The organism is Embleya scabrispora, from assembly GCF_002024165.1.
Lineage (GTDB): Bacteria > Actinomycetota > Actinomycetes > Streptomycetales > Streptomycetaceae > Embleya > Embleya scabrispora_A.
The window spans coordinates 5,116,292-5,173,962 of sequence record NZ_MWQN01000001.1; the positions used below are offsets into that span (position 1 = coordinate 5,116,292).

At 70.9% G+C, this 57,671-nt stretch carries 50 protein-coding genes and 1 pseudogene (1 of these 51 cut by a window edge); 42 read left to right on the forward strand and 9 right to left on the reverse strand.

Going from position 1 to position 57,671, the window contains the following annotated elements:
- Positions 1-1,611: 1,611 nt before the first annotated feature.
- From B4N89_RS22685 to B4N89_RS22695, 3 genes are all read left to right on the forward strand, one after another.
- On the forward strand, positions 1,612-2,268 hold the full coding sequence (locus B4N89_RS22685) for a 3'-5' exonuclease (protein WP_078977662.1): 657 nt from the start codon (positions 1,612-1,614) through the stop codon (positions 2,266-2,268).
- Between the two features lie 166 nt (positions 2,269-2,434).
- A complete protein-coding gene (locus B4N89_RS22690; RefSeq protein ID WP_201260884.1) occupies positions 2,435-3,424 on the forward strand; it encodes a TerC/Alx family metal homeostasis membrane protein in 990 nt (329 codons plus the stop codon).
- 286 nt (positions 3,425-3,710) lie between these two features.
- Entirely contained in the window at positions 3,711-4,265 is a 555-nt protein-coding gene (locus B4N89_RS22695) for a CGNR zinc finger domain-containing protein (protein WP_078977664.1), read from the forward strand.
- Positions 4,266-4,290: 25 nt separating this feature from the next.
- Here the strand turns inward: B4N89_RS22695 and B4N89_RS22700 are convergent, their stop codons facing one another.
- Entirely contained in the window at positions 4,291-4,947 is a 657-nt protein-coding gene (locus B4N89_RS22700) for an MBL fold metallo-hydrolase (protein ID WP_078979548.1), read from the reverse strand.
- 44 nt (positions 4,948-4,991) lie between these two features.
- Positions 4,992-5,726 (reverse strand): maleylpyruvate isomerase family mycothiol-dependent enzyme, encoded by a 735-nt coding sequence (locus B4N89_RS22705; RefSeq protein WP_078977665.1) that lies wholly within the window; start codon positions 5,724-5,726, stop codon positions 4,992-4,994.
- Positions 5,727-6,141: 415 nt separating this feature from the next.
- Between B4N89_RS22705 and uvrA the strand changes: the two genes are divergently transcribed.
- The 16 genes from uvrA to B4N89_RS22785 all read left to right on the forward strand — a co-directional run bounded on the left by uvrA (position 6,142) and on the right by B4N89_RS22785 (position 26,559).
- Positions 6,142-8,988 (forward strand): excinuclease ABC subunit UvrA, encoded by a 2,847-nt coding sequence (uvrA, locus tag B4N89_RS22710; RefSeq protein ID WP_078977666.1) that lies wholly within the window; start codon positions 6,142-6,144, stop codon positions 8,986-8,988.
- 104 nt (positions 8,989-9,092) lie between these two features.
- A complete protein-coding gene (locus B4N89_RS22715) occupies positions 9,093-9,569 on the forward strand; it encodes a Rieske (2Fe-2S) protein (RefSeq protein WP_078977667.1) in 477 nt (158 codons plus the stop codon).
- A gap of 39 nt (positions 9,570-9,608) precedes the next feature.
- Complete coding sequence (gene uvrC, locus B4N89_RS22720) at positions 9,609-11,705, forward strand: excinuclease ABC subunit UvrC (RefSeq protein ID WP_078977668.1); 2,097 nt, start codon at positions 9,609-9,611, stop codon at positions 11,703-11,705.
- 24 nt (positions 11,706-11,729) lie between these two features.
- Positions 11,730-12,623 (forward strand): RNase adapter RapZ, encoded by an 894-nt coding sequence (gene rapZ, locus B4N89_RS22725; protein WP_078977669.1) that lies wholly within the window; start codon positions 11,730-11,732, stop codon positions 12,621-12,623.
- Complete coding sequence (locus B4N89_RS22730; protein WP_101897146.1) at positions 12,620-13,585, forward strand: gluconeogenesis factor YvcK family protein; 966 nt, start codon at positions 12,620-12,622, stop codon at positions 13,583-13,585. Before rapZ ends, B4N89_RS22730 begins: the two co-directional genes overlap by 4 nt.
- Positions 13,576-14,556 (forward strand): DNA-binding protein WhiA, encoded by a 981-nt coding sequence (gene whiA, locus B4N89_RS22735; RefSeq protein WP_020553580.1) that lies wholly within the window; start codon positions 13,576-13,578, stop codon positions 14,554-14,556. The genes B4N89_RS22730 and whiA overlap by 10 nt, the downstream gene beginning before the upstream one ends.
- 185 nt (positions 14,557-14,741) lie before the next feature.
- Positions 14,742-15,986, forward strand: coding sequence for a GNAT family N-acetyltransferase (locus tag B4N89_RS22740; RefSeq protein WP_078977671.1), 1,245 nt, complete (start codon positions 14,742-14,744; stop codon positions 15,984-15,986).
- Positions 15,987-16,165: 179 nt separating this feature from the next.
- On the forward strand, positions 16,166-19,390 hold the full coding sequence (locus tag B4N89_RS22745; protein WP_078977672.1) for a M14 family metallopeptidase: 3,225 nt from the start codon (positions 16,166-16,168) through the stop codon (positions 19,388-19,390).
- 143 nt (positions 19,391-19,533) lie between these two features.
- Positions 19,534-20,070 (forward strand): hypothetical protein, encoded by a 537-nt coding sequence (locus B4N89_RS22750; protein WP_078977673.1) that lies wholly within the window; start codon positions 19,534-19,536, stop codon positions 20,068-20,070.
- 197 nt (positions 20,071-20,267) lie between these two features.
- Positions 20,268-21,272, forward strand: a complete 1,005-nt coding sequence (gap, locus tag B4N89_RS22755) for a type I glyceraldehyde-3-phosphate dehydrogenase (RefSeq protein WP_078977674.1) — start codon at positions 20,268-20,270, stop codon at positions 21,270-21,272.
- A 138-nt stretch (positions 21,273-21,410) separates the two neighbouring features.
- Positions 21,411-22,598 carry a phosphoglycerate kinase gene (locus B4N89_RS22760; RefSeq protein ID WP_078977675.1) on the forward strand — a complete coding sequence of 396 codons (1,188 nt, stop codon included), beginning with the start codon at positions 21,411-21,413 and terminating at the stop codon, positions 22,596-22,598.
- Positions 22,599-22,603: 5 nt separating this feature from the next.
- Positions 22,604-23,398 carry a triose-phosphate isomerase gene (gene tpiA, locus B4N89_RS22765; RefSeq protein WP_078977676.1) on the forward strand — a complete coding sequence of 265 codons (795 nt, stop codon included), beginning with the start codon at positions 22,604-22,606 and terminating at the stop codon, positions 23,396-23,398.
- 250 nt (positions 23,399-23,648) lie between these two features.
- On the forward strand, positions 23,649-25,319 hold the full coding sequence (locus B4N89_RS22770) for a hypothetical protein (protein WP_078977677.1): 1,671 nt from the start codon (positions 23,649-23,651) through the stop codon (positions 25,317-25,319).
- A complete protein-coding gene (locus B4N89_RS22775; RefSeq protein ID WP_078977678.1) occupies positions 25,316-25,663 on the forward strand; it encodes a hypothetical protein in 348 nt (115 codons plus the stop codon). Before B4N89_RS22770 ends, B4N89_RS22775 begins: the two co-directional genes overlap by 4 nt.
- Before the next feature lie 126 nt (positions 25,664-25,789).
- On the forward strand, positions 25,790-26,026 hold the full coding sequence (gene secG, locus B4N89_RS22780; protein WP_078979549.1) for a preprotein translocase subunit SecG: 237 nt from the start codon (positions 25,790-25,792) through the stop codon (positions 26,024-26,026).
- Between the two features lie 197 nt (positions 26,027-26,223).
- Complete coding sequence (locus B4N89_RS22785) at positions 26,224-26,559, forward strand: RNA polymerase-binding protein RbpA (protein WP_040877318.1); 336 nt, start codon at positions 26,224-26,226, stop codon at positions 26,557-26,559.
- Between the two features lie 156 nt (positions 26,560-26,715).
- Here B4N89_RS22785 and B4N89_RS22790 read toward each other — a convergent pair whose 3' ends face one another.
- On the reverse strand, positions 26,716-28,077 hold the full coding sequence (locus tag B4N89_RS22790; RefSeq protein WP_078977679.1) for a tetratricopeptide repeat protein: 1,362 nt from the start codon (positions 28,075-28,077) through the stop codon (positions 26,716-26,718).
- Between the two features lie 276 nt (positions 28,078-28,353).
- Between B4N89_RS22790 and B4N89_RS22795 the strand changes: the two genes are divergently transcribed.
- Entirely contained in the window at positions 28,354-28,962 is a 609-nt protein-coding gene (locus B4N89_RS22795; protein WP_078977680.1) for a hypothetical protein, read from the forward strand.
- Between the two features lie 54 nt (positions 28,963-29,016).
- Here the strand turns inward: B4N89_RS22795 and B4N89_RS22800 are convergent, their stop codons facing one another.
- Both B4N89_RS22800 and B4N89_RS22805 read right to left on the reverse strand, forming a co-directional pair.
- Positions 29,017-29,376, reverse strand: coding sequence for a hypothetical protein (locus tag B4N89_RS22800; protein ID WP_078977681.1), 360 nt, complete (start codon positions 29,374-29,376; stop codon positions 29,017-29,019).
- A gap of 111 nt (positions 29,377-29,487) precedes the next feature.
- On the reverse strand, positions 29,488-30,438 hold the full coding sequence (locus B4N89_RS22805; RefSeq protein ID WP_078977682.1) for a heme o synthase: 951 nt from the start codon (positions 30,436-30,438) through the stop codon (positions 29,488-29,490).
- 443 nt (positions 30,439-30,881) lie between these two features.
- On the opposite strand from B4N89_RS22805, the gene tkt reads away from it, so the two are divergent.
- The 14 genes and pseudogenes from tkt (at position 30,882) to B4N89_RS22875 (ending at position 46,216) form a co-directional block, all read left to right on the forward strand.
- Complete coding sequence (tkt, locus tag B4N89_RS22810; protein ID WP_078977683.1) at positions 30,882-32,972, forward strand: transketolase; 2,091 nt, start codon at positions 30,882-30,884, stop codon at positions 32,970-32,972.
- 126 nt (positions 32,973-33,098) lie between these two features.
- Positions 33,099-34,211: a transaldolase gene (gene tal / locus B4N89_RS22815; protein WP_078977684.1), complete on the forward strand. Its 1,113-nt coding sequence runs from the start codon at positions 33,099-33,101 to the stop codon at positions 34,209-34,211.
- Between the two features lie 178 nt (positions 34,212-34,389).
- Entirely contained in the window at positions 34,390-36,072 is a 1,683-nt protein-coding gene (locus tag B4N89_RS22820) for a glucose-6-phosphate isomerase (protein ID WP_235618733.1), read from the forward strand.
- Positions 36,069-37,625, forward strand: coding sequence for a glucose-6-phosphate dehydrogenase (zwf, locus tag B4N89_RS22825; protein ID WP_078977686.1), 1,557 nt, complete (start codon positions 36,069-36,071; stop codon positions 37,623-37,625). The genes B4N89_RS22820 and zwf overlap by 4 nt, the downstream gene beginning before the upstream one ends.
- A complete protein-coding gene (gene opcA, locus B4N89_RS22830) occupies positions 37,622-38,791 on the forward strand; it encodes a glucose-6-phosphate dehydrogenase assembly protein OpcA (protein ID WP_078977687.1) in 1,170 nt (389 codons plus the stop codon). The genes zwf and opcA overlap by 4 nt, the downstream gene beginning before the upstream one ends.
- On the forward strand, positions 38,788-39,546 hold the full coding sequence (gene pgl, locus B4N89_RS22835; RefSeq protein ID WP_078977688.1) for a 6-phosphogluconolactonase: 759 nt from the start codon (positions 38,788-38,790) through the stop codon (positions 39,544-39,546). Before opcA ends, pgl begins: the two co-directional genes overlap by 4 nt.
- 99 nt (positions 39,547-39,645) lie before the next feature.
- Complete coding sequence (locus tag B4N89_RS22840; protein WP_078977689.1) at positions 39,646-39,858, forward strand: type II toxin-antitoxin system CcdA family antitoxin; 213 nt, start codon at positions 39,646-39,648, stop codon at positions 39,856-39,858.
- Positions 39,855-40,175, forward strand: a complete 321-nt coding sequence (locus tag B4N89_RS48715) for a type II toxin-antitoxin system PemK/MazF family toxin (protein ID WP_107504173.1) — start codon at positions 39,855-39,857, stop codon at positions 40,173-40,175. The genes B4N89_RS22840 and B4N89_RS48715 overlap by 4 nt, the downstream gene beginning before the upstream one ends.
- Positions 40,176-40,565: 390 nt before the next feature.
- Complete coding sequence (egtA, locus tag B4N89_RS22850) at positions 40,566-41,816, forward strand: ergothioneine biosynthesis glutamate--cysteine ligase EgtA (protein ID WP_078977690.1); 1,251 nt, start codon at positions 40,566-40,568, stop codon at positions 41,814-41,816.
- On the forward strand, positions 41,813-43,159 hold the full coding sequence (gene egtB / locus B4N89_RS22855; RefSeq protein WP_078977691.1) for an ergothioneine biosynthesis protein EgtB: 1,347 nt from the start codon (positions 41,813-41,815) through the stop codon (positions 43,157-43,159). Before egtA ends, egtB begins: the two co-directional genes overlap by 4 nt.
- Positions 43,159-43,848: pseudogene (gene egtC, locus B4N89_RS51570) on the forward strand (ergothioneine biosynthesis protein EgtC); the annotation flags it as partial. The gene egtB and the pseudogene egtC, both read left to right, overlap by 1 nt.
- 117 nt (positions 43,849-43,965) lie before the next feature.
- Positions 43,966-44,943 carry an L-histidine N(alpha)-methyltransferase gene (gene egtD / locus B4N89_RS51575; RefSeq protein ID WP_235618969.1) on the forward strand — a complete coding sequence of 326 codons (978 nt, stop codon included), beginning with the start codon at positions 43,966-43,968 and terminating at the stop codon, positions 44,941-44,943.
- Positions 44,944-45,437: 494 nt separating this feature from the next.
- On the forward strand, positions 45,438-45,830 hold the full coding sequence (locus B4N89_RS22870) for a hypothetical protein (protein ID WP_078977694.1): 393 nt from the start codon (positions 45,438-45,440) through the stop codon (positions 45,828-45,830).
- The gene (locus B4N89_RS22875) at positions 45,827-46,216 is read left to right on the forward strand and encodes a hypothetical protein (protein ID WP_143658052.1); all 390 of its coding nucleotides are present in this window, start codon (positions 45,827-45,829) and stop codon (positions 46,214-46,216) included. Before B4N89_RS22870 ends, B4N89_RS22875 begins: the two co-directional genes overlap by 4 nt.
- Here the strand turns inward: B4N89_RS22875 and B4N89_RS22880 are convergent.
- From B4N89_RS22880 to B4N89_RS22890, 3 genes are all read right to left on the reverse strand, one after another.
- On the reverse strand, positions 46,210-47,163 hold the full coding sequence (locus B4N89_RS22880; protein WP_078979551.1) for a COX15/CtaA family protein: 954 nt from the start codon (positions 47,161-47,163) through the stop codon (positions 46,210-46,212). The two genes, B4N89_RS22875 and B4N89_RS22880, sit on opposite strands and share 7 nt — an antisense overlap.
- An 80-nt stretch (positions 47,164-47,243) precedes the next feature.
- Entirely contained in the window at positions 47,244-47,960 is a 717-nt protein-coding gene (locus B4N89_RS22885) for an ABC transporter permease (RefSeq protein WP_078979552.1), read from the reverse strand.
- 83 nt (positions 47,961-48,043) lie between these two features.
- A complete protein-coding gene (locus tag B4N89_RS22890; protein ID WP_078977696.1) occupies positions 48,044-48,973 on the reverse strand; it encodes an ABC transporter ATP-binding protein in 930 nt (309 codons plus the stop codon).
- A 214-nt stretch (positions 48,974-49,187) separates the two neighbouring features.
- On the opposite strand from B4N89_RS22890, the gene B4N89_RS22895 reads away from it, so the two are divergent.
- The 8 genes from B4N89_RS22895 to B4N89_RS22930 are packed head-to-tail and all read left to right on the forward strand — an operon-like array spanning position 49,188 to position 55,877.
- Entirely contained in the window at positions 49,188-50,054 is an 867-nt protein-coding gene (locus B4N89_RS22895; RefSeq protein ID WP_078977697.1) for a helix-turn-helix transcriptional regulator, read from the forward strand.
- Positions 50,051-51,463, forward strand: a complete 1,413-nt coding sequence (gene sufB, locus B4N89_RS22900) for a Fe-S cluster assembly protein SufB (RefSeq protein ID WP_078977698.1) — start codon at positions 50,051-50,053, stop codon at positions 51,461-51,463. The genes B4N89_RS22895 and sufB overlap by 4 nt, the downstream gene beginning before the upstream one ends.
- Positions 51,464-51,466: 3 nt before the next feature.
- Entirely contained in the window at positions 51,467-52,699 is a 1,233-nt protein-coding gene (gene sufD / locus B4N89_RS22905; protein ID WP_201260885.1) for a Fe-S cluster assembly protein SufD, read from the forward strand.
- On the forward strand, positions 52,696-53,013 hold the full coding sequence (locus B4N89_RS22910) for a non-heme iron oxygenase ferredoxin subunit (RefSeq protein WP_078977699.1): 318 nt from the start codon (positions 52,696-52,698) through the stop codon (positions 53,011-53,013). The genes sufD and B4N89_RS22910 overlap by 4 nt, the downstream gene beginning before the upstream one ends.
- Before the next feature lie 7 nt (positions 53,014-53,020).
- Positions 53,021-53,785, forward strand: coding sequence for a Fe-S cluster assembly ATPase SufC (gene sufC, locus B4N89_RS22915; RefSeq protein ID WP_078977700.1), 765 nt, complete (start codon positions 53,021-53,023; stop codon positions 53,783-53,785).
- Positions 53,782-55,041 (forward strand): cysteine desulfurase, encoded by a 1,260-nt coding sequence (locus B4N89_RS22920; RefSeq protein WP_078977701.1) that lies wholly within the window; start codon positions 53,782-53,784, stop codon positions 55,039-55,041. Before sufC ends, B4N89_RS22920 begins: the two co-directional genes overlap by 4 nt.
- Positions 55,042-55,077: 36 nt before the next feature.
- A complete protein-coding gene (gene sufU / locus B4N89_RS22925) occupies positions 55,078-55,548 on the forward strand; it encodes a Fe-S cluster assembly sulfur transfer protein SufU (protein WP_078977702.1) in 471 nt (156 codons plus the stop codon).
- On the forward strand, positions 55,545-55,877 hold the full coding sequence (locus B4N89_RS22930; RefSeq protein ID WP_078977703.1) for a metal-sulfur cluster assembly factor: 333 nt from the start codon (positions 55,545-55,547) through the stop codon (positions 55,875-55,877). The genes sufU and B4N89_RS22930 overlap by 4 nt, the downstream gene beginning before the upstream one ends.
- 919 nt (positions 55,878-56,796) lie before the next feature.
- On the opposite strand, the gene B4N89_RS22935 is transcribed toward B4N89_RS22930, so the two are convergent.
- Positions 56,797-57,671 carry the 3' end of a hypothetical protein gene (locus B4N89_RS22935; RefSeq protein ID WP_078977704.1) on the reverse strand. It continues 1,999 nt past the right edge of the window, so only the last 875 of its 2,874 coding nucleotides appear in the window; its start codon lies off the right edge, out of view — the gene reads right to left on this strand; its stop codon occupies positions 56,797-56,799.

The following is a 57,671-nucleotide window of genomic DNA, read 5'->3' on the forward strand; positions in this document are numbered from 1 at the left end:
TCCGGCCGGGTGTCCTCAAGCGCCGGACGGGCTGATTGTTGAGTGCCCCGAGTGCTGTGGCTGCGGTTTTGGTGGTGGCGTTCGCTCGGGTTGTCTTCCGGTGCCGGATGGGCTGGGTGGTGCGTGCGCCCCGAGCGCCGCAACCTGGGGTAGGCCGTTCGGCCTCCGGCCCGGGCGTCCTCAAGCGCCGGACCGGCTGGGTGGTTTCGGTGCCGCGAGTGCCGGGGGCTGCGGTTTGCCGGTGGCCACCGGCCGGGTGTCCTCAAGCGCCGGACGGGCTGATTGTTGAGTGCCCCGAGTGCTGTGGCTGCGGTTTTGGTGGTGGCGTTCGCTCGGGTTGTCTTCCGGCGCCGGATGGGCTGGGTGGTGCGCGCGCCCCGAGCGCCGGGGGCTGTGGTTGGTGGTGGTCTCCGGCCGGGTGTCGTCAAGCGCCGGATGGGCTGGGTGGTTTTGGTGCCGCGAGTGCTGGCGGCTGCGGCTTGATCGTGGCCTCGGCCGGGTGTTCTCAAGCGCTGGACGGGGTGGGCGATTTGGGTTTGACGCGAGTGCCGGGGCTGTGGCTTGGCGGTGGCCTTCGGGCGGGTGTTCTCAAGCGCCGGATCGGCTGGTGGTTCGGGTGTGGGACCGGATCCTGGCAGGTGGCCGGCGGGCTTGAGGCTCGGTGAGCTGCGGTTTCGTGGGGTCGGGGTGGAAAGTCGCGCGTCGGGTGCCGGTTTGTGTTTTCCGGCCTCGTGAAGGCCGGTTGGGAGATGGGCACCGCCCGATCAGAGCCGGCTTCGGGCGCTGCGACCGCACAGACGCCGGTTGAGAGGGCCGAAGGTGCCGGCAGGAGCCGAAACCGGATGCCGAGGCGACCCGAAACCGCCTCCGTGCGCCCGACCTGTGGTTTTGTCTTTAGGCCGAGGTGACAGCACCCCGCGCGGTCCGGGTTGGTGAACCTTCGTCACCCACACAGCCCATCGCACCGCTGCCGGCCGGACTTCGCCGTCGCGGCGCCCCGAACGTCGGCAGCGGTCTGCCAACGACTCGGACCGGCCTCGGCATCAGTCATCCGCAACCAGAAGAGCAACGCACGCCGAAGCTACGCGGCTCAACGGGGAATTCCCCGGCGGACCCGACCCAACCGACTCTCTTCCCGCCGCTGCCGGCCGGTTTTCGCTGACCAACACACCCGTCGCGGCGGGAGCTTCGAGTCGCGGAGTTCCGGACGTCGGCAGTGGTCCACCACCGACTCCGACAAGCCCCGCATCGGCGACCCCCCCGCAACCAAGCGCGGGCTTCGGTGGGCCGGCGGCTGGGTGGTGCCTGGATTGCCCGGCCTGGTCACGGGGTTGGGGGCGGCCCCGGGTGGGTTGGCCGGCTGTGGCTTTCGGTGGTCGAAGGATCTGCGTTGTCCTGGTCATTTGGTGCGTGGGGTGTTCGGTTGGAGGTTGTTGCTCCGGGGCGGGCGGCGGGGGTTCTGGGGTTTTTGGCCTCTGTTCGATTCGTCTGGGGTGGATCGGTCGTCGGTTTGGGGAGTTGGGGGGAAAGGGGCGGGGAAGGGGGTTCCGGGGTCGTAGACTCTCGGGCCGTCGGTCGTGATCGAGGCGGCCTGGGGGAAGGGACGACGCCTTGTTCGCCTACGCCGATCCGGTGCGGATGCTCGGGGTGGCCGCCGAGGTCGCGCGGACCGAGTTCGCGGTTGTCGATCTGGAGACGACGGGCTTCTCGCCCGCGCGCGGGGACCGGATCGTGGAGATCGGCGTGGTGCGGATGCGCGGCACCGGCGAGGTGTTGCGGGAGTGGACCACGCTGCTCGATCCGGGGCGGTCGGTGGGCGCGAGCCACGTGCACCGGATCACCGCCGCCGACGTCGTGGGCGCGCCCCGTTTCGGGCAGATCGCCGGCGAGTTGGCCGGCCTGCTCGCGGGCGCGGTCGTCGTCGCCCACAACGCCTCCTTCGAGCAGCGGTTCCTGGAGGCCGAGTTCGTCGCCGCCGGCCTGGCTCCACCCACGCTGCCCGCGCTGTGCACGATGCGGCTGGCCAAGGCGTCCGGCCTGCCGCTGGCCGACCACAAGCTCGGCACCTGCTGCGCCCACTTCGGGCTGACCTTCCCCGACGCGCACGCGGCCCTGGCCGACGCCCGCGTCACCGCCCGTCTGCTGCCGCTGCTCCTCGCCGGCCTCGGCACCCGCAGCCTGGGCCTGCCGGTGCCGCCGGCCCGTGCCCCCGAGAGCCTGTCCGCGCCCGTGCTCAAGCCGCGCCGGGGGTTCGCGCCCGCCCGGTGACGGGTATCCGGGCAGCCCGACACAAGGGTCGCCAGGCACCTTGTCACCAGGGTTTGGCAAAGGATCGCTTGGTGTTTCCTTTACCTTCTGGCATCCTGGAGGCAATCGGAGGGGTACAGACCCCCCTCCGGCGATGACGCGACCCCCCACGTCTGCCGGAGGCGCAGTGGACGTTTCACCCGTTGCCTGGATCCTGACCATCGTCGTGCTGCTGGCCCTGGTGGCCGTCGATCTGTTCATCAACCGCAAACCCCACGAGGTGACCCTCAAGGAGGCGTCCCTGTGGGGCATCTTCTGGGTCGGCCTCGCCGTCCTGTTCGGCATCGGCCTGACGGTCTTCGCCGGCGCCGAGCCCGGTGGCGAGTTCTTCGCGGGCTTCATCACCGAGAAGTCGCTGAGCGTCGACAACCTGTTCGTGTTCGTGCTGATCATGGGCAAGTTCGCGGTGCCGCCGCAGTACCAGCAGCGGGTGCTGCTCGTGGGTGTGCTGCTCGCGCTCGTGTTGCGCGGCGCCTTCATCGCCGCCGGCGCCGCCGTGGTCGCCGCGTTCTCGTGGGTCTTCTTCATCTTCGGCGCGTTCCTGATCTGGACCGCGTGGAAGCTGATCAAGGAGGCGCAGTCGGACGAGGAGGAGGAGTTCGAGGAGAACGCCCTCCTGCGCAAGGTCGAGAAGGTACTGCCGACCACCGACGGCTACCGCGACATGAAGTTGGTGGTCCGCGAGAACGGCAAGCGGCTGGTCACGCCGATGCTGATCGTGATGATCGCCGTCGGCACCACCGACGTGCTGTTCGCGCTCGACTCGATCCCGGCGATCTTCGGCCTCACCAAGGAGCCGTACATCGTCTTCACGGCGAACGCGTTCGCCCTGATGGGGCTGCGCCAGCTCTACTTCCTGATCGGCGGACTGCTGAAGAAGCTGGTCTACCTGTCGTACGGCCTGTCGGTGATCCTGGGCTTCATCGGGGTCAAGCTGATCTTCGAGGCGCTGCACGGCGAGGGTGTGCACGTGCCGGAGATCGGCATCCCGCTCTCGCTCGGCGTGATCGTGGTGACCCTGGCGGTGACCACGGTGCTGAGCCTGCGCAAGACGAAGAAGGACGAGCGGGCGGCGGCCGAGGCGGGCGCGCGGGCGGACCGGGACGCGAGCGTCTGACCCGGAAGCGGTACGGCCGGCGGCCCCTGCGCGAGGAGGATCTCGTGCGGGGGCCGCCGTGTGTCCGGGTCCGGCCGCAGTCGTACGCCGACGCTGCCGCACAGGCAGCGGGTGTAGACGACTTCGCCCTGGGATGTGGGGTGCCGGGACAGTACGGTCATACGCGGATCCTCGATCCGCCCACAGGCGTCACACCGGGAAGACATCGGGTTGCCCCCATGTTGGCTAGGGTAATGGGTGTACTGGTGTAGCTCCTTACATAGTTCGCAGCCTAGGTAAGGGTTCAATGGAAGTCAACGGTTACCGCAGTGACGGGGTCGGCGCTGCCGTCGCGATGGTCAACGCGTGGACCGGCGAGGAGGGCGCGGCGCCGGGCGTGGAGTCCGCGCGCGATGTGCTGAGGCCGTTCTCGTACCTGGTCGCCGACCTGGACGAGAGCGCGCTCGAACCGTTGCTCGCCTGGGCGGAGGAGCTGCGCGCGTTCTTCGTGACCACCGATCTGGAGGCCGCCGTGGCGCACGTGAACGGCCTGCTGGAGCGGATCGAGTCGCGCCCCCGGCTGGTGGATCACGGGTATGGGCTGCACCTGCACCACGCGCCCTCGGGGGTGCCGTTCGTCCAGCGCATCCGGGTCGGCACCGCACTGGGGCTGGCCAACCTGGTGGCCGACTACGGACTGGGCCGCTCCGGAGTGTGCGCGGCGGCGGCCTGCGACCACGTGTTCGCGGACACCTCGCGCAACGGCCGCAAGCGCTACTGCTCGGACACCTGCGCAAATCGGGCGAACGTGGCGGCGCACCGGGCCAGGCGCCGGGCCGCCGAGGGCGCCGGACGGACCTGAACCGGCCCGGCGCCCCGCGGACGCGCTACCAGCGGCGGGCGCGCCATTCGGCGAGGTTGGGGCGCTCCGCGCCCAGCGTGGTGTCGTTGCCGTGGCCCGGGTAGACCCAGGTCTCGTCGGGGAGCACGTCGAACAACTTGTGCTCGACGTCGTCGATCAGGTGGTCGAAGGCGGCGGGATCGCCGAAGGTGTTGCCCACCCCGCCCGGGAACAGGCAGTCGCCGGTGAACAGGTGCGGGTGCCCCTTGGGGTCGTCGTACAGCAGGGCCACGCTGCCCTCGGTGTGCCCCACCAGGTGGATGGCCCGCAGCTCGATCGCCCCGAACGCGACCGTGTCGCCGTCGTCCAGGAGCACGTCGCTGGGCACCGGGATGGCCTCGGCGTCGGCGCGCCCCGCGAGGGTGGTGGCCCCGGTGTGCGCGGCCACCTCGGCCAGCGCCTGCCAGTGGTCCTGGTGCCGATGGGTGGTGACCACCTTGGCCAGGCCGCCGTCGCCCACGAGGGTGATCAGCGTACTCGCGTCGTTGGCCGCGTCGATCAGCAACTGCTCATCGGTGGCGCGACAGCGCAGCAGGTAGGCGTCGTTGTCGTAGGGCCCGACGGCCACCTTGGTGATCATCAGCTCGGCCAGCTCGCGCACGGCCGGGGCGCCGCCGACCTTCACGGATCCGTGATACGTCATGCGGGCCATCCTCTCCGGCCGCGCGCCCTCTCGGCTACCGGCGACTACATCCAGGCGGGCGGTGTCGGCAGGGGGCCGGCCGGCTCGACGCTCAACCCGTCGCCGTTGGCGCGGCCGATCAGCCAGGCGAGCAGCGACTGGCGGCGGCCCGAGACGACCGCGGCGGGGGCCACGCCCTCCGGACCGATCAGCAGCTCGCGGTGGGTGATGTCGTCGCGCAGCAGCAGCGGCGGGCAGTCCGGCCGGCCGCGGAAGGACGCCGCCACCTCGTTCAGCTCGCGGTCGGCGTACTCGGTCGGCCAGTGCGCCGGCGTCCAGCCCGCGTCCAGGTCGACGTGGTGGATGTACAGCTCGCGCAGCCGCTTGCCGGGCAGCGTCGTCGCGGCGATCTCGCCGGCGTTGCGCGCGGTCACCTTGGCGCCCCACGCGGTCGGCGTCATCGCCGTGAACGCCCGGTCGAACCGGCCCGCGGCGTCGTACAGGTCGGTGAGCTGCTCCTGCGGCGGCCGGCCGGCGCCCTCCTCGATGGCCCGGTCGCGGGCGTCGCCCGGCGGGTACATCGGCGTGGGTATCCCGGTGCGCGCCCAGTTCAGCAGGTTGGTCAGGGCGTCCGCGTTGCGGGCCAGATGGGTCAGCACATGGCCTCGGCTCCACCCGGGCAGCAGCGACGGGCCGGCCAGGTGCTCGGCCGACAGTCGTTCCGCGCTCGCCAGGACCTGAGCGGTCGCCTCGTTGATCTCCGCGAGCAGTGCGGCCGGCTCGAACCCGTCCGTGGTCACGTTTACCTCCCCCGGATCGCCCTCCGCCGCGCGTTCGCGGAACGAGACGGGTCCCGATGCGACGGAGGTCTGTGGTGTTGCAGCTTAGTGCGGCGCACAGGCCCGGGCGCCCGGGCGGGGGCTTCACACGATCGGGTGAAGAACGACCCGAAGAAGTTTTGTTCGAATGAATGTGCGATAGCCTGGCGTCTCAAAGGGGAACAAACACCTGCCCGCGGCTGCTTACGATGGCGCGAGGACGTAACGATCCGGGGCCGCAGAACGTCACCACCGGCGTGACCTCGACTGCGGCCGCCCCGGGTCCGCATCCTCGATCCGCACTGTCGACGCGTACTGATCAGCCTCTGATCAGCTTCCGATCAGCTCGACACCATTCAGCCGCAGCGGCATGTCGTCGAAGGGTTTCGATTCTCAAGTGGCCGACCGTCTCATCGTCCGTGGCGCGCGCGAGCACAACCTCAAGGACGTCTCCCTCGACCTTCCGCGCGACTCACTCATCGTCTTCACCGGCCTGTCCGGGTCCGGCAAGTCCTCCCTCGCGTTCGACACGATCTTCGCGGAGGGACAGCGCCGCTACGTCGAGTCGCTGTCGTCCTACGCGCGCCAGTTCCTCGGGCAGATGGACAAGCCCGACGTCGACTTCATCGAGGGCCTGTCGCCCGCGGTCTCGATCGACCAGAAGTCGACGAACCGCAACCCCCGCTCCACGGTCGGCACCATCACCGAGGTCTACGACTACCTGCGCCTGCTCTACGCCCGGATCGGCCACCCGCACTGTCCCGAGTGCTCCCGGCCGATCGCCCGGCAGAGCCCGCAGCAGGTGGTGGACCGGGTCCTGGAGCTGGAGGAGGGCACCCGCTTCCAGGTGCTCTCGCCGATCGTGCGCGAGCGCAAGGGCGAGTTCGTCGACCTGTTCGCCGAGCTCCAGTCCAAGGGGTACAGCCGGGCCCGGGTGGACGGCACCGTGATCCAGCTCACCGACCCGCCGAAGCTGAAGAAGCAGGAGAAGCACACGATCGAGGTGGTCATCGACCGCCTCACCGTGAAGTCCTCCGCCAAGCGCCGGTTGACCGACTCGGTGGAGACCGCGCTCGGGCTCGGCTCCGGCATGGTCATCCTGGACTTCGTCGACCTGCCCGAGGACGACGCGCACCGCGAGCGCATGTTCTCCGAGCACCTCTATTGCCCCTACGACGACCTGTCGTTCGAGGAGCTGGAACCGCGCTCGTTCTCGTTCAACTCGCCGTTCGGCGCCTGCCCCGACTGCACCGGCATCGGCACCCGCATGGAGGTCGACCCCGAGCTGGTGGTGCCCGACGGGCAGAAGTCGCTCGACGAGGGCGCGCTCGCGCCGTGGAACGTCGGACACGCGTCGGAATACTTCGGCCGGCTGGTCTCCTCGCTCGCCGAGGAGATGGGCTTCCGGACCGACATCCCCTGGGACGGGCTGCCGCAGCGGGCCAAGAAGGCGCTGCTCAACGGCCACAAGACGCAGATCCACGTCAAGTACCGCAACCGCTACGGGCGCGAGCGCTCCTACTACACCTCGTTCGAGGGCGCGCTGCCCTACATCGTGCGCCGGCACTCCGAGGCGGAGACCGACGTCAGTCGCGAGCGCTTCGAGGGCTTCATGCGCGAGGTGCCGTGTGCCACCTGCCACGGGGCCCGGCTCAAGCCGATCGTGCTCGCGGTGACCATCGCCGACAAGTCCATCGCCGACGTGGCGGGCATGTCGATCAGCGACTGCGCCGAGTTCCTGGGCCGGATCAAGCTCGTGGCGCGGGAGAAGAAGATCGCCGAGCGGGTGCTCAAGGAGGTCAACGAGCGGCTGCGCTTCCTGATCGACGTCGGCCTGGAATACCTCTCGCTGAGCCGCCCCGCGGCCACCCTGTCCGGCGGCGAGGCGCAGCGCATCCGGCTCGCCACCCAGATCGGCTCCGGTCTGGTCGGCGTGCTCTACGTGCTCGACGAGCCCTCCATCGGCTTGCACCAGCGCGACAACCACCGGCTGATCGAGACCCTGGTCCGGCTGCGCGACATGGGCAACACGCTGATCGTGGTCGAGCACGACGAGGACACCATCCGGGTCGCCGACTGGGTCGTCGACATCGGCCCCGGCGCCGGCGAGCACGGCGGCGAGGTGGTGCACTCGGGCACCTACAAGGACCTGCTCAAGAACAAGCGTTCGGCCACCGGCGACTACCTCTCCGGCCGCAGGTCGATCCCCACCCCGACCGAGCGCCGGGTGCCGGACAAGAAGCGCCGACTGGTGGTGCACGGCGCCCGGGAGAACAACCTGCGCGACGTCGCCGTGGGCTTCCCCCTCGGCGTGCTCACCGCGGTCACCGGCGTCTCCGGCTCGGGCAAGTCGACCCTGGTCAACGACATCCTGTACACGCACCTGGCGCGCGAGCTCAACGGCGCGCGCAGCGTGCCGGGCCGGCACACCCGGATCACCGGGACCGACCTGGTGGACAAGGTCGTGCACGTCGACCAGGGGCCGATCGGGCGCACCCCGCGCTCCAACCCGGCCACCTACACCGGCGTGTTCGACCACATGCGCAAGCTGTTCGCGGAGACCACCGAGGCCAAGGTGCGCGGCTACCTCCCGGGCCGGTTCTCGTTCAACGTCAAGGGTGGTCGCTGCGAGAACTGCGCGGGCGACGGCACGATCAAGATCGAGATGAACTTCCTCCCCGACGTATACGTGCCGTGCGAGGTCTGCCACGGCGCGCGCTACAACCGGGAGACCCTGGAGGTGCACTTCAAGGGCAAGAACATCTCCGAGGTGCTGGACATGCCGATCGAGGAGGCACTGGCCTTCTTCGAGGCGGTCCCCGCGATCGCCCGGCACCTGCGCACGCTCAACGACGTCGGCCTCGGCTACGTGCGCCTGGGCCAGCCCGCCACCACGCTCTCCGGCGGCGAGGCACAGCGGGTCAAGCTGGCCTCCGAACTGCAGCGCCGCTCCAGCGGCAAGACGGTCTACGTCCTCGACGAGCCGACCACCGGTCTGCACTTCGAGGACATCAGCCGGCTGCTCGGCGTGCTGACCAGCCTGGTCGACAAGGGCAACACGGTGATCGTGATCGAGCACAACCTCGACGTGATCAAGACCGCCGACTGGGTCGTCGACCTCGGCCCCGAGGGCGGCAGCGGCGGCGGGCTGGTCATCGCCGAGGGCACCCCCGAGGAGGTCGCCGAGGTGGCGGGCAGCCACACCGGCAAGTTCCTCCAGGACGTGCTGCACGACCGACGCTGACGCGAGTGCCGCAGCGGCCGGGTGCGAGGATTGACCGGCCTCACGGTGGCGCGGCCCGGGTCGGGCCGCGCCACCGGCGTCACCCGTTCACAAGGAGATCCCGCATGACCGCGCAGCACCAAGCCCGGCCCGAGCACCCGTCCGACACCGCGGGCGAGGCCGGACCGGATCGGCGCACGCTGCTGCGCGGCGCCGCGGTGGTGGGCGCTGTCGGCGTCGCCGGGGTGGCCGTGACCGCCTGCACGACGGAGAACCAGCCCGCGACGCCGCACGAGAAGAAACTGCTCGACGGGCCGGTCACGGTGGGCCGGTCCGACGACGTGGCGGTCGGCAAGGGCAAGGTCTACACCGACACCTCGATCGTGGTGACCCAGCCGGCCAAGGACGATTACAAGGCGTTCGACGCCCGTTGTCCGCACCAGGGGTGTCTGGTCACCAAGGTCGACCAGGGTGTCATCCAGTGCCAGTGCCACGGCAGCCAGTTCTCGATGAACGACGGTTCGGTCGTGCGCCGACCCGCCAAACGCGGTCTCACACCGCTGCCGGTCACCGTCGCGAACGGCGAGATCGTGGTGGGTTGACCGCGAAAATCTGTTGGAGCCAGCACATAGGGTGGAGAAATGGACCCGTCGTCGTACCGGCCCGCGCCCGGCCAGATCCCGACGTCGCCCGGTGTGTACCGGTTCAGCGACGAGCACGGGCGCGTGGTCTACGTCGGCAAGGCGAAGAACCTGCGCGCCCGGCTCTCGTCCTACTTCCAGGACCTGGCCAACCTGCACCCGCGCACCCAGACCATGGTCACCACCGCCGCCTCGGTGGACTGGACCGTGGTCGGCACCGAGGTCGAGGCACTCCAGCTCGAATACTCCTGGATCAAGGAGTTCGACCCCCGCTTCAACGTCAAGTACCGCGACGACAAGAGCTATCCCTCGCTCGCGGTGACGTTGAACGAGGAGTTCCCGCGCGCCCAAGTGATGCGCGGTCCGCACCGCAAGGGGGTGCGCTACTTCGGGCCGTACGGGCACGCGTGGGCCATCCGCGAGACGCTCGACCTGCTGCTTCGGGTCTTCCCGGTACGCACCTGCTCGGCCGGGGTGTTCAAGAACGCCCGCCAGGTGGGCCGGCCGTGCCTGCTCGGCTACATCGGCAAGTGCGCGGCGCCGTGCACCGGCAAGATCTCCGCCGAGGACCACCGCGCGCTGGCCGAGGACTTCTGCGAGTTCATGGCCGGCCGCACCGGGCCCTACGTCAAGCGCGTCGAGCGCGAGATGAAGCAGGCCGCGCAGGCGATGGAATACGAGAAGGCGGCCCGGCTGCGCGACGACCTGGCCGCGCTCACCCGCGCCCTGGAGAAGAACGCGATCGTCTTCGGCGACGGCACCGACGCCGACGTGATCGCCCTCGCCGAGGACGAACTCGAGGTCGCCGTCCAGATCTTCCACGTGCGCGGCGGTCGGGTGCGCGGCCAGCGCGGCTGGGTCACCGAGCGGGTCGAGGACGTGGACACCGCCGACCTGGTCGAGCACTTCCTCCAGCAGCTCTACGGCGAACAGCGCGGCGAGGCGGTGCCGCGCGAGGTGTTGGTGCCCGCGCTGCCCGCCGACACCGCCGCGCTGAGCGAGTGGCTGTGCGAACTGCGCGGCGCCAAGGTCGAGGTGCGGGTGCCGCAGCGCGGCGACAAGAAGTCGCTCCAGGAGACCGTGCGGCGCAACGCCGCCCAGGCGCTGAACCTGCACAAGCTGCGCCGCGCGGGCGATCTGACCGCCCGCTCGCTGGCGCTGCAACAACTCGCCGAGGCGCTGGACATGGACACCGCGCCGCTGCGCATCGAGTGCTACGACATCTCGCACCTGCAGGGCACCGAGGTGGTCGCCTCGATGGTGGTCTTCGAGGACGGCCTGCCGCGCAAGAGCGAATACCGGCGCTTCGCGATCAAGACCTTCGAGGGCCAGGACGACCCGCGCGCGATGCACGAGGTGCTGACCCGGCGTTTTCGGCGGTACAAGTCCGACCTCGCGCGTGACGCGGCCGGCGATGCCGCGGCGGACGCGGAGGGCGCCGACGGCGCGGAGCACACCGGGCCGATCGACCCCGAGACCGGCAAGCCGAAGCGGTTCGCGTATCCGCCCCAGCTGGTCGTGGTCGACGGCGGGCAGCCCCAGGTCGCCGCCGCGATGCGGGCCTTGGAGGAGGCCGGCGTGGTGGACGTCACCGTGTGCGGCCTGGCCAAGCGGCTCGAAGAGGTCTGGGTTCCGGGGGAGGACGACCCGATCGTGCTCCCGCGCAGCAGCGGCGAGGCGCTGCTGATGCTCCAGCGCATCCGCGACGAGGCGCACCGCTTCGCGATCACCTACCACCGCGCCAAACGCTCCAAGGCGATGACGGCGAGCGCGCTGGACGACATCCCCGGCCTGGGCGAGACCCGGCGCAAGGCGGTGCTGGCGCACTTCGGCTCGCTCAAGCGCCTGCGCGCGGCCCGGATCGAACAGATCACCGAGGTGCCCGGCATCGGTCGGGCCACCGCGGCGGCGATCGTGGCGGCGCTCGCCACGCGGGCGCCCGCGGCTCCCGCCGTGAACACCGCCACGGGCGAGATCATGGAGGACGACGACGTCGCCGGCGCCGACGACGGTGTCGGCGCGGCGGACGAGGCGGTCCCGGTTGTCCCCCCGAGGCAGGAACCAGCAGGAGGAAGCGTTGAACTCGCCCAGCCGTAGGTGCGGCACGCACCGGGGGGACGCATGAGTACCGAGAACACGAACGACGAGGTCGAGGGCACCCCGGAGCTGGTGATCATCTCCGGCATGTCCGGCGCCGGTCGCAGCACCGCCGCCAAGGGCATGGAGGACCTCGGCTGGTTCGTGGTGGACAACCTGCCGCCGTCGCTGATCCCCGCCATGGTCGACCTCGGGGCCCGCACGCAAGGGGCGGTCGCGCGGATAGCGGTCGTCGTCGACGTGCGCGGACGCACCTTCTTCGACGACCTGCGCTCCGCGCTCGGCGAGCTGGACGCGTCCGGCGTGCTGCGTCGGATCGTCTTCCTGGAGGCCTCCGACGACGTACTGGTGCGCCGCTTCGAGGGGGTCCGCCGGCCGCACCCGCTCCAGGACGACGGCCGCATCCCCGACGGCATCGCCCGCGAGCGCGAACTACTGCGCGAGCTGCGCGGCGAGGCCGACCTGGTGATCGACACCTCCGACCTGAACGTGCACCAGCTGCGGGCCCGGATGGACGACCGGTTCGCCGGCTCCGGCGAGCCGCAGTTGCGCGCCACGGTGATGTCCTTCGGCTTCAAGTACGGCCTGCCCGTGGACGCCGACCTGGTGGTCGACTGCCGCTTCCTGCCCAACCCGCACTGGATCCCGGAACTGCGCCCGCACACCGGCATGGACGAGGCGGTCAGCCGGTACGTGTTCGACCAGCCCGGCGCGAAGGAGTTCCTGGACCGCTACGCCGAACTGCTGCACATCGTCACCGAGGGCTACCGGCGCGAGGGCAAGCGCTACGTCACGCTCGCGGTGGGGTGCACCGGCGGCAAGCACCGCAGCGTCGCGATGGCCGAGCGCCTCGCCCGCCGGCTCACCGAGGACGGCCTGGACACCGTGCTCGTACACCGCGACATGGGCAGGGAATGAGCGGCCCCAAGGTGGTCGCCCTGGGCGGCGGACACGGCCTCTCCGCCTCGCTGGCGGCGCTGCGCCGGCTCACCGACGACCTGACGGCGATCGTCACGGTCGCCGACGACGGCGGCTCCAGCGGGCGGCTGCGCAAGGACCTGGGCGTATTGCCGCCGGGCGATCTGCGGATGGCGCTGGCCGCGCTGTGCGGCGACGACGAGTGGGGGGTGACCTGGAGCCGGGTCATCCAGCACCGGTTCCGCCGCGAGGGCGAGCTGAACGGGCACGCGGTCGGCAACCTGCTCCTGGTCGGCCTGTGGGAACTGATGGACGACCCGATCGCGGCGCTGGACTGGATGGGCCGCCTCCTCGGCGCGCACGGGCGGGTGTTGCCGATGTCGGCGGTCCCGCTCGACATCGAGGCGGACGTCGCCGGGCACGACCCGGCCCACCCGGAGCGGGTGTCCACGGTGCGCGGGCAGGCCCAGGTCGCGGTCACCCCGGGCGACGTGCGCGGGATCCGACTGCTCCCGGCCGATCCGCCGGCCGTACCCGAGGCGGTCGCGGCGGTGCGTGACGCCGATTGGGTGGTTGTCGGGCCCGGTTCGTGGTTCACCTCGGTACTGCCCCACCTGCTCGTTCCCGAGTTGGCGGCGGCGCTGGTGGAGACCAAGGCCAGGCGGCTGTTGGCGCTGAATCTGGCCCCGCAACCGGGCGAGACGGCGGGTTTCTCGCCGCAGCAGCACCTGGAGGTGCTGGCCGCGCACGCCCCGGCGCTGACCTTTGACATCGTCCTCGGCGACCGCGACCGTGTGGAGGACGTACCGGGCCTGGAACGGGCCACGGCGGCGCTCGGTGGACACGTCCATCTGGCCCCCGTTTCGGCGGTCGACGGCTCGCCGCGACACGACCCCGAACGGTTGGCCTCGGCCTACGGCCGGATCTTCGTCGATCGTGAAAGGATCGCTTCATGGCGATGACGGCAGCAGTGAAGGACGAGCTCAGCCGCCTCCCGGTCACCCGGTCGTGCTGTCGCAAGGCGGAGGTCTCCGCGCTCTTGCGCTTCGCGGGCGGACTGCACATCGTGGGCGGGCGAATCGTCATCGAGGCGGAGTTGGACACCGCGATGGCCGCGCGCCGGCTGCGCAAGGACATCCTCGAGGTCTACGGGCACAGCTCGGACCTGGTCGTGGTGGCTCCCGGCGGGCTGCGCCGCGGCAGCCGCTACGTGGTCCGGGTCGCGGTCGGCGGCGATCAACTGGCCCGCCAGACCGGGCTGCTGGACGCGCGCGGGCGACCGGTACGCGGACTGCCGCCCCAGGTCGTCTCGGGTGCCACGTGCGACGCGGAGGCTGCCTGGCGCGGCGCGTTCCTGGCCCACGGCTCGCTCACCGAACCCGGCCGCTCCTCGGCCCTGGAGGTGACCTGCCCCGGCTCGGAGGCGGCGCTCGCCCTGGTCGGCGCGGCGCGTCGGCTGGGCCTGGCGGCCAAGTCGCGCGAGGTGCGCGGGGTGGACCGGGTGGTGGTCCGCGACGGCGACGCGATCGGCGCGCTGCTCACCCGGCTCGGCGCGCACGAGAGCGTGCTGGCCTGGGAGGAGCGGCGGATGCGCCGCGAGGTGCGGGCCACGGCGAACCGGTTGGCCAACTTCGACGACGCGAACCTGCGCCGCTCGGCCCGGGCGGCGGTCGCCGCGGGGGCACGGGTGCAGCGGGCGTTGGAGATCCTGGGCGAGGAGGTCCCGGAGCACCTGGCGGCGGCCGGCAAGCTGCGGCTCGACCACAAGCAGGCGTCGCTGGAGGAGCTGGGCGGGCTGGCCGAGCCGCCGCTGACCAAGGACGCGGTCGCGGGTCGGATCCGCCGCCTGCTGGCGATGGCCGACAAGCGCGCGGGCGAGCTGGGCATGCCCGGCACCGACGCCGGACTGTCCGTGGACATACTCGTGTCCTGAGCGCTCCGGGGGTCATCGGCTCCCGGCGCGGGCGGCTCGAACCCGCGGGGTTCGGCCCACGCGCCCGCCGCGCACGCCAAAACCATTCGAAGGCGTCGATCCGCGAGACATAGAGTCTCCGGATCGGCGCCTTCGTCCGTAGTCGCGGAGGCAAGGCCGCGCACGCGAGGGAAGGAACCACCACCGTGGACGTCCGCACGATCGACGAAGACGAGCTCATCCCGTGGACCGCCGCCGTCGGCGTCGGCTTTCTCCGAGTCCCCGACGACTCCAAGGAGAACCGTGAGAAGCGGTTGGCCCACTGGCGCGAGCGGGCCGACCTGGCCAGGACGCGCGGGGCCTTCGACGGCGATCGATGTGTGGGCACCTTCCGCAGCTTCGCCACCGGGCTGACCGTGCCCGGCGGTGCGATCGTGCCGGTGTCGGCGATCACCAACGTGACCGTCTCGCCCACTCATCGTCGGCGCGGGCTGCTCACCGAGATGATGCGGCTCGACCTGGCCGACGCCGCCGCGCGCGGCGAGATGCTGGCCATCCTGATCGCCGCCGAATACCGCATATACGGCCGGTTCGGCTTCGGCGTGGCCACCGAATACCAAAAGTTCACGCTCGACATGCTGCGCACCGACTTCGCCCCCGACGCACCGGTCGAGGAGGGCGGGCGGATCGAGCTGGTCACCCCCGAGGAGGTGGCCGAGCTGGGCCCGCCGCTGCACGAGGAGTTCCGCGGGCTGCGCGCGGGCGCGATCGGCCGCACGGCGCTATGGTGGGGCAACTACACGGGCCTGAACCCGTCCCCGGCGAATCCGGCCCCGCCCCGCTTCCACGCGATCTACCGCGACCCGTCCGGGAAGGTCGCCGGTCTGGTCTCCTACCGCACCGACGACCGCTGGGACGAGTTCGTACCCAAGGTGACGCTGACCGTGGACTCGCTGATGGCGCTGACCCCGGCGGCCGAGTTCGCGCTGTGGCGGTTCTGCGCGAGCGTGGACTACGTGGAGAAGATCGAGGCCGCCGACCGCAGTCCCGACGAACTGTTGCCGATGCTGCTCACCGACGCCCGGGCGATCACCACGCAGACCCGCCGGGACTTCGTCTGGACCCGGATCCTGGACGCGCCCGCCGCGTTCTCCGCGCGCACCTACGGCGCCCGGGACCGGCTCGTGGTCGAGGTCTCCGACGATCTCGGGTACGCGGCCGGCCGGTTCGCGATCGACGGCGCACTCGACGGCGGCACGTGCGTGCCGACCGGGGAGCCGGCCGAACTGGCCCTGGACGTGGCCACGCTCGGCGCGTTGTACCTGGGTTCGGGGTCGCCGGTGCGGCTGGCCGTGGCCGGGCGGATATCCGAGTTGTCACCCGGTGCCGCCGAGCGGGCCGAGGCATTGTTGCGGACGCCGCGCGAACCGTGGTGCCCCGACTGGTTCTGACCACATCGTGGAATCTTTGCGCGTAGCCTCGACCGAATATGACCGTCAGTCAGGTCTCGTGTACCACGCGGTAGGTGCCGTAGCATGCGCAACACCCGGGCGCAGGAGTCACGTTCCATCCCTCGGGTGGTGATTTCGCGCCTACCCGTATGCACGCCTAACCCACGACTGGGGGGTCGATGAGGCGTCATCGTTCCACGGGCACCACCAAACGAGTTCGGCTGGCCACGACGGGGATCGCGGCGCTTTCGCTGGCACTGGGTCTGTTGACCGCAGCGCCGGCGAGCACCGCGGCACCCGCCGCCGGTCCCTCCTATCCCGAAGTGACCAGCGCACCACCGGAAGCGAAGCTTCCTCCGGCGGGCGACAACGGACCGCAGTCCTACACGATCAAGGCCGACTCCGCCCAGGTGAAGCAGATCTTCGCCCTGGGCGTGGACCGCCACGAGACGAAGGCCACCAGGACCGCCGACGGCAAGGCCGAGCTGGAGGTGATCCTGAGCGATGCCCAGGCCGCCAAGCTGCGTGCCGCCGGCCTCGCGGTGGAGGCGAAGTCCCAGGCGCAGAACCGCTCGGCGGCTCCGGCCGCGGCGGGCGTCTTCCGCAAGTACAGCGGTCCGGGCGGCCTGGGCGCCGAGCTGGTGCAACTCGCCAAGGACCACCCGGACATCGCCAAGACCGTCAGCATCGGCAAGACCGTGCTCGGACAGGACATCCTCGCGGTCAAGGTGACCAAGAACGTCCGCACCAGCCCCGACGGGTCCAAGCCCGCCGTGTTGTACATGTCCAACCAGCACGCGCGCGAGTGGATCACGCCGGAGATGACCCGCCGGCTGCTGCACCACTACGTGGACGGCTACGGCACCGACGCCGAGGCGACGCGGCTGGTCGCGGACAACGAGCTGTGGTTCGTGATCTCGGCCAACCCCGACGGCTACGACTGGACCTTCCAGACCGGCCAGCGGTTGTGGCGCAAGAACCTGCGCGACAACAACGGCGACGGCGTGATCACCGCCGGCGACGGTGTCGACCTCAACCGCAACTTCGACTACAAGTGGGGCTACGACAACGAGGGCTCCTCGCCCGACCCGTTGAACGAGACCTACCGCGGCCCCGCCCCGTCCTCCGAGCCGGAGACCCGGGCGATCGAGGGCTTCGCCCGGCACATCAAGGCGAAGTTCGTGGTCAACTACCACTCCGCCGCGCAACTGATCCTCTACGGCGTCGGCTCGCAGGTGGCGACCCCCAGCCCCGACGACGAGATCATGGTCGCGCTCGCGGGCGACGACGCGCACCCGGCGGTCGCGGACTACGACCCGGACCTGTCGGCCGAGCTGTACGTGACCAACGGCGACACCGACGGACAGATGAACGAGGCGTACAAGACGCTCTCGTTCACCCCGGAGATGTCCACGTGTGCCACGGCCGCCGGTTACCTGCCGGACGATCCGTACACGGTGGAGAACTGCGGCAGCATCTTCAGCTTCCCGAACGACGAGACGCTGGTCGGGATGGAGTACGCCAAGAACCAGGCGTTCGCCCTGTCGGTGGCCAAGTCGGCCAAGGACCCGGACGACCCGGTCTCCTCGGTCGGGCGCAAGGCTCCCGACCTGATCGCCGACCGGTTCGAGCACTCCTATGCCGAGGACCACGACGACCAGACCGTCGCGGTGATCGCCAAGCGCGCGCTGACCAACCGCAAGCTCAACTACCGCGTCAACGGCGGCCCGGCCAAGACCGCGGGCGTCAAGGAGTGGAAGGGCGGCAAGCGGTACGGCGAGCAGGGTTCGGTCTACTACGCCGAATACCGGGGCGACATCAAGAACGTGCGCACCGGTGACCGGGTCGAGGTGTGGTTCACCGGCGACAAGGCCGGCACCGGCAAGGTGGAGAGCGATCGCTTCACCTTCACGGTGGAGAGCGGCATCGCCGAGAAGACCGAGACGCTGGTCCTGGCCAACGAGGACTACAAGGGCGTCAACCCGACCTACCCGCCGAACACCGTCGGTCCCAAGTACGCGCAGCAGTACGTGGACGCGCTGGCGGCCAACGGCATCAAGGCGGCCGTCTACGACGTCGACAGGCTCGGCGCGCCGCACCACCTCGGCGTGCTCTCGCACTTCAAGGGCGTGTTCTGGTACCTCGGCGACAACCGACTGACCACGGACGCGGCCCGGGAGAACACCGACGTCCAGGGCGACATCTACCAGGACGCCCAGGTCACGCCGCTGGTCCAGGACTTGACCGTCAACGTGCGCGACTTCCTCAACGAGGGCGGCAAGCTGGCCTACCTCGGCGAGACCGCGGGCTACTACGGTCCCCTGCGCAGCGCCGCGGGCGGCGGCATCTACTACGGCCTGAACGGGCACCCGGACCAGCCCTGCAAGGTCACCGTCGACCCGACGAGCGACTGTCTGATCGTCTCCGACGACTTCACCCAGTACTGGCTCGGCGCCTTCGATCGCTCGGCGACCAACGGCGCCTCCGGTGTGGTCGGTTCGGCCGCGCCCTTCGAGGGCATCGACAAGCCGCTGCCGGGCACCGCGTCCAACCCGCTGAACGAGGCGGGCGGATTCCTGCCCACCAGTTCGATCCTGACGCCGGACAAGTTCCCGCTGTTCGACAGCCGCTCGGTGGCGACGTACTCGGGCAACACGTCCGGGCCGTACACCCCGGCCGAGGGCAAGTGGTACATCAACGGCCTGCACACGGACAACGCGTACAAGCGACTGACCCGCACGATCGACCTCACCGGGGTCACCGCGGCGGACGCGGCGAAGCTCACCGCGCAGTTCTCGTACGACACCGAGCGGGCCTGGGACCACGCGATCGTGGAAGCGCACACCGTCGGCGCCGAGGACTGGACGACGCTCCCGGACCTGAACGGGAACAGCACCACCAAGCCGCCCACCTCCTGTGAGGGCGGCGACCTGGTGGCCACCCACCCGCAGTTGAAGCACTACCTCACGGTGACCACTCCCAAGTGCCTGAGCACCGGTACCACCGGGTCGTGGAACGCGTTCACCGGCAACTCGGGCGGCTGGAAGCCCGTCGCGTTCGACCTGTCCGCGTACGCCGGCAAGAAGATCGAGGTGTCGATCGCGTACGTGAGCGACGCGAACACCGGCGGCACCGGCCTGTTCGTGGACGACACCAAGGTCGTCACCGCGGCGGGTGTCCGGGACGCCGAGGCGTTCGAGACCGGTCTGGGCCCGTGGGTTCTGGCCGGCCCGCCGCCCGGTGACCAGGCGCTGGTCGGCTTCACCCGCAGCCAGGCCGCGTTCGGCTCGTCGGTGATCGCCACCGACGACACGATGCTCGTCGGCTTCGGCCTGGAGCAGTTGGCCACGGCACAGGACCGCAAGGTCTTCGTGGACCGGATCCTGCGGGAGTTGTACAAGTAGGCGCGAGCGCGTGTGATCGACCCACCGGGAAAAACCGGTGGCCGTGATACCGGCCCCCGGCGGAGACTTCTCCGCCGGGGGCCATTAACGTCTCTGCGCACATGCGAGTTCCCGCATGTCACTTCTTTCGGGGGGATTTCTTCGTGAGCAACAACGCGCCGGGGTCGTGGGGGCCGCAGCAGGGTCCCGGCCAGTGGCCGCAACAGCCCGGTCCGCCCGGACCGTTCGGCTCGGGCCCGTACGGCGGCCCGCCGCCGCAGCCGCAGCCGCCTCGCACCGGCAACGCTGGTCTGGCCGTGCTGGCCGGAGTGGGAGCGATGCTGGTCGCCGCCGGGCTGTACGGCGTGATCGTCAAGTCGATGGAGATCCAGAGCACCTGGTTCGGCGTGGGCGTCGCGGCGCTGATCGCGTTCGCGGTGGGCCGGGTCGGCGGGGCCGATCCGGTGTTGCCGGTGGTCGCGACGGTGCTGGCGCTGCTCGGGGTCGTCCTGGGACAACTCACCGCACTCACCCTGTCCGGCGCCGACGAACTGGACATCTCGGTGCTCGATGTGCTCACCGATTACGGCAGCGATCTGATGCGGGGCTGGAAGGACGGACTGGAGTTCTTCGACTTCCTCGTCTTCGGGTTCGCCGGGGTCGCGGCCTTCGGCATCACGAAATCGGTCGGGGAGAAGTAACCCGCCCGAGATCGCCCGCCGCACTGCTTTTCCGATCATCCGTCCCGCCCTGGGCCCCTTGCGCAGCAAGCCTGCGTGGAGGTGCCCGGGGCGTCACGGTAGGGTCGGACATGGCCGGGGATATCGCAGATTCCACTGACCATCTCCTCGGCCATTCACCATCAGGGCATTCGGCGTTCGACAGAGGAGATCGGTTCGTGACGATCCGGGTAGGCATCAACGGATTCGGCCGTATCGGCCGCAACTTCTTCCGCGCGGCGCTGGCCTCGGGCGCGGACTTCGAGATCGTCGGGGTCAACGACCTCACGAACATCGCGACCCTGGCCCACCTGCTGAAGTACGACAGCATCCTCGGCCGCATCGGCCAGGAGGTCACCCACACCGACGACGCGATCACCGTCGGCGACAAGACCTTCAAGGTCATCGCCGAGCGCGACCCGGCCGCACTGCCCTGGGGCGAGCTGGGCGCCGACATCGTGATCGAGTCCACCGGCATCTTCACGGACGCCGAGAAGGCCAGGAAGCACATCGAGGCCGGCGCGAAGAAGGTCATCATCTCGGCTCCGGCCAAGAATGAGGACGTCACGATCGTGATGGGCGTCAACCACGAGAAGTACGACGCCGCCGCGCACACGATCATCTCCAACGCCTCCTGCACGACCAACTGCGTCGCACCGATGGCCAAGGTGCTCCTGGAGAACTTCGGCGTGGTCAAGGGCATGATGACCACGGTCCACGCGTACACGAACGACCAGGTCATCCTGGACTTCCCGCACTCGGACCTGCGTCGCGCCCGCGCCGCCGCCACCAACATCATCCCGACCTCGACCGGTGCCGCCAAGGCCACCGCGCTGGTCATCCCCGAGCTCAAGGGCAAGCTGGACGGCATCGCCATGCGCGTCCCGGTCCCCACCGGCTCGGTCACCGACCTGGTCGTCGAGCTCGAGCGCGAGGTCACCCGCGACGAGGTCAACGCCGCCTTCCACAAGGCCGCCGAGGGCCCGCTCAAGGGCTACCTCACCTACACCGAGGACCCGATCGTCTCCTCCGACATCGTGACCGACCCGTCCTCGTGCACCTTCGACTCGGGCCTGACCATGGCCCAGGGCAAGCAGGTCAAGGTCGTCGGCTGGTACGACAACGAGTGGGGCTACAGCAACCGCCTGGTCGACCTGGTCGGCTACATCGGCGGTCAGCTCTGACGGACCGGCACACGTGCCGATAGTCGACGCTCGACGATGCGGGCCCGGGTGACACGTCGTCGCCCGGGCCCACCGTTTCTGCGACATCCGAGCACGACCATCCCCACCGTTTCTTCGACATCCGAGGACGAGTCGAACTTGAAGACCATCGACGACATCGACGTATCCGGTAAGCGCGTCCTGGTGCGCGCCGACCTCAACGTCCCGCTCGACGGCGGACGCATCACCGACGACGGCCGGATCCGGGCGAGCGTGCCGACCATCGAGGCGCTGCGCGGCCGCGGCGCCAAGGTGATCGTGTGCTCTCACCTGGGTCGGCCCAAGGGCGCCCCCGAGCCCGACTTCTCGCTCGCCCCGGTGGCCGCGCGGCTCGGCGAACTCCTGGGAGCCGACGTGGCGTTCGCGACCGACACGGTCGGCGACAGCGCCCGGGCGACGGTCGGCAAGCTCGCCGACGGCGAGGTGGCGCTCCTGGAGAACCTGCGCTTCAACCCGGGCGAGACGGCCAAGGACGACGCCGAGCGCGGGGCGTTCGCGGACCGGCTCGCCGACCTCGCCGAGGTGTACGTGGGCGACGGTTTCGGCGCGGTGCACCGCAAGCACGCGTCGGTCTACGACGTGCCGGCCCGGCTGCCGCACGCGGTCGGCGGCCTGATCGCCACCGAACTGGACGTGCTCAAGCGGCTCACCGACGACGTGCAGCGCCCGTATGCGGTGATCCTGGGCGGTTCGAAGGTCTCCGACAAGCTCGGTGTGATCGACAGCCTGCTGGAGCGGGCCGACCGCATCCTGGTGGGCGGCGGCATGGTGTTCACCTTCCTGGCCGCGCAGGGCCACGAGGTGGGCAAGTCGCTTCTGGAGCGGGACCAGATCGAGCGGGTCCGCGAGTATCTGGCCCGGGCCGAGGCGAAGGGCGTGGAGTTCGTCCTGCCGGTCGACGTGATCGCGGCCACCGCGTTCGCCGCCGACGCGGACCACGCGGTGGTCTCCGTCGAGGCGATCCCGGCGGACCGGCTCGGCCTGGACATCGGCCCGGCGTCCGGCGAGTTGTTCGCCGACAAGCTGGCCGACGCGCAGACGGTCTTCTGGAACGGCCCGATGGGCGTGTTCGAGATGGAGCCGTACAGCCACGGCACCCGCGCGGTGGCCCAGGGGCTGATCGACTCCGACGCGTTCACCGTGGTCGGCGGCGGCGACTCGGCCGCGGCCGTGCGTACCCTCGGCTTCGACGAGAACGCCTTCGGCCACATCTCCACCGGTGGCGGCGCGAGTCTGGAATACCTCGAAGGCAAGTCCCTGCCCGGCCTCGAAGCTTTGGAGGGCTGAATCCGATGTCCGCCGTGAAGAACACCTCCGGTCGCATCCCGCTGATGGCGGGCAACTGGAAGATGAACCTCAACCACATCGAGGCCATCTCCCTGGTGCAAAAGCTCGCGTTCACCCTGAACGACAAGGACTTCGACCGGGTCGAGGTCGCGGTACTGCCCCCGTTCACCGATCTGCGCTCGGTGCAGACCATGGTCGAGGCGGACAAGCTCCGCTTCACCTTCGGTGCCCAGGACATCTCGCAACACGCGGGCGGCGCGTACACCGGTGAGATCGCCGGGTCGATGCTGGCCAAGCTCAACTGCACGTACGCGCTGGTCGGCCACTCCGAGCGGCGCCAGTACCACCACGAGGACGACGCGCTGGTCAACGCCAAGGCGCACGCCGCCTACGCGAGCGGCCTGGTGCCGATCGTGTGCGTCGGCGAGGGCCTGGACGTGCGCAAGGCCGGCGAACACGTCGCGTACACGCTCGCCCAGGTCGAGGGCGCGCTGAAGGGCATCACCCCCGAGCAGGCCGAGTCCGTGGTGATCGCCTACGAGCCGGTCTGGGCGATCGGCACGGGCGAGGTGGCCACCCCGGAGAACGCGCAGGAGGTGTGCGCGGCGATTCGGGGCAGGCTCGCCGAGTTGTACTCCGCCGACCTGGCGGACCGGGTGCGGGTGCTGTACGGCGGTTCGATGAAGCCGAACAACGTGGCCGGCCTGATGGCGCAGGCCGACGTGGACGGCGGCCTGGTCGGCGGCGCCTGCCTCCTCGCGGAGGACTTCGCGCGGATCGTGCGCTACCAGGAGCAGTAGGACGAACGTTGGTCGATCGGGCCCGGGGCGCACGTCGCCCCGGGCCCGACGCGTGTCCGAGATCGTGCGCCGATCGGTCATCGGGGCCGGAACCACTCGTTCCCCATAAACCCGATGCGAGTATTTCCAACCCGCTTGCCCCACCCATAACCGGTACCTGACGATAAGTCATCGCCAAGTGGCCGGTAGTCGCCCCTCTGCGGCGACTGTGGCCGGCTGCCCCCAGGGGGTGCGGGTGTCCTTTCCAGACATGTCCAGAACCGGGGATACCGGAGCCACACGGTATCTGTGCACGGGTGCGGAGATCGACGAGCGGTTCGCCGCGCGGGTGATCGAGGAATTGTGGGAGAACGCGCACCGGGACCGCGCGCCTTCCTACGGATACAACGAACAGGCGGTCCTGGAGCACGCGTTGGCCGCCCGCAGGCGGCGGATCCTGCGCGATGTGATCGCGTTTTTGGTGCCGGTGATGATGGCCCTGATCGGCTTCGGCGTCGCGGCCGGGCTGACCTGGCTGGCGCTGGTGCTCTTCTTCGGCCTGATGACGGTGCGCAGCGGCGTCGTGGGCGGGGGCGGTGTGCGCGACCTGCGGAGCCGGGCGGCGGCGCAGGTGTCGTGGGTGGCGGCGCTGCTGTTCGGGCTGATGTTGTACCTGGTGGCGGGGGGTACCGGGAAGCCGCCGGACTTCACGATGATCGCGCTGACCGTGCTGCCCGCCTACGCCGTGGTGGTGTTCGTGGTGTGGATCGAGCGTATGCAGCAGCGCGCCACGGTGGTCTCGGACCTGGGCCCCGGGCGTACCTGGGTGCCGACGGCGCCGCCGGGACCGGCGCCGGTGGGCGGGGTCGGGACGTTACAGGGGGCGCTGACCGAGGTGTTGCCGCCGCGCCCGACACACGCCCCGGTCGACGTCGCCGAGCCGCCGGCGTCGGTGGTGCCGCCGCCGATCCCGTCCACCGTGCGCTACAGCGGCTACGTGCCGTTCGTCGGCGCGGGCGAGTTGGTGGAGAGCTGGACCTTCCCGGTCGAACTGCGCGGGGCCGGGCCCTCCGTGCTGGACGCGCCGCGGCCGAGTATCACCGACAAGAACGGATACACCCCGTTCACCGTCGACGAGTTGACGGGTGCGATCTGCACCGCGTTCGAGGGGTTGTCCCGCTCCGAGGAGGGCCGGCACCGGTTGACCGGGCTGAGTGTGCAGATGCACGAGTTCAGCAGCGGGATCACCGGCGGCGCGGTGCCGCCGCCGGCCGAGGCGACCCGACGCTACCTGTGTGTGCGGGTGGGCACGTGGTCGCAGGAGGTGGTCGTCTCGGTACTGATCCGCTTCACCCTGGACGGCCGCATGTTGTACACCGAGTTGCACGAACTGGTGCTGCCGCCGATCCGGCCCGACTTCCACGTCGCCGACGAGTGGTTGCACGCCGCCGACGCGGCCACCCTGTGGGGGGCGTTCGGCCACGCCCTCGTGGAGGCGCCGGGACTGATGGCCTCGGCGGCGGGCCGGTTGATGCGGGTGTGGTCCTCGTGGTGGCGCCGGGCCGGCAACCTGCGCGCGGCGCACGAGCGCACCGCCCGCAACCTGCCGGTGGACCGGGGCGCGCGGGCCTCGGTGCGCGAGTTGGGCGCGTCGGCGAACTACGCCACGTTCTTCCAGAACTCGGACGCGGAGAAATACCTCAAGCTGATCGAGCGCAAGTTCACCGTATTCGTGCTGGACTTCCTCCAGCGCAGGAACGTGGATGTCACCGAGTATCGCCAACGCAACGAGCTGGTCCTCAACAACGGGATCATCCAGCACGTCTCGGGCGACCTCAACAACAGCGGCGCGATCGTCGCGGGCCGCGGCAACCAGGCGTCCGTGCGCGGTTCCGGCGGGGTCGGCACCGGCGCACGATCGACAGCGGGAGGTACCTCGTGAACACCGCCGAATCGAACGTCACCGGACCGGAACCGGAGCCCGAGGACCCGGGCGCGGACGAACCGCGCAACGACGGGATCAGCCTGTCGGGCGGCCCGGTGACCAACACCGGCGCGATCGTGGCGGGCGGTGACAACCGGGTCACGGTGCGACGCACGGGCGCGGTGCGCGGCACCCGGGACGCCGGGCGGGGACACCCGCTGACCAGCACCGGCGCGCTGGTCAGCGGCAGTGGTCACGAGCTGGAGGTGGAGGACACCGGAGACGTCGAGCCGGCCGACGCCGCGGCGGACCCCGGGGAGGGCCGGTCGCCGGGGGAGCGGAGCACGCCCGACCAGCCGTAATACTATGATCCGCCGGATTAGCCGAAGGGCCGCACGGCTCCCACTTGCGGGGCGCGGCAGCGTACTCTGTCCGGTGGCCGGGAATCTCCGGCCTCCGCGTTCCGCCAGAAGGAGTTGGGCCCGGCCGTGATCACCGGTTTCTCGATCGCCCTGATCGTCTTCAGCCTGCTCATGGTGCTGTTGGTGCTGCTGCACAAGGGCAAGGGCGGCGGCCTGTCGGACCTGTTCGGCGGCGGCATGTCCTCCTCGCTCGGCGGTTCCTCCGTCGTGGAGAAGAACCTCGACCGCATGACCATCATCGTCGGCGTGTGCTGGATCACGACGATCGTCGTACTCAGTCTGCTTCTCAAGAACTCGTACTGACGACTCGTAGCGACAAACGCGTACCGACAGGCCGGTTCGGCCGCTGTTTCCACCCGCGCGGTGGCCTTTCTGACGGACTGTCGGAAACGGTCGGAAAAGGGCCACCGCTCGGTTCAACCTTGCGCGAGGCGCACGTACACTGGACGCCAAGCCGCGCAACGGGGGCGCGACCTCAAGGACCAAGGGGAGTTTTTACCGTGGCAAGTGGCAACGCCATCCGTGGGAGTCGGGTCGGCGCCGGCCCGATGGGGGAGGCTGAGCGCGGCGAAGCAGCCCCACGTCTCCGTATCTCTTTCTGGTGCGCGAACAAGCACGAGACCCAGCCGAGCTTCGCGACCGACGCTCAGGTCCCCGAGACGTGGGACTGCCCCCGCTGCGGACTGCCCGCCGGGCAGGACCAGCACAACCCGCCGGACGCCCCGCGTACCGAGCCCTACAAGACGCACCTCGCCTACGTGCGCGAGCGGCGCAGCGACGCGGACGGCGAGGCGATCCTCGCCGAGGCGCTGGCCAAGCTGCGCGGCGAACTCTGAGTCCGGTCCCGGGCTCGACGAGCGTGTACCCGTACGGTCGGCCGTAGGCCGCCGTCGGGGGAGCCGCCGGGAGTGACGACCCACCTTCGGGTGCCGTCGTGACTCCCGGCGGTTTTTTGTGCCGCGTCGTTCGGCGCGCGCCGCCCGGGCGGGGCGTCAGTCGCGCACGGGCAGAGCCTCCTGGGGGACCGGGCGGTGTACGCGGCGGCGGTCGGCCTGGTGGGGCAGCGGACGCCCGCCGCGTTCGATCCAGCCCGGCAACTCCTCGCCGGTGGCCGCGAGCCAGCGGTTGCGCACCGCGTCGGGGTCGGCGTGGTGGGCCCGCACCAGGGTGTCGCCGGCCAGGTCGGAGACGCGGTCCAGGTTGAGCGCGGTGCCCACGCCCAGGGCCGCGGCGAGCGGCGGCACCGCGTCGGCGGGCCGGCCGGCGGCGACCAGGACGATGCCGTACAGCGCGTAGGTGACCGGGACTTCGGGGCGGCGGGCCAGCACGGGGTCGGCCCGCACCCGTCTCGCCCGCAGTCGGACCGCCTCCTCCAGCGCGTCCACCGCCTCGTCGTGCGCGCCGGCGGCGCTGTGCAGCAGGCCCAGGCTCTGTAGCGAGGCGGCGAGTTCGTCCTCGCGGCGCCCGGCGGGGGCGTGCTCCGCGCCGGCGTAGCCGCGGCGCACCTCGACCGCCTCGGCGGCCAGCGCGATCGCCTCCGGGCCGCGGCCGAGGCGGGCGAGCAGGGTGGCGTGCCGGAGCAGCACGGCGGCCTGCCGGGCCTCGGGCGGACCGACCCCGAGCAGCCGTTCGGCCTCGGTGAACGCGGCCAGCGCGGGTTCGCTCGCGCCGCCGGCGGCGAGTCGGCCGGCGAGTTCGTCCAGGGACAGGGCGAGTTCGACCCGATAGCGCTCGGGCGTGCGGGCGGCGAGGGTGCGAAAGAGCTGTACCGACTCGTGCAGCGCGCCCAGCGCGGCCGACTCGTCGCCGTGGTCGCCGAGTCGGGCCCCCAGTTCGCGCAGGGTCAGCGCGAGCAGCGGGCGGTGCGCGCGGTGGTCGAACGCGGCCAGTCGGCGGGCGTGTTCGGCGGCGCTCGCGGCCACCTTCACCGCGTCCTCGGTGCGGCCGTCGGCGGCCGCCACGGCGGCGAACGCGCGCAGTCCGCCGACCAGGGCGGGGCCGTGCCGGCGGTGGTCCCTGGCGGCGAGCGCGCCCAGCATCCGCACCGCGGCGCGGGCGGGCGCGGCGGCGTCGGCGTGCCGACCGGCGCGGGTCAACTGCCGTGCCTTCTCGGTCAACATCTCGGCCCGGGTCGCCTCGGCGTCGTCGACCTCGGCCGGAGCGCCGACGACGCCCGGCGGATTCGGTTCCGGTTCGGCCGGATCCGGCCCCTCGGTCCGTCCGCGTTCGGCGAAGGACGGCGCGGCGGGCGCGGTTTCGGGCGTGGCGAGGCCCGGACACGGCGACTGCGACTCGCGCCGGTGCCGGTATTCCTCCAGGTGACGCTCATGGCGTCGCAGCCATCCGAACCGCACGGGTCCCCACCTCGCCTCTGGTCCCGAAGACCTCCGCGTGACGCTATCGCGAGCGGGCCGCCGACGGGGCCGAACGGGTACGGATCCGGCCACGCACGCCTGACCGAGACGACAGCGGGATGTCCGCGGCATGCCGTTTTGCCCGGCCCGGTTCACTCCTTGGGCTCGGCTTTGCCGACTGGGCGGGGGATCCCGCGCGCTCGTGTTCCAAGATCGCTAATGTGTGCGAGTTCCATCGAAGTACGGGCGCGGCGCGCCCGACGCACAGGGGGTTCGATGCATCCGATCACACGCAGGACCTGGGGCGGGATCACCGCCGTGACGATCGGCGCGCTCGCGCTGGTCGCCTGCGACGCGGACGACAAGAAGGACACATCCAAGGCGGTCGACAGCCCGACCGCGACGGCGACGGCGACCGCGCCGCCGCCCACCGGCACCCCCGGTGGCTCCGGTACGCCGGCCACGCAGGCGCCCAAGTCGGCCAAGCCGTCGGCGAGTCTGTCCTCGGCGGGCGACCAGGGCGAGGACTGCGGCCCGGCGCCGACCACCAAGCCCGGACACCGGATCGTCTACCCGAACAAGGCGCCCAGCAAGGACTCGCTGTACTACCGCGACACCAAGTTCGTGTGCGACCCCAACGACGGCCACTACGAGCCGGTCGGCGCCGAGCAGACGCCGCTGCGCTTCGCGGCGCAGGCCACGGGCACCCTGTCCGGACCGACCCCGTGGAAGGCGCAGTACCTCGGCCAGGTGTGGGACCACATCGACAAGTGCCTGGCCGGTCGGACCGACCCCGGACACCCGTGCTCGTCGTCCGGGGCCTATGAGATCACCCTGAACGCCGCCGGCGAGATCAGCGACATCAGGGAGATCTACCACTCCTGACCCGCCGGCCCGGTCGGGCTCTCCCACCCACGGGAGGGCCCCGCCGGGCGCCCGTCAGCCCTGCGCGCCGCCCAGTTGCAGGCCCGCCATCCGGGACCACTCGTACTCGGTCGTGCGCACCTTCGCCGCGAGTTCGTTCGGGAACTCCTCGTGCAGCGTCACGCCCGCCTTGACGATCGCGGCGCGGGCGATGTCCCGGTTGCGCACGACCTGGTCGCCCCAGGCCCCGTCGGCGCCGACGAGCACGATCCGGGTCGCGTCGCGGCCGACGTACTCGACGACCGCGTCGCCCCCGCCGCCGTGCGCGGCGGTGAAGCGCTCGATGTGTTTGGCGATCCTGCGCACCTGTCGCTCGACCCGCGCATCCGGGGAACCCGGTTCCGGCGTGGCCGTCGTGGTCTCGGTGTCCGTCATGGCGCCCACATTACCGACGGGGCGTCACCGGATCCGGCGCAATCGCGCGTGGTCCGGATCACGTCGCGACGCATGATCGCGGCACATCGCGGGCGCCGCGCCCGAACCGGCTCAGAACAGCAGCGGGTCGACCGCGACCGCGACGAACAGCAGCGTCAGGTAGGTGATCGACCAGTGGAACAGCCGCATCTCCTTGAGCTTGGCGCCGGTCACCTCGGCCTTGGCCCGACGCTGCAGCCCGTGCGCCTCCCACAACCAGGCCGCCCCGAGCAGGGCCGCGGCGATCGGGTACAGCGGCCCGGTGTCCGCGGCCGGCCACAGCAGCATCGACACCCCGACCATGACCCAGCTGTAGAGCACGATCTGGTTCGCGACGACCTTGTTGCCCGCGACCACCGGCAACATCGGCACACCGGCATTGGTGTAGTCGTCGGTGAACTTCATCGACAGCGGCCAATAATGCGGCGGGGTCCAGAAGAAGACCACCGCGAACAACACCACCGGCGCCCAGTCCAGCGAATTCGTGACCGCGGTCCAGCCGATCAGCACCTGCATGCAACCCGCGATACCGCCCCACACGATGTTCTGCGGCGTGCGCCGCTTCAGCAACATCGTGTAGACGACGACGTAATAGAAGATCGCGAAGACGGAAAGCGCCGCCGACAGCGGATTGACCAGGAACCAGAACCACGCGGTGGAAATCACCCCGAGCGCGCTCGCGAACACGATCGACTCGCGCGGCGACACCATTCCGGTGACCAGCGGCCGCCGTTCGGTGCGGTGCATCAGCCGGTCGATGTCCCGGTCGATGTACATGTTGAAGGCGTTGGCGCTGCCCGCCGAGAGGTATCCGCCGAAGACGACCAGCAACACCAGTCCCAGATCCGGCAGCCCGTGCGCCGCCAGGAACATCACCGGAATGGTGCTGATCAGCAGCAGTTCGATGATGCGCGGCTTGGTGAGGGCCACGAATGCGAGAACCCGGGCCATCGGCGGGCGGGCGCCGGCGGGCGCATTTCCCACCAGCCCGGCCGGTCGGGATTCGACGGCTGTCACGAACACCCCATCAGCAGCGTTTTCGGCCGGGCCCGGGTGCCGCCCGGAAGCCGGTTTGCTCGTCAATACATAAGCGGAGGCAAGGGGTGTCGAGACGTCGAGGCCCGGACCCACTAGCAGGAAACTGTAGTCCCTCACCAGGGGCACGAAGCCTCCGGGGCATGCCCGCCGCACCGCCGGGTAGCCGACCGGAAGGTCGCCGCGTGCGCCGCCCCGTGCCCACCACGCGTCGTGCCTCGTCCCGCGTGTCCCCGCGGTCCGCCCGACCACGTGGACATCGGGGTGAACCACACGGTGAACGTCACCACCCGGGTGGCCGTCCTCCGAGCGAGGGAACATGCCGCCCCCGGTAGGCTCGGCCACGTGCCGGAGGCGCCGGGGCGAAGGTCCCGAGCCGGCCGCAATCATTCGGCGTATCCCGGAAGACCCCGGAAGGAGCCCTGACAAGGGTGAGCACCAAGCCGACCCCCGACAACAGCTCTCTCGACTGGAGCGACCTCGACAAGCGAGCCGTCGACACCGCTCGCGTGCTCGCGATGGACGCCGTTCAGAAGGTCGGTAACGGCCACCCCGGAACGGCCATGAGCCTGGCCCCGGCGGCCTACCTCATCTGGCAGAAGTTCCTGCGCCACGATCCGACCGACCCGGACTGGACCGGTCGCGACCGCTTCGTGTTGTCCCCGGGCCACACCAGCCTGACCCTCTACACCCAGCTCTACCTGTCCGGCTACGGCCTGACCCTGGACGACCTGAAGTCGTTCCGCACCTGGGGCAGCCGCACCCCCGGCCACCCCGAGCACGGCCACACCGCCGGTGTCGAGACCACCACCGGGCCGCTCGGCCAGGGCGTGGGCAACGCGGTCGGCATGGCGATGGCGGCCCGCTACGAGCGCGGCCTGTTCGACCCGGACGCGGCCCCCGGCGCCTCCCCGTTCGACCACACCATCTGGGTGATCGCCTCCGACGGCGACCTCGAAGAGGGCATCTCCGCCGAGGCCAGCTCACTCGCCGGGCACCAGAAGCTGGGCAACCTCGTCGTGCTCTACGACGACAACCACATCTCGATCGAGGGCGACACCGAGACCGCGTTCAGCGAGGACGTCCTCGCCCGCTACGCGGCCTACGGCTGGCACACCATCCGGGTCGAGCCGCAGGCCGACGGCGACATCGACATCGCGGCGCTGAGCGCGGCCCTGGAGGCGGGCAAGGCGGAGACCGGCCGGCCGACCATGATCGCCATGCGGACGATCATCGCCTGGCCCGCGCCCAACGCGCAGAACACCGGCAAGGCGCACGGCTCGGCGCTGGGCGCCGACGAGGTCGCGGCCACCAAGCGGGTACTCGGCTTCGACCCCGAGCAGTCCTTCGAGGTCGCCGACGAGGTGCTCGCGCACACGCACCAGGTGGTCGACCGGGGCCGTGCGGCGCACGACGCGTGGAAGAGCGCGTTCGCCAAGTGGGCCGAGACCAACCCCGAGCGCGCCGCCGAGCACGCCCGCATCGCCGCCCGTCGGCTGCCCGACGGCTGGGAGAAGGCGCTGCCGGAGTTCGAGGCCGGCAAGCCCGTCGCCACCCGCAAGGCCTCCGGCAAGGTGCTCGCCGCGCTCGGCCCGGTCGTCCCCGAGCTGTGGGGCGGCTCCGCCGACCTGGCCGAGTCCAACAACACCACCATCGACGAGGGCAGTTCGTTCCTGCCCGAGGGCAACCCCCTCAAGGGCGCGAGCCCGTACGGGCGCACCGTGCACTGGGGCATCCGCGAGCACGCCATGGGCTCGACCATGAACGGCATCGCGCTGCACGGCGGGACCCGGATCTACGGCGGCACCTTCCTGGTGTTCAGCGACTACATGCGCCCGGCCGTCCGGCTCGCCGCGCTGATGAAGCTGCCCACCACCTACGTGTGGACGCACGACTCGATCGGTCTCGGCGAGGACGGCCCCACCCACCAGCCGATCGAGCACATCGCCGCGCTGCGCGCGATCCCCGGCCTGGACGTGGTCCGCCCGGCGGACGCCAACGAGGTCGTGGTGGCCTGGCGCAAGATCCTGGAGACCACCGACCGTCCGGCCGGCATCCTGCTCACCCGCCAGGACGTACCGACGTGGGACCGGACCGAGTTCAACTCGGCCGAAGGCGTCGCGCACGGCGGTTACGTGCTGGCGGAAGCCTCCAGCGGAGTGCCCGAGGTGATCCTCATCGGCACCGGCTCCGAGGTGCAGACGGCGGTCGCCGCCCGCGAGGTGCTCGAAGCCGAGGGTGTGCCCACCCGGGTGGTCTCGATGCCGTGTGTCGAGTGGTTCAACGCGCAGGAGCAGGCGTACCGCGAGAAGGTGCTGCCGCCTTCGGTCAAGGCGCGCGTGTCGGTCGAGGCCGGCATCGCCCAGGGCTGGCGCGAGTTCGTCGGCGACACGGGTCGGATCGTCTCGCTGGAGCACTTCGGCGCGTCGGCGGACTACAAGAAGCTGTTCGCCGAGTTCGGGATGACCCACGAGGCCGTCGTTTCGGCCGCTCGGGAATCCCTGGCGCACGCCGGTAGCTGAAGATCATGTGACCCGGTGGGCGGTGTCGGGTGGGAACACCCACCCGACACCGCCCACACCGGGCGTCGATCCGCCGCCCATGACGCGGCCGGATCCGGCCGCCCACTCGATAAGGAGCAAAGTGTCATGACGGAACCCCTGCGTCGCCTGTCCGCCGAGGGCGTGGCCGTGTGGCTCGACGACCTGAGCCGGACGCGGCTGGAGTCCGGCAACCTGCAGGAACTCGTCCGCGACCGCGAGGTCGTGGGCGTGACCACCAACCCGGCGATCTTCCAGAAGGCGATCTCCGGCAACGACGTCTACGACGCGCAACTGCGCGAGCTCGCGGTGCGCGGCGTGACGGTCGAAGAGGCCGTGCGCATGATCACCACGGCCGACGTGCGCCGGGCCTGCGACGTGCTGCGCCCGGTCTACGACGCCACGAACGGCCGCGACGGCCGGGTGTCGATCGAGGTGGACCCGCGCCTGGCGCACGACACCGAGACGACCAGCGCCGAGGCGCGCCAGCTGTGGTGGCTCGTGGACCGGCCGAACCTGTTCATCAAGATCCCGGCCACCAGGCCCGGTCTGCCCGCCATCTCGCAGGCGCTCGCCGAGGGCATCAGCGTCAACGTCACGCTGATCTTCTCGCTGGCCCGCTACCGCGAGGTGATGGAGGCCTACGTCGAGGGCATCGAGCGCGCCCGCGCCGCCGGTCTGGACATCTCCAAGATCGAGTCGGTCGCGTCGTTCTTCGTCTCCCGCGTGGACACCGAGATCGACAAGCGGCTGGCCGCGCTGGGCACCGACGAGGCCAAGGCCGCGGCGGGCAAGGCCGCGGTGGCCAACGCGCGACTGGCCTACCAGGCGTACGAAGAGGTCTTCGGCACCGAGCGCTGGCAGGCCCTCGCCGCCGCCGGGGCCCGGCCGCAGCGCCCGCTGTGGGCCTCCACCGGCGTCAAGGACCCGGCGTACCGCGACACGATGTATGTGGACGACCTGGTCGTCAAGGGCGTGGTGAACACCATGCCCGAGGCCACCTTGAACGCGGTCGCCGACCACGGCTCCATCACCGGCGACACCGTGCACGGCACCTACGAGTCGGCGCAGGCCGACCTCGACGCGGTCGCCAAGCTCGGCATCTCCTACGACGAGGTCGTCGACCTGCTCGAAGAGGAGGGCGTCGAGAAGTTCGAGACCTCCTGGAACGAGCTGCTCGCGTCCGTACAGGGCGAGCTGGACCGGCTCGCCAAGAGCTGACGCCCCCTCGTCGAACGGCCGTTGCACCCGGTGGGCCTCCCTCGCCGACCGGCGCAGTACCCGCTCGTCCCGCCGCCGCCGCATGTGACCCGTTCGGCGGCGGCGGGAGGGGTAATCCACGCAATCAGGGCATGATTTCAGCACACTCCCACCCCATTCATAGGAGGGCTGACCGCCCGTGGTACACGCAAACGACGAACGCGTGACCGCAGGCGGCGTGGACGTCACCGTTTCCGGTGACCTCGTTCACTCCGCCGCAGTCGCCGAAGTCATCACCGCCTGCGTCGTGGACAAGGTGCCCGCGCGCCTGACCGCCTCCGACGCCACCCTGTGGGGTCCGGACGCCGAGTCGCTGGCCGCGATCCGCCTGGGATGGGTGGACCTGCCCGCCTCCTCGCGCGCGCTGCTGCCGCAACTCGCCGAACTGCGCGAGCGGTTGGCCGCCGAGGGCCTGGACCACGTGGTCCTGGCCGGCATGGGCGGCTCCTCGCTGGCCCCCGAGGTGATCACCGCCACCTACGGCAAGTCGCTCACCGTGCTCGACACCACCGACCCCGCCCAGGTCCGCCGCGCGCTGGGCGAGGACCTGGAGCGCACCGTCGTGGTCGTCTCCAGCAAGAGCGGCGGCACCGTGGAGACCGACAGCCACCGCCGCGCGTTCGAACAGGCCTTCCTCGACGAGGGGTTGACCAACGACCAGCTCGCCGGCCGGATCGTGGTGGTGACCGACCCGGGCTCGCCGCTGGAGAACACCGCGCGCAACGCCGGCTACACCATCGTGCTCGCCGACCCCAACGTCGGCGGCCGCTACTCCGCGCTGACCGCGTTCGGCCTGGTGCCCAGCGCGCTGGCCGGGGTGGACGTGGAACGCCTCCTCGACGAGGCCGCCGCGCTCGCCCCGACGCTGGCCGGCGATCGGGACAACCCCGGCCTGCTGCTCGGCGCGGTGCTCGGGGCCGCCGCCAACCACGGCCGGGACAAGCTGGTCCTGGCCAACAGCGGCGACATCGTCGGATTCGGCGACTGGGCGGAGCAGTTGATCGCCGAATCCACCGGCAAGCAGGGCCGGGGCATCCTGCCCGTCGTGGTCGAGAGCCCGACCGCGCCGGGCTTCGACCACGCGTCCGGCCCGGACGCGGTGCGCGCGGTCATCGGCGCGGAGGACATCGAGCGCCTCGCCGCCGACCTGCGCGTGTCCGGCCCGCTGGGCGCGCAGCTGCTGCTGTGGGAGTACGCGACCGCGGTCGCCGGCCGAGTGCTCGGCATCGACCCGTTCGACCAGCCCAACGTGCAGGAGTCCAAGGACAACACCGGCGCGCTGCTCGAACGCGCGGGCGACGACGGACCGCTGCCGGTGGGCACACCCGCCTTCGTCGACGGCGCGGTCGAAGTACACGGCGACGCCGGGCTGTTGGCCGGCGCGAGCGACCTGACCGGGGCGCTGCGCGCGCTGCTCGCCGCGGTGCCCGACAACGGCTACCTCGCGGTCATGGCCTACCTGGACCGGCTCGGCGACACCGACGCGCCCGAACTGCGCCCGCTGCTCGCCGAGGCGCTGGACGGGGAGCAGGTCACCTTCGGCTGGGCCCCCCGATTCCTGCACTCCACCGGCCAGTTCCACAAGGGCGGACCCGCCGTCGGCGCCTTCCTCCAGATCACCGGCGCCAACACCGAGGACCTGGACGTACCGGCCAAGCCGTACAGCTTCGGCCGCCTGCAACTGGCCCAGGCCCTCGGCGACCTCGGCGCGATCACCTCGCGCGAGCGCCCGGTCCTGCGCCTGCACCTGACCGACCGCGCGGCCGGACTCGGGCAACTGCTCGACGCCGCCCGCGCCCTCGCGGACGGAGCGGCTCGATGAGCCCCAAAGCCGGCAAGAGCAAGCCGGCCGTCTGGCCGGAGAACCCGCTGCGCGACCCCCAGGACCGCCGGCTCCCGCGCATCGCGGGTCCGTCGGGCCTGGTCATCTTCGGCGTCACCGGCGACCTGTCCCGCAAGAAGCTGATGCCGGCGATCTACGACCTGGCCAACCGCGGCCTGCTGCCGCCGGGCTTCGCGCTGACCGGGTTCGCCCGGCGCGACTGGGAGAACCAGGACTTCGCCCAGGTGGTCTACGAGGCGGTCAAGGAACACGCCCGGACCCCCTTCCGGGAAGAGGTCTGGCAGCAGCTGTCCGAGGGATTCCGCTTCGTCCAGGGCGAGTTCGACGACGGCAAGGCGTTCGACCAGCTGCGCCAGACGATCGACGAGCTGGACGAGCAGCAGGGCACCCAGGGCAACCACGCGTTCTACCTGTCCGTGCCGCCGAAGGCCTTCCCCGAGGTGGTCCGCCAGCTCAAGGAGCACGGACTCGCCGACCCCAAGGCCGACTCGTGGCGCCGCGTGGTGATCGAGAAGCCGTTCGGGCACGACCTCAAGAGCGCGCGCGAGCTGAACAAGGTCGTCGACGACGTCTTCCCGCCCGAGTCGGTCTTTCGCATCGACCACTACCTGGGCAAGGAGACCGTCCAGAACATCATGGCGTTGCGCTTCGCCAACACCATGTTCGAGCCGCTGTGGAACCGCTCCTACGTGGACCACGTGCAGATCACCATGGCCGAGGACATCGGCATCGGCGGCCGGGCCGGGTACTACGACGGCATCGGCGCCGCGCGCGACGTGATCCAGAACCACCTGCTGCAACTGCTCGCGCTGACCGCGATGGAGGAGCCGGTGTCCTTCGACGCCGACGCCCTGGTGGCCGAGAAGCTGAAGGTGCTCGGCTCGGTCAAGCTGCCCGACGACCTCTCGCGCGGCACGGTGCGGGCCCAGTACACCCGCGGCTGGCAGGGCGGCGAGCTGGCCAAGGGCTACCTCGAGGAGGACGGCATCCCACCGGACTCGCGTACCGACACCTACGCCGCGATCAAACTGGAGATCGCCAACCGCCGCTGGGCGGGCGTGCCGTTCTACCTGCGCGCGGGCAAGCGCCTCGGCCGCCGGGTCACCGAGATCGCGGTGGTCTTCCAGCGCGCCCCGCACCTGCCGTTCGACGCCACCGCGACCGAGGAGCTGGGGCAGAACGCCCTGGTCATCCGGGTGCAGCCGGACGAGGGCATGACGGTGCGCTTCGGCTCCAAGGTGCCGGGCACCGCGATGGAGGTGCGCGACGTCAACATGGACTTCGCGTACGGCGAGTCGTTCACCGAGTCGAGCCCGGAGGCGTACGAGCGCCTGCTGCTCGACGTGCTGCTCGGCGACGCGCCGCTGTTCCCCCGGCACGAGGAGGTCGAGCTGTCCTGGAAGATCCTCGACCCGATCGAGGAGCACTGGGCGCAGCACGGCAAGCCCGAGCCCTACGTGTCCGGGACCTGGGGTCCGGACGCGGCCGACGAGATGCTCGCACGTGACGGACGGAGCTGGCGCCGCCCATGATGATCGATCTGACGGACACCAAGTCGAGCAAGATCAATGCCGCGCTGGTCGAGGCCCGTCGAGGAATGGGCAGCCCCACCCTCGGCATGGTGCTCACCCTGGTCATCGTCACCGACGAGGCCAACCAGTACGACGCGATGAAGGCCGCGAGCACCGCCGCCCGCGAGCACCCCTCGCGGATCCTGGTGGTGATCGGCCGCCCGGGAGCGGAGATCGCGCCGCGCCTGGACGCCGAGGTCCGGGTCGGCGACTCGGGCGTGGGCGAGACCGTACTGCTGCGCATGCACGGGGAGTTGGCCAACCACGCCGAGTCGGTCGTGCTGCCGCTGCTGCTGCCCGACGCGCCGGTCGTGGTGTGGTGGCCGGGGCGTGCGCCGGAGGTGCCGAGCAAGGACCTGCTCGGCGCGCTGGCCACCCGCCGGGTCACCGACGCCGCCGCGCCGCCGCGCCGGGCCGATGTGCTGCGGCTGCGGGCGAGCGCGTACACGCCGGGGGACACCGACCTGGCCTGGACCCGCACCACGCCGTGGCGCAGCCTGCTGGCCGCGGCGCTCGACCAGAAGTACAGCCGGATCCTGAGCGCGAAGGTCGGCGCCAAGGCAGGCAACCCGAGCGCGGAACTGCTCGCGCTGTGGTTGACCGACCGCTTGGAGGTCGACGTGGAGCGGGTGGAGACCGGCGGCCCCGGGATCACCGCGGTGACGCTGGTGACCGAGGACGGCGAGATCGTGATCGACCGCCCCGACGGGATGATGGCGTCGCTGTCCTCGCCCGGCCAGCCGGACCGGGTGGTCGCGCTCAAGCGGCGCGAGGCCTCCGACCTGGTCGCCGAGGAACTGCGCCGGCTGGACCCGGACGACGTGTACGCGGCGACGCTGGCGCGGGCCGCGCTGGAGGCGGCGCGGGTGCCGTCGGCGGCGTCGTTCACCGAGTCGCCCGAGTCGCAGACGCCGGTGAGCGACGTGGAGAAGGCCGAGGAGGGCGAGGCGCCGCTGCGGAAGCCGAAGAAGGAGGTCGGTACGGCTCCGCCGCTCAAGCGCACGTCGAGCGCGGCGGGGGCGAAGCGGGCCTCCGCCCGGGGGCGGGTGGCGGACGAGGGCGCGCCCGCCGCGCCGAAGAACGCGGCCGGCCGGGCGCCTCGGAAGAAGAAGGGCGACGGCGCGTGAGCCCGCACGGCCCGGTCCGGGTGCACGCCGACACGGCACTCCTCGCCAAGGCGGCGGCCACCGGGCTGATCCAGCGGGTCGCCGACGCGCAGGCCGAGTTCGACGTGGCGCACATCGTGCTGACCGGTGGCCGCAACGGGAACGCGCTGTTGCACGAGTTGTCGCTCACGCCCACGCTGGGCGCGATCGACTTCGACCGGCTGCACGTGTGGTGGGGCGACGAGCGGTTCCTGCCGGCGGGCCACGCCGACCGGAACGAGACGCAGGCGCGCGAGGCGTTGTTGGACACCGTCCCGGTGCTGCCGGAGCTGGTGCACCCGATGCCGGCCAGTGATGGTCCGGACGGGGACGACGTGGAGGCGGCGGCGGCACGGTATGCCGCCGAACTGGCCGCCGCCGCACCCGCGGGCGCGCTGGTCCCGACGTTCACCCTGGCCATGTTCGGGGTGGGCCCCGACACGCACGTCGCGTCGCTCTTCCCGGGCTTCGCGGCGACGGAGGAGACGGAGCGCACGGTGGTCGCGGTCCGCGAGGCCCCCAAGCCTCCGCCGACCCGGATCACGCTGACCTTCCCGGCGATCCGAGCCGCCCACGAGGTGTGGCTGCTCGCGGCGGGCGAGGACAAGGCCGACGCGGTGGCGGCGGCCCGGGCCTCCACCGACCCCACCAAGACCCCGGCGGCCGGCGCCTACGGCACGGGCGCCACCCTGTGGCTCCTGGACCGGGCCGCGGCGGCGGGGCTACAGGAGCATTAGCCGTACCCGAAGGGCGGGGCGGAGGCTGGATTCGGCCTCCGCCCCGCCCTTCGGTTGTTTCCGTCGCCGGAGGGTCATACGTGCCGTATGATCGATGGTATGACGGCAAAGGAGCGGGTGACGGTCACACTTCCCGCCGACTTGCTGGCGGCGGCGAAGATCGCGTCCGCCGGAAATCTGTCCGCCTATGTCGAGCGTGCGCTGCGCTCCGAAGCCCTCCGCGAGGCGGGGGACGCGATAGCTTCCTGGCGAGGCCGGGATGTCGACGACATCGAGGAGTTCGCCGACATGTTCGGCGAGGAGATCGCGTGAACCTCGCACGCGGGCAGGTCTGGGAAGTTCCCCTGGCCACCAAGGTCCGAGCCGTCGTGATCATCGAATCCGACGCGGCCATTCGCGCCCTGCCGGGAACCCTCGTGTGCATGATGATCGATCAGACCGGGGGCGCCCCGGACACGGTGGTCACCGTGCCGATCACCGAACCGATCGAGGGCGCGGCTGTCGCCGTCGATCTCGTCTCACTCACCGACAAGCGCATCCGTTCCGGCGCATTCCTGGGCACCGTCGACGCGGCCGTCATGACCCGCCTGTCCGCAGCCCTGCGCGTGGTGCTGGAACTCACCGACTGAAACGGTCGACTTCCCTGCCCCGCCCGGCGACCCGGAGCGGGGCCACACCACGACGAACCGCCTTCGACTTCGTCGGCCGGACGAGATCGCCGGCCTGTGGACCTCCCGAGCGGTCGGCGTGATCCGACTCGCCGGCCTTGTGGTCTCGCTGCCTCGTGCCGGCACCCGGCCACCGCTTCCCGACCGCCGATCCGTATACCCGCCAACCGGAAGGTCCGTTCCGAGGGGTGCCGGAGCTTCATTCGGGCGTGGTCCCGGGTTCACGGGGGTACGGGTGTTCCGGTCGTGATTGCCGGGTACAGCAGACCGGGAAGTCACGGGAGGGCCACACTGGGGGCCACGAGTGGGACCGGAAGCGGGACCACGCGAGGGATCGAAGGAGTGCGTGCGATGGCTACCACTCTGCAGGAGGACGACGCACAGGCCCATGTACACGGGGTGTGCTTCAAGACCGGCCCGCCCGCGCGGGTCGGGATCGAACTGGAATGGATCGTGCACGACGGCGCCGACGCCCGCCGGGAGGTGGCGCCGGAGCGGCTGGACGAGGCCCTGGCCCTACTGGAGGCGAAGGGGCTGCCGTTCGGCAGCAGATTGACCCGCGAGCCGGGTGGGCAGGTCGAACTGAGTTCACCGCCCGCCGACACGCTCGCCGGATGCGCCCGAGACCTCCGGGCCGACATGACGGCCCTGGAGCAGGCGCTGGCCGCGAGCGGACTCGTGCTCGCGGGCCACGGCCTGGAGCCGTATCGAAACCCGCCACGCGTCCTGGACCACCCGCGCTATCGGGCGATGGAGGCGTACTTCGACCGGGATGGCTCCTGGGGCCGGATGATGATGCGCGGCACCGCGTCCGTGCAGGTCAACCTGGACGCGGGCGACGAGAGCGCGGGCCTTCGGGACTATCGGTCGCGCTGGGAATTGACCCACCGGCTGGGCCCGGTACTGGTCGCCGCGTTCGCCAACTCGCCGCTGTGGCAGGGCAAGCCGACCGGTTGGCGGTCCACCCGGCAACTGGTCTGGGCCCGCATGGACCCCGGCCGCACCCGGCCGCCGGGCCCGCCGCCGGGCATCGACGGCGACCCGCGCGCCGCGTGGGCTCGCTACGCCCTGGACGCGCCGCTGTTGTGCCTGCGCGGCGCCACGGCGGACGGGTGGAACGCCCCGGAGGGCCTGACCTTCCGCTCCTGGCTGCGCGGAGTGCCCGGGATGCGGCCGCCCACCCTCGACGACCTCGACTACCACCTCACCACCCTCTTCCCGCCGGTGCGCCCGCGCGGCTGGCTGGAGTTGCGGATGATCGACGCGCAGCGCGGCGAGGACTGGATCGTGCCCGCCGCGATGGCCGCCACCCTGCTGGACGACCCGGTCGCGGCCGAGGCGGCATGGGGGGCGACCGAACCCCTGTGCGCCGACGGCGCGACCGTACCGACCGAGGCGGTCTGGCACCGCGCCGCCCGGCTCGGCCCCGCCGACCCGGTGCTCGGCAAGGCGATCATCGCCTGCTTCGCCGCCACGGAGAACGCGCTCGCCGTCGCCGGCGCGCCCGGCCCGGTCCGTGCGGCCGTCGCCGAATTCACCCGGCGCTACGCGGAACGGGGCCGATGTCCCGCCGACGATCTGTTGGAAAGGACCTGTCGATGACGTCGCTGAAGCCATCGGAAACCTCGACAACCGCGAAATCGATAGCCGAGGCCGCGTTGGCGCGGGCCCGGCGCCGGACGCTGGCCCTGACCGAGTGTCTGACCGACGAGGAACTGACCGCCCAGCACTCCCCGTTGATGTCGCCGCTGGTCTGGGACCTGGCGCACATCGGGAACCAGGAGGAACTGTGGCTGGTCCGCCGCGCCGGCGGCCGGCCGGCGCTGCGTCCGGATCTGGACGCGCTGTACGACGCGTTTCGGCATCCTCGCGCGAACCGTCCGGCCCTGCCCCTGCTGGCGCCCGAACCGGCCCGGGACTATGTCGGCGAGGTACGGGCCAGGGCGCTGGAGGTGCTGGAGGGCGCCGATTTCGACCCCGACGGTGATCCGCTCCTGGCGCGGGGATTCGTGTTCGCCATGCTCGCCCAGCACGAGCAGCAGCACGACGAGACCATGCTCGCCACGCACCAGTTGCGCGCCGGACCGGCCGTCCTGGACGCCCCCGAACCGCCCGCCGCGCCGCCGGACGCGGCCGGGTTGCCGCGCGAAGTCCTGGTCGCGGCGGGGCCGTTCGAGATGGGCACCGACACCGACGGGTGGGCCTTGGACAACGAGCGGCCCGCGCACGTCGTCGAGGTGGCGGCGTACTGGCTGGACACCGTGCCGGTGACGAACGCGGCCTACCTGGAGTTCATCGCCGACGGCGGATACGACCGGGACGACTGCTGGACCCCGGAGGGGCGCCGGCATCGGGACGAAGCCGGGCTGCGCGCACCGCTGTTCTGGTGGCGCGACGGGAGGACGTGGCTGCGCCGGCGGTTCGGCCGGACCGAGCCGGTGCCGCCGGACGAGCCGGTCGTGCACGTGTGCTGGTACGAGGCGGACGCCTACGCGCGCTGGGCCGGGCGGCGGTTGCCGAGCGAGGCCGAGTGGGAGAAGGCGGCCCGGCACGATCCGGTCGAGGGCCGGTCGCGGCGGTATCCGTGGGGCGACGCCGAGCCCACGCCCGAGCACGCCAACCTCGGCCAGCGGCATCTGCGTCCGGCGCCGGCCGGAGCGTATCCGGCGGGCGCCGCCCCGTGCGGGGCACGGCAGTTGCTCGGCGACGTCTGGGAGTGGACCGCCTCCGACTTCACCGCCTACCCCGGGTTCGCGGCGTTTCCCTACCGGGAGTATTCCGAGGTGTTCTTCGGGCCCGGGCACAAGGTGCTGCGCGGCGGCGCGTTCGGGGTCGACGAGGTGGTCGCCCGGGGCACCTTCCGCAACTGGGACCTGCCTATCCGGCGGCAGATCTTCGCCGGATTCCGCACCGCGCGCGACGCGGCGCCCGGGGAGGCGGGCTGATGTGCCGTCACCTGGCCTATCTGGGGCCGGAGATCGCGCTGGCGTCGGTGCTGGTGGAGCCGACGCGCGGGTTGTACGAGCAGTCCTGGGCGCCGCGCCGGCAGCGGTACGGGACGGTCAACGTCGACGGGTTCGGCTTCGGCTGGTATCCCGACGCGGATCCGGCGGACGTCGAACCCGCCCGCTATCGGCGCGCGTTGCCGATCTGGGCCGACCCGAACCTGCCCGACCTGGCCCGGACCGTGCGCAGCGGCGCGTTCCTGGCCGCCGTGCGCAGCGCCACCGCCGGCACCAGCCAGGAGGAGGCGGCGGCCGCGCCGTACCGGGACGGCGCGTGGCTGTTCAGCCACAACGGCGCCGTGCCGGACTGGACCCGGCTGCCGGTCGGGCCCGCGCTCGACCAGGCCGCCCTGCTCGGGATGGAGGCGCGCTGCGACTCGGCGCTGATCTGGGCCCTGCTCGCGCGCCGGCTCCGGCAGCGCGAGCCGGTCGGCGGCGCGCTGGTCGACGTGGTCCGGCGGATCGCCGAGGTGCGCCCGACGGCCCGGCTCAACCTCCTGCTCACCGACGGCCGGACCGTGTTCGCCACCCGATACGGGGACACCCTCTGGTACCGCACCGGCCCCGGACGGGTCCTGGTCGCCTCCGAACCCGACGAGCACCAGGACCCGATCTGGGACGCGTGGCGGGAGGTACCCGACCACTCCCTCCTCGTCGCCACCCGCGACGGCGTCCGCATCGCCCCGATCCGTCCCGTGCGACCCGTCGCCGCACGTCCGTCATCCGCACCACAGGAACGGCGTCCCATGAACAGCCGATTCACCCTCGACCACCGGCTGCCGGCCGACTACTTCGACACCACGCTGCGCGCCGACGTGCGCCGAGGACTGACCGCGCCGGGCAAGTCGTTGCCGCCCAAGTGGTTCTACGACGCGCGCGGCAGCGAGTTGTTCGAGGAGATCACCCGGCTGCCCGAGTACTACCCGACCCGCGCCGAGCAGGAGATCCTGACCCGGCGCGCCCCCGAGATCGCCGCGGCGACGCGGGCCCACTCGCTGATCGAATTGGGCTCGGGCTCGTCGCGAAAGACCCGGCTGCTCCTGGACGCGCTCACCGCGGCCGGCACGCTGGAGCGCTATGTGCCGCTGGACGTGAGCGATTCGGCGCTGGTCCAGGCCGGTGAGGCGCTGTGCCGCGACTATCCGACGCTGCGGGTCGCGGCCACGGTCACCGACTTCGAACAGGAACTCCCCCTGGCGGACGAGCCGGGCCCGCGCCTGCTCAGCTTCCTGGGCAGCACGCTCGGCAACCTCGACCCCGCCCAGCGCACGGACTTCTACCGCATCCTGCGCCGCGCGCTGAGCGCCGACGACACCCTGCTGCTGGGGGTCGACCTGGTCAAGGACCCGGCCGTGCTGGTCGCCGCCTACGACGACGCCCAAGGCGTCACGGCCGAGTTCAACAAGAACGTCCTGCACGTGCTCAACCGCGAACTCGACGCCGACTTCGACCCCGACGCCTACGACCACGTGGCGCTGTGGAACGCGCAGGAGGAGCGCATCGAGATGCACCTGCGCTCCAGGATCGACCAGACGGTCAAGATCCCGCCCCTCGACCTGTCCATCGACTTCACCCGAGGCGAACACCTCCGCACCGAGATCTCCACCAAATTCCGCCGCGAGCCCCTGGAAGCCGAACTCGCCGAGGCCGGCTTCACCATCCGCCAGTGGTGGACCGACCCGCAAAACCGCTTCGCCCTCCTCTTGGCCGTCCCGAGCCGCTGACCCACCGGGCTCCCGACGAACGCCCCCACCCACCGGGGCCGTTCGTCGGGAGCCCTGCCTCGCCCGCCCCGCACGCTCGTCGAACCTCTGAGCTAATCTGCCATGACGATGTGTCACCAATGGTGGATCGAGCCCGGGGGCGCCCGTGAGCAACATCGAGCGAATACTCGATCCGCGTCGCATCCACAGGAAGATGCCGGCCCCACACCGCCGCCGCCGGAAACCGGCCGACCAGCGGTACGTGCCCAACCCCCGACCGAACAACGCCCCCGTCCCACCGGGCGGCTTCAAGGTCTCGCCCGCCGGTCTGCGCGGGCGGCCGGTGCCGGCCTCGGTCCGTGCCTCCTTCGAGGGCGGTTGCTGATGGTGACCGTGTCGCAACTGCGCGACGCCCGGTTCAGGCCGGATTCGAGGAGAAGGTTCTGCTGACCGGCCAGAATCATCCTGGAGCACATCGATGAATCGGCCGCCGAGGGGAAGGTTCGCAAGGTCCGATGATCGGGCGATGGGCCGACCGGGTTCGGCGAAGGTGGATCCGGGGGCTCGCGGCCGTCGGCGTTGTCGTCGCGACACTGGTCGGATGTTCGGTGCTCTCGGTGCCGGACACCACGTTCGGGCCGCCGGATCGGCGGGCGGATGTGTTGATTCCGGCGGTGTTGCCGGATGTGTTGGCCGGTGGGCGGGTCACGGAGTTGGACGCCGTGTTCGGGCTCGGTGAGGCGTATCGCGCGCGGGGCAGCGCGGGGCGGATGTGGCACGGTTCGATGTTCGTGAGGCTGATCGCCTATCGCTACGGGGACGTGGGCGCGGCCAAGAAGAGCTTCGGGGGAATGCGCCGCATCAGGTGCACGCCGACGACTGGGGGTCGGGTGTCAAGCCGACCGTGATCTCGCATTATCAGGTCGGTGGTGCGGATCAGGCGCAACTGGAGAGTCGGAGCGGGCCGAACGCGGCCACCGCGGGTGAATGGCTCTACTGGGCGCGCTACGACGAATACGTGGTTTTCGTCGAGTTGCGATTCGGCAGCGAGTGGTATCGCGATGGTGTCGACCCCGAGCGGGTCAAGGTCGCCCTTCGGCCGATCGATGCCCACATCCGGAGCCGACTCGCGGTGGGTGCGGACCGGAAGCCGGAATTGCAGCCCCCCGCGCCGACTCCGCCGACTCCGTCGCCCGGACGTCTCAACGTGGAGCGAGGATTGTGGCGGCCCACGCCCACCTGTGACGGGCTGGGTGTTCCGGCGACCGTGGATCTTTCGCCGCGGGGTCAGTAGCTGGTGGCGACCGGTTCGCGGGTTTCGGGTTCCGCCTCGTCGGCGGCTTCGCGGGGCTGGTCGCCTCGGATGCGGAGGGCGAAGACGGTTCTTGTCGCGGTGACCACCGTGAGGGCGGCGCCGAGCATGTGGGTGAGGACCATCCACTCGGGCAGGCCGTTGAAGTATTGGATGTAGCCGATCAGGCCCTGGGGGATCAGGACGGCGAGCAGCCACCACACGCGTGATTGGGCGGCCTGGGGGGCGTCGGTGACGCGCAGGGCCAGGGCCAGGGCGACGGCCGCGCCCAGGAGCAGGAAGGCCAGGTCGGCGTGCAGCCAGGCGATCTGGTCGATGTCCACGTCGAAACGCTTGGCCTTGAGGTCGCCCGCGTGCGGGCCGGAGCCGGTGACCACGGTGCCGATCACGATCAGCGCGCCCGCCACGCCGAGGGTGCCGTAGCCGAACCAGCGGATCTCGGGACGGACCAGGAAGCGGGCCGGCGCGTCGCCCTCGCCGGAGCGTTCGTACAGCGCCACCGCCGACGCGATCAGCGCCATCGACAGGAGCAGGTGGCTCGCCACCGCCATCGGGTGCAGGTCGGTGAGCACCGTGATGCCGCCGAGCACGGCCTGGCCGACCACCGTGCCGATCTGGATCCAGGACAGCGTGGTGATGTCCCTGCGGCGCACGGTCATTCGGTACGCGGCCACCACGCAGAGCACCGCGATCGCGCCGACCACGTAGGTCAGCATGCGGTTGCCGAACTCGATGTACGCGTGGTGGCTGACCGCCTCGTGCGGCGTCCAGTCGCGGGTGTCGCTGTCGCAGCGGGGCCAGGTGTCGCACCCCAGGCCCGAGTCGGTGAGTCGGACGAGACCGCCCGTGACGACGATGCCGACCTGCGCCACCAGGTTCGCGAGGAACACGCGGCGCGCGACGAGGGGGGAGACGGCCTGCAGACTCATGCGCGACATGCTACGTCGTGAACGGATTCACAAGCGCACCAGGGGTGTCGGTCGACGCCCGCCCCGACTCCACCCCGACCTCACTCCCAGCGGAAGAAGCGCGCCGCCGCGCCGAGGCCCAAAACCGCCCAGACCGCCAGGATGGCCAGATCGCCCAGCGGCAGCCCCGACCCGTCCCGGAGCACGTCGCGCAGCCCGTCCGACAGCGCCGAGATGGGGAGCAGCGCGAGCGTGTGCTCGACCCCGGAGGGGAACTTGTCCAGCGGCACGATCACCCCGCCGCCGAGCAGCAGCAGGATGAACACCAGATTCGCGCCCGCCAGGGTGGCCTCGGCCCGCAGCGTGCCGGCCATCAGCAGCCCGAGCCCGGAGAACGCCGCCGTGCCCAGGAGCAGCAGCAGGATCACCCACACGGGGTTCCCGTGCGGCGACCACCCCAGCCCGAACGCGATCGCCGTGAGCAGCGCCACCTGCAGGATCTCCACCACCAGGACACACGTGGTCTTGGCCACCATCAGCCCCCACCGGGGCAGCGGGGTCGAGCCCAGCAGCTTGAGCACGCCGTAGCGCCGCTCGAACCCGGTCGCGATCGCCTGCCCGGTGAACGCTGTCGACAACACCGCCAGCGCGAGCAGCCCCGGCGCCAGGAAGTCCACCCGGTCGCCGTCCCCGGTGTCCACGAGGTCGGCCGAGCTGAACACCACGAGCAGCAGCGTCGGAATGATCACCGTCAGCAACAGCTGCTCGCCGTTGCGCAGCAACATCCTGGTCTCCAGGGCGCTCTGCGCCAGGATCATCCGACCCAGCGGCGCCGCCCCCGGCGCGGGCGCGAACGTACCGCGCGTCCCGTCCCGCGTCGCCGCGGCCTTCGCGTCCGCGCTCAACTCCGCAGCTCCCGTCCGGTCAGCTCCATGAACACGTCCTCCAGGCTGCGTCGTTCCACCGTCAGCCGCTCCGGCATCACCCCGTGCTGTGCGCACCAGGAGGTCACCGTGGCGAGCAGTTGCGGGTCTATCTCGCCCTCGATCCGGTACGCGCCGCGCGAGACCTCGAACGCCTTGGCGCCCTCGGGCAGCGCGTTGAGCAGCGAGCCCATGTCCAGACCGGGCGGGCCGGAGAAGCGCAGCGAGTTCTCCGCTCCGTCGTGGCACAGCGCCTCGGGCGAGCCGGACGCGATCACCCGGCCGCGGTCCACGATCACCACCTCGTCGGCCAGCTTCTCCGCCTCGTCCATCAGGTGTGTGGTGAGCACCACGCTCACCCCGTCGGCGCGCAGCTCGCGCACCAGGTCCCAGGTGGCGTGCCGGGCGTGCGGGTCGAGGCCGGCGGTCGGCTCGTCCAGGAACACCAGTTCGGGGCGGCCGACCACGGCGAGCGCGAGCGCCAGGCGCTGCTGCTGGCCGCCGGACAGCCGGCGGTAGGTGGTCCGCCCGCACGAGCCCAGGCCCAGGCGTTCGATCAGCATCGCCACGTCCAGGGGGTGTGCGTGCAGTTTGGCGACGTGGCGCAACATCTCCTCGGCGCGCGCCCCCGAGTACACGCCCCCGGACTGCAACATCACCCCGATCCGGGGCCGCAGCGCGGCGGCGTCGCGCACCGGGTCCAGGTCGAGCACCCGGACCTCGCCCGCGTCGGCGCGCCGGTAGCCCTCGCAGATCTCGATCGTGCTGGTCTTGCCGGCGCCGTTGGGGCCGAGCACCGCGGTGACCCGGCCGCGTTCGACGGTGAGCGAGAGCCCGTCCACGGCGGTCTTGTCGCCGTAGCGCTTGACCAGGCCCGTGAGCGCGACTGCCGGCGACGAGGAGTCCATGACGAGTCAGTCTAGAAAGCTCCGGGCCCCCGTCGTGCCGGGGTCGGCGAGAACGGCCGGAACACCGTTCGACTGACGGGACGTCAGATGAACCCGCAGGTCGAAGCGGGTCGAACGGCTCGCCGAGAGACCGTGTGATGTTAGGTACACCTAAGTGATGGACTCCACGCGGATGCCGTTTGGCCTGGCGCACTATTAACGCAACAATGGTGTTGTGGAAAACGCGCGGACGAGCGAGGAGGCACCGAGGCGGGCGACCGTCCCGGGTGCCGGCACGCCCGAACACGACGGCCACGAGGGCACCCGCCACCGGGTCACCCGGTCGATCGTCGAACACGGTCCGTCCACCGCGGCGGACCTCGCCGAGCGGCTGGAGCTGACCCCGGCGGGCGTACGCCGCCACCTCGACGCACTGCTCGCCGAAGGTGTGCTGGTGGCCGGTGAACAGCGCGTCTACGGGCGCCGAGGCCGGGGCCGTCCGGCCAAGCTGTTCGCGCTGACCGACGCCGGCCGCTCCGGTTTCCACCAGGAATACGACGAGCTGGCGGCCGAGGCGCTGAGCTTCGTGGCCGAACGGCTCGGCAGCGAGGCGGTGGCAACTTTTGCCCGCGAGCGGCTTGCCGCGCGCGAGGAGAGGTATCGTCCCTCGGTCGAGTCCGCGCCCACCGGGGAGCGGGCCCGAGCGCTGGCCGAGGCGCTGTCCGCCGACGGGTATGCCGCGAGTGCGCGGCCCGCACCCGGCGGAGAGCAGCTTTGCCAGCACCACTGTCCGGTGGCGCACGTCGCCGAGCGGTTCCCACAGCTCTGCGAGGCCGAGGCCGAGGTGTTCGCACGCCTTCTCGGCACGCACGTGCAACGGCTGGCGACCATCGCCCACGGCGACGGCGTCTGCACCACGCACGTTCCCGCTGTACAGGCTGAAACGGCCGGTCCGACCGGTCGCAGGACCGGCTCGTCCGGTCCGCCGGCCGCACCCTCCGTTTCGAAAACCAGCGAAGACCGAAATCCGCCGCGCCGGGGCACCTCCCGTTCGCGGGAATCGACCGCCGCCGACCCGGCTTCCGGGAGGACTACTTCATGACCACCGACGCTCGCCCCGAGCTCGAGGGCCTGGGCACCTACGAGTACGGCTGGGCCGACTCGGACACCGCCGGCGCCTCCGCGCGCCGTGGCATCTCCGAGGAGGTCGTCGCCGACATCTCGGCGAAGAAGTCCGAGCCCGAGTGGATGTTGAAGCAGCGCATGAAGGGCCTGCGGCTCTTCGGCAAGAAGCCCATGCCGACGTGGGGCTCCGACCTCTCCGGCATCGACTTCGACAACATCAAGTACTTCGTCCGCTCCACGGAGAAGCAGGCCGCCTCGTGGGAGGACCTGCCCGAGGACATCAAGAACACCTACGACCGGCTCGGCATCCCGGAGGCGGAGAAGCAGCGCCTGGTCGCGGGCGTCGCCGCCCAGTACGAGTCCGAGGTCGTCTACCACCAGATCCGCGAGGACCTGGAGGAGCAGGGCGTCATCTTCCTGGACACCGACACCGGGCTGCGCGAGCACCCGGAGCTGTTCAAGGAATACTTCGGCTCGGTCATCCCGACCGGCGACAACAAGTTCTCCGCGCTGAACACCGCGGTGTGGTCGGGCGGCTCGTTCATCTACGTCCCGCCGGGCGTGCACGTGGAGATCCCGCTCCAGGCCTACTTCCGGATCAACACCGAGAACATGGGCCAGTTCGAGCGCACGCTGATCATCGCCGACGAGGGCTCGTACGTGCACTACGTCGAGGGCTGCACGGCGCCGATCTACAAGTCGGACTCGCTGCACTCGGCCGTGGTCGAGATCGTGGTCAAGAAGAACGCCCGGGTGCGCTACACGACCATCCAGAACTGGTCGAACAACGTGTACAACCTGGTGACCAAGCGCGCGGTGGCCCACGAGGGCGCCACGATGGAGTGGATCGACGGCAACATCGGTTCCAAGGTCACCATGAAGTACCCGGCCGTGTGGCTGCTCGGCGAGCACGCCAAGGGCGAGACGCTGTCGATCGCCTTCGCGGGCGAGGGCCAGCACCAGGACGCGGGTTCGAAGATGGTGCACTGCGCCCCGAACACCTCGTCCAACATCGTGTCCAAGTCGGTGGCGCGCGGCGGTGGCCGCACCTCCTACCGCGGCCTCGTGCAGATCGAGGAGGGCGCGCACGGCTCGACCTCGTCGGTCAAGTGCGACGCGCTGCTCGTGGACACGATCAGCCGCTCGGACACCTACCCGTACGTCGACGTCCGCGAGGACGACGTGTCGATGGGTCACGAGGCGACCGTCTCGAAGATCTCCGACGACCAGCTGTTCTACCTCATGAGCCGCGGCATGACCGAGGACGAGGCCATGGCGATGATCGTGCGCGGGTTCGTCGAGCCCATCGCGCGCGAGCTGCCCATGGAGTACGCCCTCGAGTTGAACCGCCTGATCGAGCTTCAGATGGAAGGGGCTGTGGGCTAGTCCATGGCTGCGAACACCAACACTCCCGGTAGCACCACCGCCGGATCGATCGCCGTGCGCGAGGCCGGGGCCGAGAACGTGCTCGCCGGCCCCGGCACCGGCCGCTCGGTCGCCCAGCCCGCCGACGCCCGCCAGGTCGCCGCCGCGTCCTACGACGTCGCCGACTTCGCCGTGCCGACCGGCCGCGAGGAGGACTGGCGGTTCACCCCGCTGGCCCGCCTGCGCGGTCTGCACGACGGCACCGCGGCCGCGGCCGGGCGCGGCGAGGTCACCGTCTCGGTGACCGCCCCCGAGGGCGTCACCGTCGAGACGGTCGACCGCTCCGACGCGCGCATCGGTCGGGCCGGCAAGCCCGTCGACCGCGTCGCGGCCCAGGCGTACAGCTCGTTCGAGAAGGCCACCCTCGTCGTGGTCGGCAAGGACACCCAGCTCGCCGAGCCCATCGTGATCGACCTGCGCGGCGCCGGCGGCACCGCGTTCGGGCACGTCGCGATCGAGGTCCAGCGGTTCGCCGAGGCGACCGTGGTGCTCGACCACGCCGGCTCCGCCACCTACGCGCAAAACGTCGAGTTCATCGTCGGCGACGGCGCGAAGCTCAAGGTCGTCTCGATCCAGGACTGGGACGCCGACTCGGTGCACGTGGGCGCGCACCTGGCCCGGGTGGGCCGCGACGCGTCCTTCACCTCCGTGGTGGTCACCCTCGGCGGCGACGTGGTCCGGCTCTTCCCGCGCGTGGTCTACGACGCCCCGGGCGGCGACGCCGAGCTGTACGGCGTGTACTTCGCCGACGCCGGCCAGCACCTCGAACACCGCCTGTTCGTCGACCACGACGTGCCGCAGTGCCGCAGCCTGGTCACCTACAAGGGGGCCCTGCAGGGCGCCGACGCGCACACCGTGTGGATCGGCGACGTGCTCATCCGCGCCGCGGCCGAGGGCACCGACACCTACGAGCTCAACCGCAACCTGGTGCTCACCGACGGCGCCCGCGCCGACTCGGTGCCCAACCTGGAGATCGAGACCGGCGAGATCGCCGGCGCCGGACACGCCAGCGCGACCGGCCGCTTCGACGACGAGCAGCTGTTCTACCTCCAGTCGCGCGGCATCCCGGCCGACGAGGCCCGCCGCCTGGTGGTGCGCGGCTTCTTCGCCGAGGTGATCGCCCGGGTCGGCATCGCCGACCTCCAGGAGCGGCTGATGAAGCAGATCGAGGCCCGGCTCGAAGGCGGCGCCCGATGAGCTACCTCAAGGCGTGCGCCGAGGGCGACCTGCACGAGGACACACCGCTGCGCGTCGTGCTCGACGACGTCCCGGTGACCCTCGTGCGCACCGAGGGCGACGTGTACGCGATCAACGACGTGTGCTCGCACGCCAACGTCTCGCTGTCCGAGGGCGAGGTCGAGGACTGCGCGATCGAGTGCTGGCTGCACGGCTCGCGCTTCGACCTGCGCACCGGTCGCCCCTCGGGCCCCCCGGCGAACCTGCCGGTCCCCGTATACCCCGTGAAGATCGACGGCGGCGCCGTCTACGTCGAAGTGAACCAGGAGTCCTGAGTCCGTTATGGCAACGCTTGAGATCCGCGACCTGCACGTCAGTGTGGACGCCGAGAACGGTCCGCGCGAGATCCTGCGCGGCGTCGACCTGACCGTGAAGCAGGGCGAGACCCACGCCATCATGGGCCCCAACGGCTCCGGCAAGTCCACGCTCGCCTACTCGGTCGCGGGGCACCCGAAGTACCAGGTCACCGGCGGCACCGTGCTGCTCGACGGCGAGGACGTGCTGTCCATGACCGTCGACGAGCGGGCCCGCGCCGGGCTGTTCCTGGCCATGCAGTACCCCGTAGAGGTCGCCGGCGTCTCGGTGTCCAACTTCCTGCGCACCGCCGCCACCGCCACCCGCGGCGAGGCCCCCAAGCTGCGGCTGTGGATCAAGGAGGTCAAGGAGGCCATGGAGCGCCTCCAGATGGACCCCTCCTTCGCCGAGCGCAACGTCAACGAGGGCTTCTCCGGCGGCGAGAAGAAGCGCCACGAGATCCTGCAGCTGGAGCTGCTGCGCCCGAAGATCGCGATCCTCGACGAGACCGACTCCGGTCTGGACGTCGACGCGCTGCGCGTGGTCTCCGAGGGCGTCAACCGGGTGCAGGCCACCGGGGAGATCGGCACCCTGCTGATCACCCACTACACCCGCATCCTGAAGTACATCAAGCCCGACCACGTGCACGTCTTCGCGGGCGGCCGGATCGTCGAGTCCGGCGGTGCCGAACTCGCCGACAAGCTGGAGGACGAGGGCTACGAGGCGTACACCGGCAAGGGGGAGTCTGCATGACACTGCACCTGCCGGGGCTGCTCGACACGGACACGATCCGCAAGGATTTCCCGATCCTCGAACGGCTCCTGCACGACGACCGACCGCTCGTCTACCTCGACAACGCGGCCACGTCGCAGACCCCGCGTCAGGTGATCGACGCGATGACGCACTACTACGCGAACAGCAACGCGAACGTGCACCGCGGCGTGCACGTGCTGGCCGAGGAGGCCACCGCGCTGTACGAGGGCGCCCGGGACAAGGTCGCGGCGTTCATCAACGCGCCCAGCCGGGACGAGATCGTCTTCACCAAGAACTCCTCCGAGGCGATCAACCTCGTCGCGAACATGCTGACCTGGGCGGACGAGCCGTTCAAGGTCGGCGTGGGCGCCGACGTGGTGATCACCGAGATGGAGCACCACTCGAACATCGTGCCGTGGCAGCTGCTCGCGCAGCGCACCGGCGCCCAGCTCAAGTGGTTCGGGCTCACCGACGACGGCCGGCTCGACCTGTCGAACATCGAGCAGGTGATCACCGAGGAGACCAAGGTCGTCTCGGTGGTGCACACCTCGAACATCCTCGGCACGGTCAACGACCTGGACCCGATCGTGCGCCGCGCGCACGACGTCGGCGCCCTGGTCGTGGTCGACGCGTCGCAGGCCGCGCCGCACATGGTGCTCGACGTGCAGGCGCTCGGCGCCGACTTCGTCGCGTTCACCGGCCACAAGATGTGCGGCCCGACCGGGATCGGCGTGCTGTGGGGCCGGCTCGGTCTGCTGGAGGAGCTGCCGCCGTTCCTGGGCGGTGGCGAGATGATCGAGACCGTGACGATGAGCGCGTCCACGTACGCGCCCGCGCCGCACAAGTTCGAGGCCGGCACGCCGCCGATCGCGGAGGCGGTCGGGCTCGGTGCGGCCATCGACTACCTGTCGGCGATCGGCATGGACCGGATCGCCGCGCACGAGCACGCGCTCACGGGATACGCGGTCGACGCGCTGAACAGCGTCGAGGGGCTGAAGATCATCGGCCCGGCCGACAACGTGGCGCGCGCGGCGGCGATCTCCTTCACCTTCGGCGACATCCACCCGCACGACGTGGGCCAGGTGCTCGACGAACAGGGCATCGCGGTCCGGGTGGGACACCACTGCGCCCGGCCGGTCTGCCTGCGCTACGGCGTGCCGGCGACCACCCGCGCCTCGTTCTACCTGTACTCCACGCCGGCCGAGGTCGACGCGCTCGTGGCCGGGCTGGAACATGTCCGACAGTTTTTCGGTTAGTACGGGTTCGGCGGAGCAGGGGCGGGAGGCGAAGAGATGAAGCTCGACGGGATGTATCAGGAAATCATCCTGGATCACTACCGGCACCCCCACAACAAGGGGTTGCGGGATCCGTTCGACACCCAGGTCCACCACGTCAACCCGACCTGCGGGGACGAGGTCACGCTGCGTGTGAAGCTGGACGGCGGGAAGGTGCTCGACGTCAGCTACGAGGGCCAGGGCTGTTCGATCAGCCAGGCCAGCGCGTCGGTGATGACCGACCTGGTGATCGGGCACACGATCGAGGACGCGATGCACGCCGGGGACGAGTTCCTGGCGTTGATGCAGTCCAAGGGTCAGGGTGAGCCGGACGAGGACGTGCTCGAGGACGCGGTGGCGTTCGTCGGTGTGAGCAAGTATCCGGCGCGGGTGAAGTGCGCGCTCCTGGGGTGGATGGCCTTCAAGGACGCCACCGCGCAGGCGCTGGACGGTGCGCGGGCGCCGCAGACGATGGAAGGGCAGAAATGACCGAGACTCAGGCGGCCGGCGTGGCCACGCCGGAGGACGTCACCGAGGCGATGTACGACGTCGTCGACCCCGAGCTCGGGATCAACGTGGTCGACCTGGGCCTGGTGTACGGCGTGCATGTCGACGACGCGAACATCGCCACGATCGACATGACGTTGACCAGCGCGGCCTGTCCGCTCACGGATGTGATCGAGGACCAGACGCGGACCGCCACGGAGGGGATTGTGGCGGACATGCGGATCAACTGGGTCTGGATGCCGCCGTGGGGGCCGGACAAGATCACCGACGACGGGCGTGAGCAGCTGCGCGCTTTGGGGTTCAACCTGTAGCTCCTGGGCCGCTGGGCCCTTTTGGCCTCAGTCGCCGGCCGGGCTGGTTGGGCCGGCCTGCGGCCGAGGCGGGCTCGAACGCCTGGCCTCAAGCGCCTGGCCTCAAGCGCCGGCCGGGCTGGGGTTGCGGGTTTGTGTTTTTGGCGAGCCTTGAGTGTTGGTCGGCTGGGGTGGCCTCAAACGCCGGCCGGGCTGCTTGGCCTCAAACGCCGGCCGGGCTGGGGTTGCGGGTTTGTGTTTTTGGCGAGCCTTGAGTGTTGGTCGGCTGGGGTGGCCTCAAACGCCGGCCGGGCTGGGGTTGCGGGCTTTGAGTTTTGGCGGCCTTGAGTGTTGGTTGGCTGGGGTGGCCTCAAGCGCCGGCCGGGCTGGGGTTGCGGGTTTTGGGTTTTTGGCGGCCTTGAGTGTTGGTCGGCTGGGGTGGCCTCAAGCGCCGGCCGGGCTGAGTTGCGGGTTTTGGGTTTTTGGCCGGCGTTGCGGGTTGGTTTGCTGGGGTGGGCTCAAACGCCGGTCGGGGTGGGAGTTGTGGGTTCGGTGGGCGGATCTGTTCGGCTGGGGGCCTCGGTTGTCGGCTTCAGGGATGGTCGGGCTTTGGTTGCGTGATGGGGTTTGCTTGGCGGTGGGGCGGAGCGGGGCGCTGCTGGGTTTGGCCGCCGCCGGCGTTCGGGGGTCTGAGACTGGGGGTTCCCGACGAGACGGGTGTGTCGAGTGTCGGGTTTGTGTGCTCCAGCCGGCTCGAGGCCGGAGGGGAGACCGGAACCGCCCGATCCGAGCCGGCTTCGGGCACGGTTCCGCGGAGGCTGTAGGTCCCGGGGGGCCTCAACAGCTGCCCGCCCGTGCTGTACGCCCACCGCACCCCGAAGCCGCCCGACCCGCTCGGGAAGGCTCCTCGTTGGATTCGGACCGGCCGCCCCGCAACCGGTTATGGGCGGGGTTGGGAGACGCCCAGGAGTTCGAGGATGTCTGTGTCGCCTCGTTGTTGCAGGTGGTGTAGGACGGCCTTGAGGTCGATGCCGGGGTCGAGGCCGATTCTGGCGCCGAGGAGTTCGGGGAGGTTGACCTGTTCGGGGACCGGGTCGACGCCGGTGTGGCGTAGGGCCCTTGCCCAGCGGGGGAGGCGGACCGTGGCGTCGCCGCGGACCAGGCGGGCCTCCAGGCGGCCCTGGTGGATCGACGAGATGAAGACCATGTCGCCCTCGTGCGCGGACAGGCCGGCCAGGATCGCGCGCAGGGACACCAGGTAGGGCGTGTCGGACCAGCGCAGCGCGGCGGGGCCGTGGCCGTGGTGCAGCCGGACCTGGCCGCCCGGGGTGACGCCGAGGGATTGGGCGAACGCCGCCGGTACCTTGACCGGCTCGCCTTCGAGCATCGCGGTGGACACGTCCACCCGGAACGCCCATGCGCCGGTGTCCTCGCGGAAGCAGCCCGCGGTCCGGGACGGATCGCCGATCGGCGCCGGCCGCCCCTTCTGCGCCGGGCGCTCCAGGGTGTCCGCCGAGCGGGACAACACCTGGCCGTTCTCCACCTGGAAGCCCTCCAGGCGGGCGATCCAGGCGGCCTGAAGCGGCGGGCGGATGCCCATCGCGGTCAGGTCCCGCTCCAGCGCCGCCAGCGGCACCGGGCCGCGGGCGCAGGCGGCGTCCAGGGTGGCCTGGGTGCGGTCGGACAACTCGCCCAGCGGCGCGCTCGACAACCAGCCGTCGACCGAGGTGTGCAGGCCGAGCAGGCCGCGCAGCACCTGCCAGACCTGGATCTCCAGACCCGGCACGGTCTCGGTGTGCTTGGGATGCAGCGTGC

What these genes read in the sequence shown, in the direction of transcription:
- B4N89_RS22870 (WP_078977694.1), top strand. Translation starts at nt 45,438, where the DNA reads ATGATCGGGCGATGGGCCGACCGGGTTCGGCGAAGGTGGATCCGGGGG.
- B4N89_RS22795 (WP_078977680.1), top strand. Translation starts at nt 28,354, where the DNA reads ATGCATCCGATCACACGCAGGACCTGGGGCGGGATCACCGCCGTGACG.
- egtB (WP_078977691.1), top strand. Translation starts at nt 41,813, where the DNA reads ATGACGTCGCTGAAGCCATCGGAAACCTCGACAACCGCGAAATCGATA.
- whiA (WP_020553580.1), top strand. Translation starts at nt 13,576, where the DNA reads ATGGCGATGACGGCAGCAGTGAAGGACGAGCTCAGCCGCCTCCCGGTC.
- sufB (WP_078977698.1), top strand. Translation starts at nt 50,051, where the DNA reads ATGACCACCGACGCTCGCCCCGAGCTCGAGGGCCTGGGCACCTACGAG.
- B4N89_RS22695 (WP_078977664.1), top strand. Translation starts at nt 3,711, where the DNA reads ATGGAAGTCAACGGTTACCGCAGTGACGGGGTCGGCGCTGCCGTCGCG.
- B4N89_RS22920 (WP_078977701.1), top strand. Translation starts at nt 53,782, where the DNA reads ATGACACTGCACCTGCCGGGGCTGCTCGACACGGACACGATCCGCAAG.
- sufU (WP_078977702.1), top strand. Translation starts at nt 55,078, where the DNA reads ATGAAGCTCGACGGGATGTATCAGGAAATCATCCTGGATCACTACCGG.
- B4N89_RS22840 (WP_078977689.1), top strand. Translation starts at nt 39,646, where the DNA reads ATGACGGCAAAGGAGCGGGTGACGGTCACACTTCCCGCCGACTTGCTG.
- B4N89_RS22800 (WP_078977681.1), bottom strand. Translation starts at nt 29,376, where the DNA reads ATGACGGACACCGAGACCACGACGGCCACGCCGGAACCGGGTTCCCCG.
- B4N89_RS22910 (WP_078977699.1), top strand. Translation starts at nt 52,696, where the DNA reads ATGAGCTACCTCAAGGCGTGCGCCGAGGGCGACCTGCACGAGGACACA.
- tpiA (WP_078977676.1), top strand. Translation starts at nt 22,604, where the DNA reads ATGTCCGCCGTGAAGAACACCTCCGGTCGCATCCCGCTGATGGCGGGC.
- uvrC (WP_078977668.1), top strand. Translation starts at nt 9,609, where the DNA reads ATGGACCCGTCGTCGTACCGGCCCGCGCCCGGCCAGATCCCGACGTCG.
- B4N89_RS22885 (WP_078979552.1), bottom strand. Translation starts at nt 47,960, where the DNA reads ATGATCCTGGCGCAGAGCGCCCTGGAGACCAGGATGTTGCTGCGCAAC.
- zwf (WP_078977686.1), top strand. Translation starts at nt 36,069, where the DNA reads ATGAGCCCCAAAGCCGGCAAGAGCAAGCCGGCCGTCTGGCCGGAGAAC.
- B4N89_RS22890 (WP_078977696.1), bottom strand. Translation starts at nt 48,973, where the DNA reads ATGGACTCCTCGTCGCCGGCAGTCGCGCTCACGGGCCTGGTCAAGCGC.
- rapZ (WP_078977669.1), top strand. Translation starts at nt 11,730, where the DNA reads ATGAGTACCGAGAACACGAACGACGAGGTCGAGGGCACCCCGGAGCTG.
- B4N89_RS22745 (WP_078977672.1), top strand. Translation starts at nt 16,166, where the DNA reads ATGAGGCGTCATCGTTCCACGGGCACCACCAAACGAGTTCGGCTGGCC.
- egtD (WP_235618969.1), top strand. Translation starts at nt 43,966, where the DNA reads ATGAACAGCCGATTCACCCTCGACCACCGGCTGCCGGCCGACTACTTC.
- B4N89_RS22770 (WP_078977677.1), top strand. Translation starts at nt 23,649, where the DNA reads ATGTCCAGAACCGGGGATACCGGAGCCACACGGTATCTGTGCACGGGT.
- tal (WP_078977684.1), top strand. Translation starts at nt 33,099, where the DNA reads ATGACGGAACCCCTGCGTCGCCTGTCCGCCGAGGGCGTGGCCGTGTGG.
- B4N89_RS22730 (WP_101897146.1), top strand. Translation starts at nt 12,620, where the DNA reads ATGAGCGGCCCCAAGGTGGTCGCCCTGGGCGGCGGACACGGCCTCTCC.
- B4N89_RS22880 (WP_078979551.1), bottom strand. Translation starts at nt 47,163, where the DNA reads ATGAGTCTGCAGGCCGTCTCCCCCCTCGTCGCGCGCCGCGTGTTCCTC.
- B4N89_RS22700 (WP_078979548.1), bottom strand. Translation starts at nt 4,947, where the DNA reads ATGACGTATCACGGATCCGTGAAGGTCGGCGGCGCCCCGGCCGTGCGC.
- B4N89_RS22715 (WP_078977667.1), top strand. Translation starts at nt 9,093, where the DNA reads ATGACCGCGCAGCACCAAGCCCGGCCCGAGCACCCGTCCGACACCGCG.
- sufD (WP_201260885.1), top strand. Translation starts at nt 51,467, where the DNA reads ATGGCTGCGAACACCAACACTCCCGGTAGCACCACCGCCGGATCGATC.
- sufC (WP_078977700.1), top strand. Translation starts at nt 53,021, where the DNA reads ATGGCAACGCTTGAGATCCGCGACCTGCACGTCAGTGTGGACGCCGAG.
- B4N89_RS22930 (WP_078977703.1), top strand. Translation starts at nt 55,545, where the DNA reads ATGACCGAGACTCAGGCGGCCGGCGTGGCCACGCCGGAGGACGTCACC.
- opcA (WP_078977687.1), top strand. Translation starts at nt 37,622, where the DNA reads ATGATGATCGATCTGACGGACACCAAGTCGAGCAAGATCAATGCCGCG.
- egtA (WP_078977690.1), top strand. Translation starts at nt 40,566, where the DNA reads ATGGCTACCACTCTGCAGGAGGACGACGCACAGGCCCATGTACACGGG.